General features: G+C 46.7%; 48 protein-coding genes (2 of these 48 cut by a window edge). 29 read left to right on the top strand and 19 right to left on the bottom strand.

Annotated features, from left to right (window positions below):
* The 8 genes from D6M16_RS05090 to cspE (D6M16_RS05050) form a co-directional block, all read right to left on the bottom strand.
* A protein-coding gene (locus D6M16_RS05090) for a CidB/LrgB family autolysis modulator (protein ID WP_162940932.1) crosses the window boundary here: on the bottom strand, positions 1-98 show its beginning. 580 nt of this gene lie to the left of the window's left edge; only the first 98 of its 678 coding nucleotides appear in the window; the start codon lies at positions 96-98; the stop codon falls past the left edge of the window.
* Positions 98-439: a CidA/LrgA family protein gene (locus D6M16_RS05085; RefSeq protein WP_120510856.1), complete on the bottom strand. Its 342-nt coding sequence runs from the start codon at positions 437-439 to the stop codon at positions 98-100. Before D6M16_RS05085 ends, D6M16_RS05090 begins: the two co-directional genes overlap by 1 nt.
* A gap of 97 nt (positions 440-536) precedes the next feature.
* Complete coding sequence (locus D6M16_RS05080) at positions 537-1,079, bottom strand: winged helix-turn-helix domain-containing protein (RefSeq protein WP_120510855.1); 543 nt, start codon at positions 1,077-1,079, stop codon at positions 537-539.
* A 286-nt stretch (positions 1,080-1,365) separates the two neighbouring features.
* Positions 1,366-2,790, bottom strand: coding sequence for an exodeoxyribonuclease I (gene sbcB / locus D6M16_RS05075; protein ID WP_120510854.1), 1,425 nt, complete (start codon positions 2,788-2,790; stop codon positions 1,366-1,368).
* A gap of 175 nt (positions 2,791-2,965) precedes the next feature.
* The gene (locus D6M16_RS05070) at positions 2,966-3,304 is read right to left on the bottom strand and encodes a hypothetical protein (RefSeq protein WP_120510853.1); all 339 of its coding nucleotides are present in this window, start codon (positions 3,302-3,304) and stop codon (positions 2,966-2,968) included.
* A 59-nt stretch (positions 3,305-3,363) separates the two neighbouring features.
* Positions 3,364-4,779: a tyrosinase family protein gene (locus D6M16_RS05065; protein ID WP_162940931.1), complete on the bottom strand. Its 1,416-nt coding sequence runs from the start codon at positions 4,777-4,779 to the stop codon at positions 3,364-3,366.
* 329 nt (positions 4,780-5,108) lie between these two features.
* Positions 5,109-5,318, bottom strand: coding sequence for a transcription antiterminator/RNA stability regulator CspE (cspE, locus tag D6M16_RS05055; RefSeq protein ID WP_027252186.1), 210 nt, complete (start codon positions 5,316-5,318; stop codon positions 5,109-5,111).
* A 381-nt stretch (positions 5,319-5,699) separates the two neighbouring features.
* A complete protein-coding gene (gene cspE, locus D6M16_RS05050; RefSeq protein WP_027252187.1) occupies positions 5,700-5,909 on the bottom strand; it encodes a transcription antiterminator/RNA stability regulator CspE in 210 nt (69 codons plus the stop codon).
* Positions 5,910-6,374: 465 nt separating this feature from the next.
* Here cspE (D6M16_RS05050) and D6M16_RS05045 point away from each other — a divergent pair, with 465 nt between their 5' ends.
* Positions 6,375-6,689: a DUF496 family protein gene (locus D6M16_RS05045; RefSeq protein WP_027252188.1), complete on the top strand. Its 315-nt coding sequence runs from the start codon at positions 6,375-6,377 to the stop codon at positions 6,687-6,689.
* A 92-nt stretch (positions 6,690-6,781) separates the two neighbouring features.
* Here D6M16_RS05045 and D6M16_RS05040 read toward each other — a convergent pair whose 3' ends face one another.
* From D6M16_RS05040 to D6M16_RS05020, 5 genes are all read right to left on the bottom strand, one after another.
* The gene (locus D6M16_RS05040) at positions 6,782-7,375 is read right to left on the bottom strand and encodes an FMN-dependent NADH-azoreductase (RefSeq protein ID WP_120510850.1); all 594 of its coding nucleotides are present in this window, start codon (positions 7,373-7,375) and stop codon (positions 6,782-6,784) included.
* A 362-nt stretch (positions 7,376-7,737) separates the two neighbouring features.
* Entirely contained in the window at positions 7,738-9,174 is a 1,437-nt protein-coding gene (rsmF, locus tag D6M16_RS05035) for a 16S rRNA (cytosine(1407)-C(5))-methyltransferase RsmF (RefSeq protein WP_120510849.1), read from the bottom strand.
* Positions 9,175-9,293: 119 nt separating this feature from the next.
* The gene (locus D6M16_RS05030; protein WP_120510848.1) at positions 9,294-11,957 is read right to left on the bottom strand and encodes an MlaD family protein; all 2,664 of its coding nucleotides are present in this window, start codon (positions 11,955-11,957) and stop codon (positions 9,294-9,296) included.
* On the bottom strand, positions 11,944-13,134 hold the full coding sequence (locus D6M16_RS05025; RefSeq protein ID WP_120510847.1) for a paraquat-inducible protein A: 1,191 nt from the start codon (positions 13,132-13,134) through the stop codon (positions 11,944-11,946). The genes D6M16_RS05030 and D6M16_RS05025 overlap by 14 nt, the downstream gene beginning before the upstream one ends.
* Before the next feature lie 51 nt (positions 13,135-13,185).
* Positions 13,186-15,018: an ABC transporter ATP-binding protein gene (locus D6M16_RS05020; protein ID WP_120510846.1), complete on the bottom strand. Its 1,833-nt coding sequence runs from the start codon at positions 15,016-15,018 to the stop codon at positions 13,186-13,188.
* Positions 15,019-15,102: 84 nt separating this feature from the next.
* On the opposite strand from D6M16_RS05020, the gene D6M16_RS05015 reads away from it, so the two are divergent.
* The 4 genes from D6M16_RS05015 to D6M16_RS05000 all read left to right on the top strand — a co-directional run bounded on the left by D6M16_RS05015 (position 15,103) and on the right by D6M16_RS05000 (position 19,228).
* Positions 15,103-15,561, top strand: a complete 459-nt coding sequence (locus D6M16_RS05015; protein ID WP_120510845.1) for a GAF domain-containing protein — start codon at positions 15,103-15,105, stop codon at positions 15,559-15,561.
* A gap of 110 nt (positions 15,562-15,671) precedes the next feature.
* Complete coding sequence (proQ, locus tag D6M16_RS05010; RefSeq protein WP_120510844.1) at positions 15,672-16,310, top strand: RNA chaperone ProQ; 639 nt, start codon at positions 15,672-15,674, stop codon at positions 16,308-16,310.
* 17 nt (positions 16,311-16,327) lie between these two features.
* Positions 16,328-18,331, top strand: coding sequence for a carboxy terminal-processing peptidase (prc, locus tag D6M16_RS05005; protein WP_120510843.1), 2,004 nt, complete (start codon positions 16,328-16,330; stop codon positions 18,329-18,331).
* 231 nt (positions 18,332-18,562) lie between these two features.
* Positions 18,563-19,228, top strand: coding sequence for a lipocalin family protein (locus D6M16_RS05000; RefSeq protein WP_120510842.1), 666 nt, complete (start codon positions 18,563-18,565; stop codon positions 19,226-19,228).
* Between the two features lie 101 nt (positions 19,229-19,329).
* On the opposite strand, the gene pncB is transcribed toward D6M16_RS05000, so the two are convergent.
* Positions 19,330-20,526 (bottom strand): nicotinate phosphoribosyltransferase, encoded by a 1,197-nt coding sequence (gene pncB / locus D6M16_RS04995; protein ID WP_120510841.1) that lies wholly within the window; start codon positions 20,524-20,526, stop codon positions 19,330-19,332.
* Positions 20,527-20,948: 422 nt separating this feature from the next.
* Between pncB and pepN the strand changes: the two genes are divergently transcribed.
* The 10 genes from pepN to rmf all read left to right on the top strand — a co-directional run bounded on the left by pepN (position 20,949) and on the right by rmf (position 38,810).
* A complete protein-coding gene (gene pepN / locus D6M16_RS04990) occupies positions 20,949-23,573 on the top strand; it encodes an aminopeptidase N (protein ID WP_120510840.1) in 2,625 nt (874 codons plus the stop codon).
* Between the two features lie 82 nt (positions 23,574-23,655).
* Positions 23,656-23,877, top strand: coding sequence for a DUF2835 domain-containing protein (locus tag D6M16_RS04985; protein WP_027252199.1), 222 nt, complete (start codon positions 23,656-23,658; stop codon positions 23,875-23,877).
* Between the two features lie 420 nt (positions 23,878-24,297).
* Positions 24,298-29,127, top strand: coding sequence for an NAD-glutamate dehydrogenase (locus D6M16_RS04980; RefSeq protein WP_120510839.1), 4,830 nt, complete (start codon positions 24,298-24,300; stop codon positions 29,125-29,127).
* Between the two features lie 44 nt (positions 29,128-29,171).
* Entirely contained in the window at positions 29,172-30,191 is a 1,020-nt protein-coding gene (gene pyrD / locus D6M16_RS04975) for a quinone-dependent dihydroorotate dehydrogenase (protein WP_120510838.1), read from the top strand.
* 249 nt (positions 30,192-30,440) lie between these two features.
* Complete coding sequence (locus tag D6M16_RS04970) at positions 30,441-30,980, top strand: cell division protein ZapC (RefSeq protein ID WP_120510837.1); 540 nt, start codon at positions 30,441-30,443, stop codon at positions 30,978-30,980.
* Between the two features lie 1,126 nt (positions 30,981-32,106).
* Positions 32,107-34,251: a bifunctional 23S rRNA (guanine(2069)-N(7))-methyltransferase RlmK/23S rRNA (guanine(2445)-N(2))-methyltransferase RlmL gene (gene rlmKL / locus D6M16_RS04965; RefSeq protein WP_120510836.1), complete on the top strand. Its 2,145-nt coding sequence runs from the start codon at positions 32,107-32,109 to the stop codon at positions 34,249-34,251.
* Positions 34,252-34,283: 32 nt separating this feature from the next.
* Positions 34,284-34,532 (top strand): glutaredoxin family protein, encoded by a 249-nt coding sequence (locus D6M16_RS04960; protein WP_120510835.1) that lies wholly within the window; start codon positions 34,284-34,286, stop codon positions 34,530-34,532.
* Positions 34,519-36,447 (top strand): ABC transporter ATP-binding protein, encoded by a 1,929-nt coding sequence (locus D6M16_RS04955; protein ID WP_120510834.1) that lies wholly within the window; start codon positions 34,519-34,521, stop codon positions 36,445-36,447. Before D6M16_RS04960 ends, D6M16_RS04955 begins: the two co-directional genes overlap by 14 nt.
* On the top strand, positions 36,447-38,471 hold the full coding sequence (locus tag D6M16_RS04950) for a DUF3466 family protein (RefSeq protein ID WP_120510833.1): 2,025 nt from the start codon (positions 36,447-36,449) through the stop codon (positions 38,469-38,471). Before D6M16_RS04955 ends, D6M16_RS04950 begins: the two co-directional genes overlap by 1 nt.
* Before the next feature lie 165 nt (positions 38,472-38,636).
* Positions 38,637-38,810, top strand: a complete 174-nt coding sequence (gene rmf / locus D6M16_RS04945; RefSeq protein ID WP_027252207.1) for a ribosome modulation factor — start codon at positions 38,637-38,639, stop codon at positions 38,808-38,810.
* 128 nt (positions 38,811-38,938) lie between these two features.
* Here the strand turns inward: rmf and fabA are convergent, their stop codons facing one another.
* Together fabA and D6M16_RS04935 are read right to left on the bottom strand one after the other, a co-directional pair.
* Positions 38,939-39,454: a bifunctional 3-hydroxydecanoyl-ACP dehydratase/trans-2-decenoyl-ACP isomerase gene (gene fabA / locus D6M16_RS04940; RefSeq protein ID WP_120510832.1), complete on the bottom strand. Its 516-nt coding sequence runs from the start codon at positions 39,452-39,454 to the stop codon at positions 38,939-38,941.
* A gap of 68 nt (positions 39,455-39,522) precedes the next feature.
* Positions 39,523-41,235 (bottom strand): AAA family ATPase, encoded by a 1,713-nt coding sequence (locus tag D6M16_RS04935; protein ID WP_120510831.1) that lies wholly within the window; start codon positions 41,233-41,235, stop codon positions 39,523-39,525.
* 236 nt (positions 41,236-41,471) lie between these two features.
* Between D6M16_RS04935 and matP the strand changes: the two genes are divergently transcribed.
* Together matP and D6M16_RS04925 are read left to right on the top strand one after the other, a co-directional pair.
* The gene (gene matP / locus D6M16_RS04930; RefSeq protein ID WP_120510830.1) at positions 41,472-41,924 is read left to right on the top strand and encodes a macrodomain Ter protein MatP; all 453 of its coding nucleotides are present in this window, start codon (positions 41,472-41,474) and stop codon (positions 41,922-41,924) included.
* A 46-nt stretch (positions 41,925-41,970) separates the two neighbouring features.
* Entirely contained in the window at positions 41,971-42,279 is a 309-nt protein-coding gene (locus D6M16_RS04925) for a DUF3634 family protein (protein ID WP_120510829.1), read from the top strand.
* A gap of 89 nt (positions 42,280-42,368) precedes the next feature.
* Here D6M16_RS04925 and D6M16_RS04920 read toward each other — a convergent pair whose 3' ends face one another.
* Positions 42,369-42,770, bottom strand: coding sequence for a response regulator (locus tag D6M16_RS04920; RefSeq protein WP_120510828.1), 402 nt, complete (start codon positions 42,768-42,770; stop codon positions 42,369-42,371).
* 433 nt (positions 42,771-43,203) lie between these two features.
* Here D6M16_RS04920 and D6M16_RS22675 point away from each other — a divergent pair, with 433 nt between their 5' ends.
* Positions 43,204-43,344, top strand: a complete 141-nt coding sequence (locus D6M16_RS22675) for a hypothetical protein (RefSeq protein ID WP_162940930.1) — start codon at positions 43,204-43,206, stop codon at positions 43,342-43,344.
* 810 nt (positions 43,345-44,154) lie between these two features.
* Here D6M16_RS22675 and D6M16_RS04910 read toward each other — a convergent pair.
* Complete coding sequence (locus D6M16_RS04910; RefSeq protein ID WP_120511874.1) at positions 44,155-46,239, bottom strand: ATP-binding protein; 2,085 nt, start codon at positions 46,237-46,239, stop codon at positions 44,155-44,157.
* A gap of 5 nt (positions 46,240-46,244) precedes the next feature.
* On the bottom strand, positions 46,245-47,417 hold the full coding sequence (locus tag D6M16_RS04905; protein WP_120510827.1) for an FIST signal transduction protein: 1,173 nt from the start codon (positions 47,415-47,417) through the stop codon (positions 46,245-46,247).
* Positions 47,418-47,569: 152 nt separating this feature from the next.
* Between D6M16_RS04905 and D6M16_RS04900 the strand changes: the two genes are divergently transcribed.
* The 11 genes from D6M16_RS04900 to uspE all read left to right on the top strand — a co-directional run.
* Positions 47,570-48,259 carry an SDR family oxidoreductase gene (locus D6M16_RS04900; protein WP_120510826.1) on the top strand — a complete coding sequence of 230 codons (690 nt, stop codon included), beginning with the start codon at positions 47,570-47,572 and terminating at the stop codon, positions 48,257-48,259.
* A 781-nt stretch (positions 48,260-49,040) separates the two neighbouring features.
* Positions 49,041-50,468 (top strand): cytochrome-c oxidase, cbb3-type subunit I, encoded by a 1,428-nt coding sequence (gene ccoN, locus D6M16_RS04890; protein WP_120510824.1) that lies wholly within the window; start codon positions 49,041-49,043, stop codon positions 50,466-50,468.
* A gap of 12 nt (positions 50,469-50,480) precedes the next feature.
* On the top strand, positions 50,481-51,089 hold the full coding sequence (ccoO, locus tag D6M16_RS04885; RefSeq protein WP_120510823.1) for a cytochrome-c oxidase, cbb3-type subunit II: 609 nt from the start codon (positions 50,481-50,483) through the stop codon (positions 51,087-51,089).
* Between the two features lie 9 nt (positions 51,090-51,098).
* Positions 51,099-51,275, top strand: a complete 177-nt coding sequence (locus D6M16_RS04880; protein WP_027252218.1) for a cbb3-type cytochrome oxidase subunit 3 — start codon at positions 51,099-51,101, stop codon at positions 51,273-51,275.
* Positions 51,276-51,277: 2 nt separating this feature from the next.
* The gene (gene ccoP, locus D6M16_RS04875; RefSeq protein ID WP_120510822.1) at positions 51,278-52,255 is read left to right on the top strand and encodes a cytochrome-c oxidase, cbb3-type subunit III; all 978 of its coding nucleotides are present in this window, start codon (positions 51,278-51,280) and stop codon (positions 52,253-52,255) included.
* Positions 52,256-52,375: 120 nt separating this feature from the next.
* A complete protein-coding gene (locus tag D6M16_RS04870; RefSeq protein WP_120510821.1) occupies positions 52,376-52,867 on the top strand; it encodes a FixH family protein in 492 nt (163 codons plus the stop codon).
* The gene (locus tag D6M16_RS04865; RefSeq protein ID WP_120510820.1) at positions 52,864-55,242 is read left to right on the top strand and encodes a heavy metal translocating P-type ATPase; all 2,379 of its coding nucleotides are present in this window, start codon (positions 52,864-52,866) and stop codon (positions 55,240-55,242) included. The genes D6M16_RS04870 and D6M16_RS04865 overlap by 4 nt, the downstream gene beginning before the upstream one ends.
* Entirely contained in the window at positions 55,235-55,432 is a 198-nt protein-coding gene (ccoS, locus tag D6M16_RS04860) for a cbb3-type cytochrome oxidase assembly protein CcoS (protein WP_120510819.1), read from the top strand. Before D6M16_RS04865 ends, ccoS begins: the two co-directional genes overlap by 8 nt.
* On the top strand, positions 55,429-56,106 hold the full coding sequence (locus D6M16_RS04855) for a sulfite exporter TauE/SafE family protein (RefSeq protein ID WP_120510818.1): 678 nt from the start codon (positions 55,429-55,431) through the stop codon (positions 56,104-56,106). Before ccoS ends, D6M16_RS04855 begins: the two co-directional genes overlap by 4 nt.
* A 75-nt stretch (positions 56,107-56,181) precedes the next feature.
* On the top strand, positions 56,182-56,931 hold the full coding sequence (locus tag D6M16_RS04850; RefSeq protein WP_120510817.1) for an FNR family transcription factor: 750 nt from the start codon (positions 56,182-56,184) through the stop codon (positions 56,929-56,931).
* Between the two features lie 164 nt (positions 56,932-57,095).
* Positions 57,096-57,671, top strand: partial view of a universal stress protein UspE gene (gene uspE / locus D6M16_RS04845; RefSeq protein ID WP_120510816.1) — the 5' portion only. The gene runs 363 nt beyond the window's last position; only the first 576 of its 939 coding nucleotides appear in the window; it begins with the start codon at positions 57,096-57,098; the stop codon falls past the right edge of the window.

The following is a 57,671-nucleotide window of genomic DNA, read 5'->3' as shown; positions in this document are numbered from 1 at the left end:
ACCAGACAGAGAAGTAACGGATTAAGAATGGGGTGCTGGAAGCGCTTGGATAATTGACGGGCAAGAATAAAAACAATCAGTGTAACGGCTAACCACATCAGTCAGACTCCTTGCGCTGTACATACCAGCCAACAAACAACAGAACCACCAAACTGCTGCCTATAGTGCTTACAAGTACAGGTAAAGCATTTGCTCTGAGCAGATCCAGATAATTGACCAGTCCGACTCCCACAGGCACAAACAAAATAGCCATATGGCGAATAAGCAGATGACAGCCGGGTTTAGCCCAGTTGGGCGGCAACAGGCCTGTAGACAGAGCCGTGAAGAGAAATAACATGCCGAGAATGCTGCCGGGTATGGGGATCTGAGTAAGAGACTGAAATCCTTTCCCGACCATCAGAAAAATGGCGATGATTGCAAATGAACGCAGATAGCTCATATACGTCAGGATGATAATGAATGGTGTCGCAATAATACAAAATACATGAGATCTACACCACATTTCTTTGCGGCTGTGTTTATCCTGGTCAGCTTGTTCACAGGTTTGAAACGATGACGATTGCAATGCCAGCGGCAGCAAGCAGCAATACAGACAGTTTATGCATCAGGCTGTGTTTTACTATGTGCTCTGTTGCCGAACTGTGTGGCCGGCTGGTTTTTACCGTTGTGATTGCCGGTTGTGGCGACGGCTTGGATGGCAGCGTCTCGGGTTGTTTGAAGCGATGGATATGGCGGCAGGTCTCTTTTGGCAAGGGGACGCGAAAGCCAAAATGGGGGAGCACCTCGATAGGAATAGCCATCACACCATTAACAGTCAGCTTGCGGCGAAGAGAGTTGAATATTGCAGCCAGGTCGATCTTTTGTATGTGCGACATGGAATCTTGTGGAAGAAATGTTTTATCAGACAATGATTTATGGCTTATTACCTCGCCGGCAAAGTAGCACAGCGCTTCAAGCAGGCGTGATTCGTGCAGCGTCAGGGCTGTCTCTGATTTGTCTGGCCAGACGAGTAACCTCAGATCGGGTTCAAAATCCACCCTTGCAAATCGATAACACCGGGTGAGAGACTCAGTTGCCATAATAATCACTTTTCCAATTTACTGTCGGCATGCTGTCCCTTTGACATCTGACAGTAAAACATCATTGGCTTGAAGGTGGCTTATGTCGCCGGGCGCCTCCATGACGCATGACGCAAAGCGGGTACTTATTAATTGTTATTGGCCTTGCGTTGAAGTTCAAACTACCGGAGCAGGAAAAGTGTCTGAAAAAAGAAACCCTGACCGTTGAGAAGGTCAGGGTTGTGAAATTATTATGCAAGATCAGCGCTTTGTAACGATTTTTATTTCAGGCATCCTGGCTGTGTAATTACACCAGCTTGCCTACGTAATCGTACACGGCTTTCAGGATTTTCATTTTCCTCTCATCGCTTTGGTATTCCATCGCTATAGATTCGAGATTTTGCATGTAAGCCGGGAGCTTGGTTTCGAAGTAATCCTGACAATGGTATTTCCACTGCTGTTGCTCCTGGTGGCTTAGCGTTAACGGGAAACTACGGGCCCGGTAACGAAACAGTAATGGCTTGATGCGTTTGTCGTCTACATTCAGCTCCAGCTTACCCAGTTCTTCAGGCGCAGACTCGCGAATGATATCCATCGCAGATTTGTCCGCAGCAGAAAAAAAGCCGTTATACAGTTGTGTATCAACATCATCGTTTGGCTCAAATTCTCTGTCCTGACCGAACACGGCCAGCAGTTTTTCACGGACCTGCGGTTTATCTTTCAGCGCGTTCAGGTTGGCCAGGCATTGAGTCCGGTCTATCCCTAATCGCTCAGCATCTTCGGCCGTCAGGGTTTTCGCCGGTGCCAGCACAGGGCACTTATTAATATGAACAAGCTTGAGCGGAACAGGCAATTCGCCGGGGTTAAGATCAGCACGCTTAGTGTACAGCCGCTCGCGCAGGCTGTCAGCATCCAGATCGAACAGTGGAGCAGGATCCATCGCCAGATTGACGCAAATGACTGCATTCTTGTTATCCGGATGCCAGGCCATGGGGACGATCCAACTGGTATTGCCGCATTCAGACCCAAACATACCTGAAACATGCACCAAGGGTGTCATTTCCGCGATATCAATCAGCTCTTGCAACTTACGTTTATGACGAAGATTAAACAGGTAGTTAAAGAGTTTGGGCTGGCTGGTTTTAACTTTCCTGGCCAGCTCAATCGTGGCGTACACATCGGCCATGGCGTCGTGTGCATTGCTGTGTTCGATCCCGTTTTCAACAGATAAATGCTCGAGCTTAAAGCTTGGAAATCCGTCTTCGTTTGTTGGCCAGTTCAGACCATCTGGGCGTAACGCATAGCAAGTACGCATGATATCCAGCATATCCCAGCGTGAATTGCCGTTTTGCCAGCTCCAGGCATAGGGGTCGTAAAAATTGCGATACAGCGTATATCGAGTGACCTCATCATCAAAGCGCACATTGTTATAGCCGATTACGCAGGTATTGGGTTTTGAGAGCTCCGCATGAATGCGCGCAATAAATTCATGCTCCGGCAAGCCTTTTTCCATCGCTTCCTGCGGTGTAATGCCTGTGATCAGGCAGGCTTCGGGTGAAGGCAGGTAATCGCTGGGCGGCTGGCAGTAAATCACCAATGGCTCACCAATCACATTGAAATCCATGTCGGTTCTCACACCCGCAAACTGGCAGGGGCGATCAACCGAAGGGTTTGCACCAAATGTCTCATAGTCCAGCCAAAACAAGGTTGGCTGGTTATTGTTATTACTCATTCTTACCTTTACTGGTATAAAACGTGTTTTCTGAGGTCATTCTACCAAAGAATTGCACTTTCTGTGGGGGATTTTGCCATGGATGGCGTGCTGTTCGCTGGAAAAATAATGGTGCTCTGATAACGCATTAAGTTAACCAACGTGAATTTGTGACGCCGTCACAGTCTGGTGTGTTTCATGTTATCTCAATGATATCAAGCTCAATGTCTTCGTAGGTATTCAATGGGGTATTAACAGAGGCGTCAGAAGGTGGCTTGAGTTTTTTAAGAATAAGCACCTCACCAGCCTGAAAGGGTTGGTCAGCGGTATTAACTGGGAATTGCAGCATGACCTTCTCAATGGCCGGTGAGCCCTGGCCGCGACCGTAAATATGAGCCTGGCTGATAGGGTGACTATCAACGGCATTCTGGCCGGTTCGAAAGGCATAAATGATCCCGCTGTCGACAGGAATCCGTTGAAGCCAGATCCGGAGAATGCCGTTTCTTGCGGCGGTAGGGGGAACAGTAATTTTCATGGCAATTTGATTATAGTTAAACCCTGTGGCTGCAAAATGGCTATACCACAGGGCAATCGCTATTTCTTTGCAAAAGTGCGAAGGGAACAACCATCATATTTCAGGGTTTCCGGTGGAACGGCTTTGCCTTTCGCATCGACAACAAGCAGGTAGATTTTTACATCACTGACGGATTTCTTTCGGCCAATAAAACGCCGTAATCCGCGAGTGAGATCAATAGAATAACGAGTGTGCTCGTAGCGCAATGGATGCTTTGCACGGATATCGTAATCGTCCCGCACGGCCATGGACGGATTACAATGCCCTGATGCCCCGTGACAAGTACCATGGCCAAACAGGACGAGGCGTCCAGAGTAGCTTTCATCGTCGTAACCGGTTGAAGCATTGCAGGCTGGATTGTTGATATAGGCGCGAATCTCGTAACTCTCTTTGGGTGGGTGTAAACGAAGGAAATCAAGTTGCGCGCGAACAAACCCGCCCTCAACCAGTCCCATTGAGAGCTCTTTTGCCTTGCTTGCAGCAGCAGAGAGTGATTTGGCCGGCAGGGTGTTGGTGGTACCTGTGGCTGCGATGGCAGATTCCACCGAATTGTCAGAATAGATGTATTTTAGCGAATTTTCTGCGTCAATCAGATCACGCCCGATGCGCCCGTCATAGACAATTTTTTGTTGAACGAATATCGGAACGTTGGCGTCAGGGTGTAATGTCTGCCAGTCAAACCAGACTTTATCGACCATGGCATGGTGAAGCCAGAAGAGAGGATCATAGGCCGCAGAGATGACTGCGCTCATGTCACCGGATCCTTGTGGTAAGGGTGAGTTACCTGCACCACCGACATACACATGCACAGCACCATGCGCACCAAAATCGAAATCTTCCTGGAAGCGCATAAAGTTTGGGTTGTCCATATAGCGTTCGACATCGTCTTTTAGCTGACTGATGATGCTTTTAAAAGCGTTGGGAAAGCGCTGTGTATACTGCTCGTCTCCTTCCAGGCCCTGCGACGTTATGCGATACAGGCTTTTTGCCCGGTGAAGGGGATTATCGAGGTGGACGCCTTCTGCATTTTTATACTGGCTGTCATTGAGTACTTTTGGCAGACCGTTTGCAGCATGAGTCGATTGGCTGAACTGTGTCCAGTCCCAAAAAGGTAATGTGAGTTCAAGTTCTTTATCTTTACGTTTCCACTGTAAGGCCGTATTTAATGCTTTTTCGAACGAGTAGATATATGAACGGTGCCAGGTAAGGAATACCCGGTTATCATCGTGACAAAGATCTTGATCATAACCGTGGCTACGGGCCAGCGAAAAATAGCCGCGGCGATCGCCAACGGCAATGTCTGATATTTCATACATTGCGGCGTAGGCGTCTCGTAAATCGTTAATGTCGTCCGGATTCAGACGTAGCAGGTTAAAACGGATCAGGGGTAAGCCCGCCAGTTTTCTGCGGTAATTGAGTTTAGCAATGGTTGTCATTTCTCGATCCTCATTCCTGACTTCTGTCATTTAAAAAGCTGAAGGCAACAAGGAGACGGCTGAACTCGGAGGCTATTGCCTGCTTTTCTGTACAAAGATGTGTTCAACTATAGTGCATGTGAGTGTTTATGGTGGCTGGAAATGAAAATGTGGCTAAGGCGTATGTATGAGCTAAGGAAACAGGCTGTATATCTGATGTGGTGGTTTGACCTAAATGAGTTCGGGCAGTTTGATCAGACGGCAGTATTTCAGGTGGGAAATGGTGCTCAGAAGAAATAAAAAGAGCGCCCTCAGGCGCTCTTTTTCGTGTTCATGTGCTCGAAGAGGGCTTATGCGCGCTCAACGTTAGCAGCTTGAGGACCTTTTTGGCCTTGCTCGATATCGAACTTCACTTTCTGACCTTCAGCCAGAGATTTGAAGCCTTCACCAGTGATAGCACGGAAGTGTACGAATACGTCTGCACCGCCGTTGTCTTGAGTGATGAAACCGAAGCCTTTCTCGTCGTTAAACCACTTCACAGTACCAGTTGCTTTAGACATAGGATGTCTCCTGAAAATATAGGAATAAATACGCCCTTGGGCGTGCTTCATGCCAACATAATGGATTACTTATGGACAAGGATGTAGCTCTTCAGGACAACGGCGCTTAGGTGAAGCGGGTGTATCGAAGTATACTTTTCACTTTGTTGCATAAATAGCGTTGCATTATAGGCAGAGTTATTAGGCCACAATGCAAGGCAGACGGCAAGCAAATAGTGAGTCATACCCAAAAAATCCTGAAAAATTGTGAAGATAACTGCAAATGTGAGGAATTGTGAAATGGATTCAGGCTTTTATCTGAAAGGGGAATAGAGAAACTGGTCGGATTTCAGCGACAAAAAAAGGGCTTCACAGCCCCTTTTACGCTAATGTGAAGTTAGCTTATAGTCTTTCTACGTTGGCTGCTTGCAAGCCTTTTTGACCTTGCTCAACCTCGTACTGTACTTTTTGACCTTCTTGCAGTGTCTTGAACCCATCACCGGCGATTGCGCGGAAGTGAACAAATACGTCGGCACCACCGTTATCCTGAGTGATAAAACCGAAACCCTTTTCCTCGTTAAACCACTTAACGGTACCTGTTGCTTTAGACATGTTGTCTCCTGAATCTCTTACTCTTTACGTAGCTAACCAATAAGGCTTAACGAAACACCAAAGAATTGCTAACTCTACATCCACAGTCATCCGAAAGAGTCCTGATGAGAAGTGTCGCACGCGATCGCATTTAGCTAAATCAATACTGGTATTAAGAAAGAGTAGGCTCTTGTATTCCAAAAGCAAATAATTCCGCAGTTTATTGTGAGTCACATAACAAGAAACAGTGTGCATATTGGTTTTTCATTGTTTGTCGCATGAATGAAAAGCATTTGTCATCGGAATAATGAAAATCAACAGTATAATGAATCGGTTAAAAATTGTTCTTGATTTTTTCAGGCACTGCGCGAGATCAATGAAATGCAGGGTGTATTGAATTAAGAGTGATCTTACTTGTGAAGAAAGACAAGTTTCTGTTATAACCCAAGTAATGCAGGTTTTTTAGTTTCAAAGTAAGGACAAAACATGAGCAATATCCTGGAATTGGTGCGTCTTGCAAGACGTAAAAATAAACTTAAGCGTGAAATTCTTGATAATGACCGTAAGATCAGAGACAACCGCAAACGTGTAGAATTGCTGGAAAACCTGATTGATTACATTCAGCCGAACATGACACATGAAGAGATTGTCAGCATTATTGAAAATATGAAAGCGGATTATGAAGACCGCGTTGATGACCACATCATCATCACTGCTGAGCTATCAAAAGAGCGTCGTGAAGCCAGCAAGCTATTAAAAGAACATAAGCGCACTGAACTGGCGAATCGCCCGGCGAAATAAGTGGATAAGCAACAATATTCGTTTGCATCTGATTATAAAAAAGCCGCGTGAGCGGCTTTTTAGTAACTAACCTCTGAACAGAGAAGGTGATGTCAGATTGCCAGTTCTTCAATCTGCGCTTTTGCTTCTCCGCGGCCTTTATCAGCCAGCTCATCACCCATATTTAATGCTTCAGCGTAAACAAATTCAACCTCAGTCATGCCGACGAAGCCAAGGATAGTGGTCAGGTAAGGCACAATAGTGTCAGTAGTGTTACCTTTGTGCATACCGCCACGAGAGGAAACAACGATCACTTTTTTACCTGTCAGCAGACCAACAGACCCTTTATCAGTGTAAGAGAAAGTCACACCTGCACGGGCAATCAAATCAAACCAGTTTTTCAGTTGAGTCGGAATGCTGAAGTTATACATAGGTGCGCCAATGATAATAGTGTCACTGGCTTTGATTTCGTTGATCAGTTGATCAGACAGGGCAATCGTTTCTTTCTGACGTTCAGTCAGATTGTCGCCACCACGCAAACCACCTGCCAGTTCGCCGTCTAAGACAGGGAGTGGATGAGCAACCAGGTCACGTTCAATAATGGTGGAAATGTTATCCGCTTTAACGTTGACAAGATGATCAATCAGGGCGTTTGATTGAGAGTAATCGCCAAGAATGCTGGATTTCAGAACAAGAACTTTAGACATAATGCTGCCCCTTCTATAGTGATTCTTTAATGAACTTGGGCTAACTATAAATGCCGGACTGTTACACTAAAAGCTGAAAAACTTGTGTAAGTTGTTCGAGTATTTTGAATAAAGCCAGATTCAGTGAGGAAAAAACGGGCGTTTCGAGCGAGAAGGGATAGAAAAAAGGATAAAAAATAGCCCGAAACGACTCCTGTTTCGGGCTTAGGGGAATGGCTCGTGAGAGCCTTGCGCTAACTGGTTTATAAATGGAGATCAATTACAATATCAAGCTTAGTTCAAGCAGCATTTTTTGCCAGTTTTAGCCCTGAGACAGTCAAGGCTACTGCAATCATCGACATCAATAACCGTCTGCTCCAAATTCAAAGTGTTTTTCCGGATAAACCTGTATCTCTCACCAACTCCCTTGGCAGGCCATTTTTAATGCGATTGCCAACCCATTTCCCTAAACCCAGAGGAAAATCCTGATAGGTAACAATAACTTCGCCTTTTCCTGTGAGGCTTTGCGGGCGTATGTCTCTGCCCATGATCCACTCATTGGCTTCATCTGTATTTAGAGAAACACAGCTTTGCTTTTTGCCTGTGGCCAGTGTCATTACTGCTTCGTGTTGCCAGCGATAACCTTTTTTATGCTTTTCTGCCAGTTTAATGCCAATACGCTGGAAACGGATGTTTTCTAATAGTGGGCGAAGGCGGGCAGGGAACAACCAGACTTCCTGATCCCGAAGCCAGACCTCCCGCTCAGGCGGAAGTTTGAGGCCAAGATCTGTGTACAACTGCTGATGAATTTGCTCACTGTCTTTGTGCGAAGCCAGAGAGAACGGAAAACTGGCTTTTCTTTTTTTAGCCGGTTCGCTTTCAACCGCCGCAAGCTTACGAATACGGGCGACAAAAAAACCTTCACTATCATAGACCTGAGGGAAGACGTGTAAAAAACCTTCCTCGGTACAGGTCTTTTCTGCTCCGTCAAATAAACCAGCAAGGGATTCAAATTGCACGGCTTCGCCAAAGGTGTCTTTGAGAAATAAACACACCTCTTGATTTTCAGTATGATTCAGTGTGCATGTGGAATACACCATCACACCGCCGGGTTTCAGCGCCTGAAAAGCACTGACAATAAGCCCGCGTTGAATGTCTGCAATGTCCTGGACGTGTTTCAGACTCCAGTTTGCCATGGCGTCTTCGTCTTTACGGATTGCACCTTCGCCTGAACAGGGGGCATCCAGAAGAATGCTGTCAAAGGCTTCAGGGGTCCAGCTACCGAATATCTGTCCATCGAAATGTGTAATTGCGGCATTAGACACACCGCAGCGCTGCAGGTTGGCGTGTAATACCTTGATGCGACTGGCCGACAGTTCGTTAGCAACCAGCGCGCCTTTATGTTGCATTAAGGCCGCTATTTGCGTTGTTTTTGAACCGGGTGCGGCCGCCATATCCAGCACGCAGCCGATTTGCTCATTGTTTGTGAGTAATGCGGAAACCGGCAGCATGGAACTGGCTTCCTGTATATAAAACAGCCCAGCCAGGTGTTCTGCGGTATTGCCCAAAGATTCAGTGACAGACTCATCGTAGTCTATCCAGAACCCTTCTTCACACCAGGGAACCGGCGTGAGGATCCAGTCTTTGTCACTGACTTTTGCCAAAAAATCGGCGACGGAAATTTTCAATGTATTGACCCGGATACTGCGACGCAGCGGGGTACGGCAGCTGGCGAGAAAACTGTCCATATCCAGACTGTCTGGCAGAATTTGGCGGATGAGTTGAATGAAATCGTCTGGAATGTAGATGGACTGATGCACTTGCTTTATCTCAGTTGGAATGCAGGCGGCAAGTCTATAACAAACTGGCGTCAGGATAAAATAACAAGGCAAGCTATAACGCTTGCCTTGTTATTGCTGGGAGCTAGTTGATGTCGGGGCTATTCAGCCGGAATAGCGGTCCGCCATTGTTTCCATTCCGGATTGGCCTTTTCGTGAAGCAGAAAGTGCGTTCCGCTTTGAGCTGGCGCGGAAAGAGGCTGACCTTCAGGTGTCGCGAGTGCAATACCACCTCGAATCAGGCTGTCTACAGTACCGGCCTGAATGCTGGCGCCTGTCAGACCGACACTGACATCCAGACCGGATGTGTTCCAAAATACGGTATCTGAACGAACCAGATGCCGGTAATCCGGTTCAATGTGTGCCTCTATCATCACTCTGTCAGCCAGATCACCCAGTGTGACTTTGCTGACCTGGCCCACTTGTATGTCTCTGAATAGCAGGGGGGTACCTGAACGTATTGAAGCGCGTGTGACACTTTCCAGAATAACGGTCAGGCCATTGAAGGTTGCTTTTGCCTGTTCAGATAGCGCGAATGTTTGCCGATAATTTCCTTCACCCGGTTCTACCTCAATGTAGCTGCTGAAAATACTGTCGAGGTTTTTGACGCCAGTGAGATCGACTTTCGGTGTAACCAGCCAGAAGTGCGTTTTATCTTTTGTCAGAGCATCAGCAAACCGGGGAAAAAGGCGCGCATCAATCTGAACCAGACCGGTTTTAAAATCCGGCATCAGCGACAACACTTTACCTACTGTCACCCCTTGATATTTGATATCAGTACCCACAGAAATGCCTTTGGCATGCTCTGCCGTCAGGCTGATTTGTGTGCCAAACTCCTTCGCGTTTTTCAGGCTGCCGAACAACTTGAATTGTTTGCCTACACGGTTGGGGATGCCGTTCATGTTATCGAAAGCAATGCCGCCTTTCAGCAATGACGTGATGGGGTTGGCTTTTATATTGACACCTGACAGGCCTGCTTCGATTTCAACACCGGATTGATCCCAGAAAACGCTGTCTGCTGTCACCAAATGGCGGTACTTATTCTGAATCGATAATTTTATTGCGACACCGTCACGGGTTAACGCATAACCACTGACTTTGCCGACCGGAAGGTTACGGTACAGCACCGGACTGCCTTCGCGCACAGAGGGAAGTGTGTCGGCAAAAAGTTGGACTGTGGTGCTGCCGGATTGCTGGCTGCTGGCCAGTTTAGCAAGTGCCTGACTTGCAAACAGCGGATACTGGCTACGCATTTTCCCTGTGCCTTCAGAGGTAAAAGCAATGCTGTTAGTGATTAACTGATCGGCAGGGGGGACTGAGACATTGATACCGTCTGCACTGATATCGGCCTGAATCCCACCATCAATAAAGAAGCGGCTTTGGCTTCGTACCAGAGAGGTGAACTCGGGTTTGATAATAATATCAAAGCGGACTTTTTCTTTTTCCAGACTGATTTGTTTGACGCTTCCCACGGCCATGCCACGATGTGTCACCTGAGTATTTCTGCTGATCCCCATTTTCTTATCGGCGTACAGATGAATGACGGCAGCCCCGGGACGTTTCTCTTCAAGCTGATCCTGAGTGAATGCCTGGAAGTGCCGGGCAGGTTCACCTTCGCCAGGAATCAACGTCAGATAATTGCCCTTTATCAGGTTACCGATATTACTCACACCTTGTAACGAGAGGTTGGCTTCTTCCAGTAACAAGCTGGTGCCGGATGTCAGTAAATCACTCATGCTAGGTTCAATTGCTGCGTGGGCGATAACACGCTTGCGCTGATGGTCTAAACGTAAATCAGAGATCTGACCAATCTGCAGGCCGCGATACACGATCGGCGCGCCGCCAGCACTGATGTCATTGTCATCAGGTAATTCAACCGTTATTGCGATGCCGCGTCCAGCTGTATTCAGATCAGGGTAAAGGCGGAATAAATGGTTCGGCTGGATAGGAAGACCTTCGTCCGGCGAGTCGAAAGCAATTGCCCCGGCAATCAATGCAGAGAGGCTTTCAAACTGAACATCAACACCATTAAACCCGATATTGGCACTGACACCGCTAACGTTCCAGAAGCGGCTTTTATTGGTCACCAGGTTGGCGTACTGAGGCTGAATCAGGACGTCAATCAACACACGTTTTTTATTGTTGCTAAGGGTGTAGTTATAGACTTCACCAACAGGGATTTTTTTATAGTAAACCTGTGCGCCGATAGAGACAGAACCCAGATCAGGGGCCTGAAGCTGAATGGTGAGTCCTTCCCCTGCGGGGGTTTCGGAGGGTTGACTGTCTAAAGCGTCAAACTCATAGGCAGGCTCACCCTCTCCCGGGAGCAGCGCAATGTAGTTACCTGATACCAGGGCGTCAAGGCCGCTGATGCCGGTAATCGAGGCTTTGGGTTTAACAAGCCAGAACCGCGTGCCTTTGCGTAAAACCTGTACCGCTTCGGGGTAGATATCAGCGGTTACATAGATACTTTGCAGATCATCCGAGAGTTTAACGTCCCGGACCACGCCGACTTCCAGACCCTGATAACGAATCATCGTTCTGCCGGCAACCAGGCCGGCCGCATCGTCAAAATGGATAGTGATCCGCTGACCAGCTTCGCTGACAGCCTGAACCACCAGCCATGCCGCCAGCCCTAAAGCGAGAACAGGTAAAATCCATAATGGCGATATCTGTCTGTCTCTTTTGACGTTCACTGGTTGAGGCTGTTGTGGGCCGACGGGGTTGCCAAAAGGCGGCTGCGGTGGGTATTTACTGTTTGTCATAATTATCCCAAATCAGGCGAGAGTCCAGGCTTTCTGCTGCCAGCATGGTGAGCACGACAACGATCGCAAAGGCAATGGCTCCCGGGCCAGGGGTAAAATCCAGAATCTGGCCGCGATCAATGAGCGTGACCATTAAAGCAATGACGAACAAGTCCATCATTGACCATTTACCGATCCATTGAATGATACGGTAAAGCCTCATTCTGTGTAAGTGATTGATCTTTCTTTTACCGTGGATGCACAGAAGAATAAATGCAAGTCCAAGTATTTTGGCAACGGGCACAACGATACTGGCAAAGAAAATCAGAATGGCGATGCCTTCCATACCTGTATTGATGAGAGACGCGACACCAGTGAGAATAGTGTCTTCAATCCGCTTACCGTTGTTTAAAAATATTGATATCGGGTAGGTGTTAGCCGGGATGATGAAAATAGTCGCTGTGATCAGGTAAGCCCAGGTTTTCTGTATTGAAAACGGTTTACGATAGTGAGTCGGGCTATGGCAGCGCTGACATATATCAGTCTCTTCCTGGCTCAGATGGCAGTTGTCACAGTGTAACTTTAATTCCGAAACTTTATGATCGGTTTCAGGCTGCCAGACTTCCCAGTACCGTTTGACATTGAATCGTGTGAGCATGATGACCATCAGTATTTCCATCATAACCAGGCAAAACAGACCGGGGCCGACATAGATATCGGCATAGTCTTTAACTTTGAAGCAGGCAATGCCCAAGCTGACCAGGAAAACATCAAACATTGCCCAATATTTAAGGTGTTCTATACACCACATTGAGTACTTAAAGAGCCCAAGTTGACGCTTTGCCAGGCCGAGTTGTGCGCCGAGCACCGACAGGAATACCAGCAAAGGCGCGACTGTGCTGCAGAAGAGTATTAACAGCGCAACGATGGGATAATCGGGTGACAACGTCATTGCGCCAGAGGGAATGGTGGCTGGTATCATGACACCGAACAGGCGAATGGTAATTAAAGGATAGAGATGCGCCGGTATGATTAAGATCAAACCGGCAACAGCAAGTGCCAAATCGCCACGTATAGATGGCATGCCGCCACGGTATACACGGGTTTCACAGCGGGGACAAAAAGCGCTTTGTCCCCTGGCGGTTACTTTAGGTGTCAAAAGTAAATCACAACTAGGGCAGAGTCTTACCGTTGACATTGATGTCCATCCTATCTGGAACCATTAACTTGTTGAACTGACATCACTATATTATTTTGAATTGAACCTGGCTACTGTCAGGTTTTGATTGTTAATGTGATGTTCAGAATCACTGGATTGTGCAGTACCGTACAGGGTCTGATACAGACCCGCCGTGTTCACCAGTTCTGTGTGTGTACCCTTCTGGCTTACCTGGCCATCTTCCAACACATAAATGATATCAGCCTGTTTCACCGCAGAGAGCCTGTGAGCCACGATAAGGGTCGTCCGGTCTGCGAGAAAGTGATTTAACGCAGTATGCAGAGCGGCTTCAGTGGCAGTATCCAGTGCAGATGTCGCTTCATCCAGGATGACGAAATCCGGGTTAGTCAGAATCATTCTGGCGATGGCGAGCCGTTGACGCTGCCCCCCTGAAAGGCGGATACCCTGACGGCCAATCTGAGTGTCCAGTCCGTCACTCAGTCGTTGCGTGACATCCGATAGCTGTGCAATTTCAATCGCTTGCCAGAGTTGCTCATCGCTATACTCAGCGCCCAGTGACAGATTATGACGAAGAGTATCATTAAACAGAACAGGTTGTTGCAGCACAACGGCCATTTTTTCCCGAAGCGCCTCGTAACTGACGTCTTCAACAGGATGGCCATTGATCAGTATATCGCCACTGTCTTTTTGATAGATACCAAGGAGTAACTGGATCAATGTGGATTTTCCGCCGCCTGACGCACCCACTAATGCAACGCGTTTTCCTGCGGGTAATGAAAGATTAAGTCCATTCAAAACTTTCTTGTCTTCATCATAGGAAAAGTCTAGATGATTGATATCAATGGCAATTTGCTTATGGCCGGAAAAGGGATCCACTTTGGCCAGGGGACGAACCTCTTCTTCCAGTGCAATAAGCTGGTTCAGGCGCTGCATTGCGGCCGAAGCACCATACCAGGCAAATTGAATGCCCAGCAGTTCCTGAACAGGGCCAAGCATAAACCACAGATAGCCAAATACCGCGAACATCTGGCCTATGGTTAAATCGCTGAACAGTACCATGAGCATGGCCCCGGCGCGAAAGAGTTCGAATCCAATCAAAAACAGAAGGAAGGATATCCGCCCGGCGGCTTCTGACTGCCAGGCGTATTTATCGGCATTGTCGCGGATACCATCAGCATGCTCTTTCAGGTTTTTCAGAAAATCGCGTTCACGGTTTGCGGCTCTGAGCTGATAAATACCATCCAGCGTTTCAACCAGTCGCTGCTGAAATTTCTCGAAGGCTTGGTTTTCTTTACGCTTTAAGTGCTTAACTCGGTTTCCCATTTTTCGTGATGCATAAATCACAACGGGGTTGACCAGAAGAATGAACAGCCCCAGCTCCCAGTTCAGCCACAGCAGCACGACGGCTGTCCCGAGCACAGTCAGCGTACCAATCAGAAAGCGGCTCAGTGTGTCGCCCACAAATTTATCTATGGTTTCAACATCAGTAACCAGATGAGAGGTGATCCCGCCGCTGCCGCGCTCTTCATACTGACGCATGCTTATCCGGCCCAGTTTATCAATCAGGTGCTTGCGCATCTGATAGGTGATGTTTTTGGCGACTAAGGTAAACTGGCGGCTTTGCAGGATATTCAAGGCTTGGCTGGCAGCACGCATGACGACGACCATCAGCAGCACCAGAATGATATAGGCAGCCGGTTGTTGCCAGGCTAACGGCAGGAAATGGTTTAATAAGGCAATTCCCTTTCCCGGCTGATCAAGCAGAATTTCGTCTACCATCAACGGCATCAGCAGTGGAATAGGGACGCTGACCAGTGTGGCAATCAGGGCGATGATATTGGCAGCAATCAGCCTTTTTTTGTGATGTTTTGCTTGCTTTATCAACCATGACCAGTTAATCATTTGATTCGTTGAGCCTTTCACAGTGATAACGATTCCTATTACGATACGAAGGTGCCATTTTAACGGCTATATATGGAGTAAGCCATGGAAAATAAATCTGCATTCTACCGCCGTTTAACCCAACAGGCTGTGGCTATCGTTGACGGTGAACCCGATGTAATTGCTAATATTTCTAATATTAGTGCGTTACTGAACATGGAGTTAGAGGATATTAACTGGGTCGGTTTTTATCTGCTGAAAGATGACCAGTTGGTGTTGGGACCATTTCAGGGTAAACCTGCCTGTGTGCGTATACCCGTTGGCCGTGGTGTTTGTGGTACGGCAATCTCAGAAAACAAAGTTCAGCGAGTAGGTGATGTCCATCAATTTGAGGGACACATAGCCTGCGATGCTGCCAGTAATTCTGAGATCGTGATTCCATTCTCAGTGAAAGGCAAGTTGTACGGCGTGTTGGATATTGATAGCCCAAGTCTGTCAAGATTTGACCAGGAAGATGAAGACGGGCTGGTTTCATTCATTGAGGAACTACAAATTAAGCTCTAATTGCATGCTTTCGGTGGTTTTTCAACATCAGGTAATTATAATAGCCCGCACTTATTGGTTTTATTTAAAAGCACTAACAGCGAGGTACTCTCGCTTTGTCAGGAAAGTCCATGGAAAACTCTGAAAAGTTAACGAACAGTAAAGAAGTGATTGCCTATATTGCAGAGCAATTCCCGAATTGTTTTACTGTTGAAGGTGAAGCTAAGCCATTAAAAATTGGTATCTTCCAAGACCTAGCTGAACGACTGAGCGATGATCCTAAAGTCAGTAAAACTCAGTTGCGAGCCGCACTTCGTCAGTACACTTCTTCTTGGCGTTATCTTCATGGTGTTAAAGCAGGCGCTAGCCGCATTGACCTTGATGGCAATGAGTGTGGTGTGTTAGAACAGGAACACGTCGATCACGCGCAAAAGGCGTTGGAAGAAAGTAAAGCAAAAGTTCGCGCCCGTCGTAAAGAGCAGGCAGCGGCTAAAGCGGCCGCTGAAGGTGATGCTAAGCCAAAGAAAGCTCGGGAAAAATCACCTAGACCTAGAAACGTTAAGCAAAAAACGTCTAAGCTAGATAAGAAGCCGGTAGAAACAACACGTGCTTTATCTTCTGATGAAGTGACAGTGGGTAAAGATGTCAGTGTCAATATGGGCAATGGCAACATGCCGGCAACCATTGTAGAAATTAATAAGGACGATGTGCGTGTCCGTCTGACTAATGGCCTGACCATGGTTGTGAAAGCGGAGCACCTGCGTTCATAAAGGAGAATGCTCGACGTATGAAATGTCGATTCCGTTTCTCACTGATTGCTGCCGGTATCGTGCTGGCAGCATCAGCTCAGGCCTTGGAAGCCACACATACACAAAGTGAATTGCCTGTTTTGACTCCAGAAAAACAGCATGCGACCGCCAGTAAGCGTGTAGCCTCACGGTTTACCCGATCTCACTATCGCCAGTTCTCACTTGATGATCAATTTTCAGCCAACATTTTCGATCGTTACCTGGAAATGCTGGACTTCAACAAAAGCTTCCTCACACAATCTGATATCAGACAGTTTGAACAGTGGAAATATCAGCTTGATGACCAGCTAAAAAGAGGCGAAACAACAGCAGCTTACGATATCTTCAACACGGTATTGAAGCGTCGGTTTGATCGTTACCAATATGCGCTGACCCTGCTGGACAAACCTATGTCTTTCAATGTCAACGAAGACATAGTGGTTGATCGTTCAGAAATGCCGTGGCCGAAGGACAGGGCAGAGCTGAATGAAATTTGGCGTGAACGTGTCAAATCTGACGAGCTGAATCTTAAGCTGGCAGGCAAAGAGTGGAAAGACATCCAGGAAACCTTGAGTAAACGTTACAACAATGCGTTGAAGCGCCTTACTCAAAGTCACAGTGAAGATGTATTTCAGCTTTATATGAATGCATTTGCGCGAGAAGTTGACCCACATACCAGTTACCTTTCTCCTCGCAGCGCTGAACAGTTCCAGTCAGAGATGAACCTGTCTCTGGAAGGGATTGGTGCTGTGCTTCAGGTGGATGATGAATTCACTGTTATTCGTTCTTTAGTGGCTGGTGGCCCGGCATCAAATTCTAAAAAACTGTCTGCAGGAGACCGTATTATCGGTGTCGCTCAGGATGGTAAAGAAATGGTCGATGTGGTCGGTTGGCGGCTGGATGATGTAGTACAGCTGATCAAAGGGCCGAAGGGCAGCAAGGTTCGCCTGGAGATTCTTCCGGAGGGAGTCAATGCCAAAAGCTACAGTGTCACTATCGTCCGGGATAAAATCCGTCTGGAAGACAGGGCTGCCAAGTCGTCTGTAGAAACGTACAAAGGTCGCAAAATTGGTGTCCTTGAAATCCCGAGTTTTTATGTAGGTCTTTCTGAAGATACCAAGAAAGAGCTGGCGAAATTAAACCAGCAACAGGTTGACGGTATTGTTATTGACTTACGCAACAACGGTGGTGGTGCGTTAACGGAAGCGACGGCATTAACCGGTCTGTTTATTAATAGTGGTCCGGTAGTCCAGGTGCGTGATAGTTACGGTCGCGTAAAAGTGAATGGTGATTCTGATGATCGCGTTTACTTTGATAGCCCGTTAACTGTGCTGATCAACCGTTACAGTGCGTCTGCATCTGAGATTTTTGCCGCGGCAATGCAAGATTACGGTCGTGCCGTTATTATCGGCGAACAGTCATTTGGTAAGGGTACGGTTCAGCAACACCGATCTTTGAATCATATCTATGATCTGTTCGATAAACCGTTAGGTCACGTTCAGTACACGATTCAGAAGTTCTACCGCATAAATGGCGGCAGTACGCAGAATCTGGGTGTTGTACCGGATATCAGTTTCCCGACGGCTATTGACCCTGCAGATACTGGCGAAAGTGTAGAAGATAATGCTCTGCCGTGGGACAGTATCAAACCCGCGGGTTATCAGAAGCTGTATGACTTCTCTCCATTATTACCTTCGTTACGCGCTCAACACGAGCAACGTATTAAGAGCGATATGGAGTTTGGCTTTATTTTCGATGACATAGCCAAGTACAACGCAGAGAAAGATAAAAATGCCTTATCTCTGAACGAGAGCAAGCGGCGTTCTGAGCAGAATCAGGATGAGAAAGAGCGTTTGGATCGCCTGAATGCACGTCAGAAAGCGTTAGGTGAGAAGCCTTTCATTGCATTGAAAGATGTGCCTAAAGATTATGAGGCGCCTGATGCTTATCTGGATGAGGCTGTTGCAATCACGGCTGATTTAGTTCGGGAAGAACAAAGCTAAAGTGATTAAGGTTTCATAGCGATACGAAAAAAAACGGCGCGTTCTGCGCCGTTTTTCTTTTTATAACAGCACGTTAGTTACTTTTTGAACAAGGCTGATGTTCATGTCTGGCAATGTCTCATAGTTGAAACAAGCTGTTGAATACTTATGACAAGTATCACATTCGCGCGCGGGACACTCCAATGAGGGCTAATTTGATAGAAGGGGCTGATACTTCTTAGGGGTACTATCATGCTGCGAGCCGTTCTTCTGTCATTTGTTCTCAGTGTTTTTACATGGAGCAATACTGCAGCAGCCGATGAGCTGACTGAATTTGATTATCCGCTGTTGCTTGGAGATTGGTACTGGTTCAGTACTACCGAGGAAGGGGTGGAGAGTGAGGGAATCAATTACCGTGCGATGAATATTAAGTTCAATTCGTCTTATCATTTTAAAGTGCGTCTGCTTCGTACCGACGGACTGATTGACGAGTGGGGCGGTAACTACGATATTGATGAAACGACGCTTACCATGAACTCCATCAATCAGCCTTCCCAGCAGCATGAATATGTGTTGAGTTATAACCAGTTTCTTTTAGACGGTGCCCGTTTTACTAAGTTGGCGCCTGAAAATTTACCGGGTCAATGGCGTTCTTCCGCGATAGGCGGTAAGGACGTAGATAATAGTGTGTCTGAGCTGAAGCTATCGCTGCGTCCGGATTTCTTATTCTCCGCTCAGGTAATAGGAAAAAACGGAAAGCGTAAAGATCATAAGGGCATCTACTACCTGGAAGATGACAGGATTGTGCTGATTTATGAAGATGGCCAGCACGACAGCCATTTTAAGCTGGGCGGAGACAATACGTTAACCCTGACAAATAAACAGTTTGGTATGGAAGCTGTGATGCAGCGTCAATAAACACCTTATCTATCTGTAAAATTGTAAAAAGTTACCCTGTAATGTGAAGAGAGGCTTTCGCCTCTCTTTTTATTTGTCTGCGGTATTACTGTTTATTCAACTCAGTCATTGGCCAGCTTGAAAGCTTCGCGAAGTTGGTCCAGATACGCTTCATCCTGACAGATACTTTTTCCGGGTTCATCTGAAATTTTGGCAACTGGCCGACCTTCACATTCGGTCAGTTTCAGTACGATGTTTAAGGTATCTACATCTGGCAGGTCACATGTCATATTCGTCCCTATACCAAAACTGATTTGGATGCGTTGAGAGAAGTGCTGATAGATCTCCAGTGCACGCTCTAACGTCAGGCTGTCGGAAAACACCAGTGTTTTGCTTTTTGGATCAATACCCAGCGACTGATAATGCGTTATGGCTTTTTCACCCCATGCAATCGGGTCACCACTGTCATGACGGAGACCACTGAAGCGCTTTGAAAGGCGTAAATCAAAATCACGCAAAAATGCATCCATGTTAATACAGTCGGTTAAGGCGATACCTAATGAGTCCGGGTATTCCTGAAGCCAACGGTTCAGTGCTAATTGTTGAGAATCAGCCAGTTCACCGGCCAGTTGTTGGTGAGCCTGGAACCATTCGTGGGCCTGGGTACCAAAAGGGGTCAAGTGGCGTGTACGGGCCAGATGGTAGTTTGAAGTGCCGCTGAACTGGGGGAAATGCTCTTTCAGGTGATCGACAACGGCGTAGTGTACCTCTTTTGAAAAGCGGCGGCGGGTCCCAAAATCAACCAGAGAAAAATCGCTAATGTCTGTATCCGCCGCCAGCGAATGAAAATGGGATAATTTGTGCTTGAGTTGAACAATCGCATCGGCAGGTGAGGCATCAGCATAGCGATGTCGACAGCGGGTCTCGCAGACAATGGCAAGCAAGGGAACTTCCCACAAGATGATATCCAGCCATTTACCTTCTATGCGTATAGTGAGCTGTTCATCGTTTTGACCTATGATGACCTGCGCGGGATCAAGGCGAAACTGGCTTAAATAGGCCAGATAGTCTTGCTGAAAGAATGGCAATGTGGATAAGTAGTCAATTTCTTCTGCACTAAACCGCAGCTCACCCAGGTGAGCAACTTGTCTTTTGATTTCAGCCAGGTAAGGCCTGAGATCTTCACCACTGCGACAGCGAAACTCAGCGGCAGCGTTTACATCTGGGTAGAGGTGAAAAATCGCTTGCTGCATGTGGAGTTTATACGCATCGGTATCAAGCAGTGAATCAATGATCCAAGGTTGCATAGTGTGGTTCATATTGCAGAGTCATTCCTGTTAAAGAGGCTAAAATCAATGTATTGGAGTAAAGGAGGTTGTACGACAGTGTCATTGTTACGCGACGCGACACAGGTAACAATAGATAAAGATAAGATTTTCACCTCAAGTGCTATCTGCTAACATTTTGTATTAACACAGTGTAAAGACTATTGGCGACCAATTATACGTATTCACATAAAGTATAGTTGATGCGATTTCAAGAATTCTTGTCTTACCCAGAACCGCGTGTATATGGCACATGCATCACGCTGACTTTACCTGCTCCATACCCGCTATCATAACCTGAAGCTGGGGTATGCAAATTTTCCAGTTCCGCAAACAATGTTTCATCGATTGAAAAGATCGAATCTTGTTCGTTGTTTGGTGGCAACTGCCAATATGGATGATGAAGGAAGGACTTTATGGCCGATCAACCGAATGTTGCTCAACCGACTGCTAAGTACCGTGCTGATTATACTGCACCCGATTTTACGATTACCGATATTGATCTGGTGTTTGATCTGCAAGACACCGCGACCCGCGTTGTTGCTGTCAGTAAAGTGAAGCAACTCACTAAAGGTGTGACGTCACTTGAACTAGATGGCGATGATTTGGTTCTGCGTCGGCTGGAAATCAATGGTGAAACCTGGCAGCACTATGAAGAGACGGCAGATGGCCTGCTGATTCGTCAATTGCCTGAAGCGTTTGAACTCACCATTGAAACAGAAATTAACCCGGAAGCAAACACCGCGCTTGAAGGTCTGTATAAATCTGGTGGTGGCTTCTGCACTCAGTGTGAGGCGGAAGGTTTTCGGCGCATTACGTTTTATCAGGACCGCCCGGATGTACTGGCTCGTTTCACCACCAAAGTGATCGCAGATAAAGCCAGCTTCCCGTATTTGCTGAGTAATGGTAATAAAGTGGCAAGCGGTGAGCTGGAAAATGGCCGTCATTGGGTTCAATGGCAGGATCCGTATCCAAAGCCTTGCTACCTGTTTGCCTTGGTGGCCGGTGACTTTGATGTGTTGCGGGACAATTATAAAACCGTAAGCGGTCGTGACGTTGAGCTGGAGATCTTTGTCGATAAGGGCAACCTGGATCGTGCCGAGCACGCCATGCAATCGCTCATAAATTCCATGAAGTGGGATGAAGAGCGGTTTGGCCTCGAATATGACCTGGATATCTATATGGTCGTTGCTGTTGATTTCTTCAACATGGGGGCAATGGAAAACAAAGGGCTGAATATCTTCAACTCCAAATATGTACTGGCGAATCCGGCCACGGCTACTGACACGGACTATCTGGGAATTGAGGCGGTTATTGGTCATGAGTATTTCCACAATTGGACCGGTAACCGTATTACATGTCGGGACTGGTTCCAGCTCAGTCTGAAAGAAGGGTTGACTGTATTTCGGGATCAGGAGTTTTCATCGGATCTGGGCTCTCGTCCGGTTAACCGAATCAACAACGTCCGTATTATGCGCGGACCACAATTTGCTGAAGACCGCGGTCCGATGTCGCATCCTATCCGACCTGAAAAAGTCATTGAGATGAATAACTTCTACACCCTGACAGTGTATGAAAAGGGCAGTGAAGTGATCCGAATGATGCACACGCTGCTGGGCGAAGCAGGTTTCCAGGCTGGCATGAAACTGTATGTTGAACGTCATGACGGAACAGCAGCGACATGTGACGATTTTGTGCTGGCGATGGAAGAGGCTTCTGGTGTTGACTTGAGTCAGTTCCGTTTATGGTATAGCCAGTCTGGTACACCGATTGTAAAAGTCAGTACCGAATATGATGCCGGCAAGAAACGTTACCTTGTCACGATAAAACAGCATACGGCGCCTACAGCCGGGCAAAAAGAGAAGCTGCCTCTGCATATTCCGTTTGATATTGAACTTTATGACAGCAAAGGTCAGGTCATTGAGTTACGGTGTAACGGCAAGAGTGTTCATCATGTGCTGAATGTCACTGAATCTGAGCAGACGTTTGAATTTGATCAGGTGAATGAGCAGCCTGTAATTTCCATGTTACGTGAATTCTCGGCGCCTGTTGTGCTGGAGTACGATTACAGTGACCAGGAACTGGTATTTCTGATGACGTATGCACGCAATGAGTTTGCGCGCTGGGATGCCGGTCAGATGCTGCTGGCAAAATATATTCGCAGTAATGTGGCCGCGGTACAAACGGGGAAAGAAGTGGTTTTCCCTGAAAACGTGGTAGATGCATTCCGCGGAGCTTTACTGGACGAAAAACTCGATCCTGCCTTTATTGCCGAAATGCTGACTCTGCCCAGCGAAAATGAAGTGGCTGGCTGGTATGACGTTGTTGATGTCGATGCAATACATACTGTACTCGGACAACTTGAAAAGCTCCTGGCGACAGAGTTGGAAGATGAACTGACTGCTATTTATCATTCACTGAAGCAAGCCAGCTATAGTATTGAGCATGACGCAATGGCCAAGCGCGCGTTGCGCAATCGCTGCCTCGCTTATCTGGCATTGACAGAGCAGGGTGAAAAACTGGTGTCGGCTCAGTATGAAACGGCCGACAATATGACTGATACTATGGCTGCTATGTCAGCGGCTAATGAAGCACAACTGGCCTGCCGCGAAGTGCAGATGGCTGATTTCAGCAACAAGTGGAGCCATGACGGGCTGGTCATGGACAAGTGGTTTATTCTTCAGGGTAAGAACCCGGCGGTAAACTCTCTGGCCAATGTTCGTAAAACTATGCAGCATCCTGCATTTAGTCTGAAGAACCCGAACCGTACACGCAGCCTGGTGGCAAGCTTTTGCGCCAATAACCCGGTTAGATTCCATGCGAAAGACGGCAGTGGCTATCGTTTCCTGACTGAGATACTGACAGCCTTGAATACGTCGAACCCGCAACTGGCTTCACGCCTGATTGAGCCTTTCCTCAAGTACCGTCTGTACGATGAGGAACGCCAGGCATTGATGCGTGCCGAGCTGGAGAAATTGGCCGGCTTGGACAATCTGGCGAGAGATTTGTTTGAGAAAGTGGAAAAAGCACTTGAACAATAAAGCAAGTCTGTTTTAATCAGAAGGCTCCCTCTGGGAGCCTTTCTTTTTTTACCAACTTTATTTGACCTACAGGCTTGTTTGCATGAAGAGATACACCTTTTCAGTCAACATACCCTATCACACTTACCTGCAGCATTACTCTGGTGCTGCCAGCTCAGTGCTGGTTCACACCGATGAGGGCCTCCGGTTGCAACTCCCGGCCGTCAGACTTCGTCCTTTCCTCAGTCAGTTAGGAATTAAAGGGCGTTTTCGGGTGGTAGTCAGCGCAGAAAACCGATTTGAAAAGTTGGAGAAAATCGCTTAAAACCTGTCTTTAGTCGGAAATTAACAAATATCCTACATAATTATGCGAATCTGGTTTTTTTATCTATTGCGAATAAAGTATTTTATATCAGGTTGTCAGCAATACTGATTAGTTTCACGGCTAGAAAAAAAGTCATATTTTTAGATGGTTAGACCAAAAAGTGCGTGTAACAGCAAGTTATCGCATTGGAATTTTTGTCTGTCGTCGGGCCGCCAGTCAAAACATCTACCTTAGTCACATATTCGATTTTTTCTTCAAAAACCAGAGTAATTAACGTAACCATTTGGCAACAAAACCCCCTACAATAGCTTTCGAGTCAACAATACCTCGCCAGAGAGAAGTTTTTTAGCGCTGAACTCGGGGCGTCGTTATAAAACCCTATACTAGATTGATAAAAGTAATAACGATGGAGCATCTGCTATGACCGCACCTGACACAATAGTGCCGGTACTGCTTGAAAAAGTGTATGGCTTAATCCAGGACAAGATAGAATCCCCTCAGCAGTCATTAGTCGAAGTGTTTGCTCAGCGATTGTTAGGACAACTGGCAGATGATGATCTGCTTCAACGGAATGAATCTGATTTGTATGGTGCAGTACTTAGCCTCTGGCACCATCTAGTGCAAAACAAACCTGACCAAATTTCTGTTCGAGTTTATAACCCGACATTGAGTCGATATGGCTGGCAGTCAACCCACACGGTAGTGGAGATTGTGATGCCGGATCATCCATTTCTGGTCGACTCAGTCCGAATGACATTAAACCGTCTGGGTATTGCCAGTCATTTGATGTTCAATGGCCCGTATTTCTTCAAGCGAGATGATCAAGGGGTGATCATTGAAGCATGTGGAGAATCCGGAGATCTGCAAACCTTGTTCCATATCGAGGTTGACCGTCTCGCTGAGAAAGCAGAGATGGATGCACTGAAAAACGAACTTGAGCAAGTCCTGCAAGATATTGAGCTGGTGGTCAATGACTGGCAAGCCATGCAGAGCAAAATGCTAGAGATTGCAGAAGAACTCAAATCTGCCACATTGCCGGTAGAAAAGAGCCATCGCGAGGAAGCGATTGAGTTTCTGGAGTGGGTAACCCGCCATAATTTCACGTTCATGGGCTACCACCAATACGATTTGGTGCCAGTGAAAGGTGACTTCGAATTACGTCCGTGTGACGAAAAAGGTCTGGGACTGCTGAGTAAATCAGGAAAAGCCCGTTCACTTATGCTTTCTGACCTGCCTGAATCTGCACGTGTTGAAGCGAGAAAACCAAACTTACTGATTCTGACCAAGAGCAACGGTAAGTCGAAGATTCACCGTCCTGCTTATATTGATTACATCGGTATTAAACGTCTGGATAAAGACGGCAATGTTATCGGTGAGCATCGCTTCACGGGGCTGTATGCAGCAACGGCTTATCATCAGACTGCGATGAACATTCCGCTGATCCGCAATAAAGTGGTTCGTATACTGAAGAGCAGTGGCTATTCAGAGGGCTCACATTCCTGGAAAGCGATGAATAATATCCTGGAAACTTATCCGCGTGATGAGTTGTTCCAGGCCAGCGAAAAAGAAATGCAGGATGTGGCCAGCGGTGTGGTAAGAATGCAGGATCGTGATCTTCTGCGTTTGTTTGTTCGACGAGATCCTTTCGGTCGCTTCTTCTCTTGCATGGTTTATGTCACCCGCGAGCGTTATAACACCGAACTGCGTATTAAGACTCAGAAAATTTTCCAAGAGTATTTTGGCTCTAAACAAAACGTGGATTTCACCACTTTCTTCTCAGAGAGCCCACTAGCGAGAACTCATTATATTGTGCGTGTAGATAACAACAACTTTGATGTAGATGTAAAAGCGATCGAACGTAATCTGGTCGAAGCGGCAGCTTCCTGGGAAGATCGTTTAATTGATTCACTGATCTCAAACTTCGGTGAGAATCAGGGAACCCCTCTGGCGAAAAACTACGCCCGTGCCTTCCCGCGTTCTTACAAAGAACAAATGCTACCAGGTTCTGCGGTAGCAGATATTGAGCTGCTGGAAAGCCTGAGCGAAGACAATAAGCTGGGCATGCTGTTCTACCGTCCGCAGGAAGTGGCAACAGATTCTCGTTTTGTGAAGCTGAAACTTTACCATCGTGATGAGCCAATCCATCTGTCAGATGTGATGCCGATGCTGGAAAACCTTGGCTTGCGTGTGATCGGTGAATCGCCATACGAGATCGTTACAGCGAACGGAACCGTATTCTGGATCCTCGACTTTGCAATGCTGGTGAATGGTTGCAACGACATTGATCTGAGCGATGCACGAGATCGATTCCAGGAAGCGTTTGCTGCTATCTGGCACAGTGAACTGGAAAGCGATGGTTTTAACCGTCTTCTGTTTTGTGCAGAACTGACCGGCCGTGAAATCACTATTGTTCGAAGCTACGCACGCTATATGCGTCAGGTTGGCTTCCCATTCAGTCAGCAATATATTGAAGATACGCTGGCGAACCATGCAGATTTGGCGCGTGATCTGGTCGATCTGTTTGCCTTGCGTTTTGATCCGGCAACGAAGTTCAGTGCAAAAGCTGAAGAAGCACTGATCACTAAGATGAATGAAAAGCTGGAAGAAGTCGAAAGCCTGGATGACGATCGTATTATCCGTCGTTACATGGAAATGATTCTGGCTACCCAGCGTACCAACTATTACCAGACTGATGAAGAAGGCCAGCCAAAGCCATGGTTGTCACTGAAACTGCGCCCGTCTGAAATTTCGGAAATTCCGGCACCTGTACCTTTCTTTGAGATCTTCGTTTACGCGCCAGACATTGAAGGTGTGCATCTGCGTGGTGGTAAAGTTGCCCGTGGTGGCTTGCGCTGGTCAGACCGCCAGGAAGATTTCCGTACCGAAATCCTGGGCCTGGTTAAAGCACAGCAGGTGAAGAACACCGTTATCGTACCCGTGGGTGCAAAAGGCGGATTCGTTTGTAAGCGTCAGCCGCAAATGACAACCCGTGAGGAAATTCTGGCTGAAGGTCAACGCTGCTACAAGCGCTTCATTCGTGCACTGCTGGATGTGACGGATAATATCATCGAAGGTGAAATTGTTTATCCAAGCAATGTTGTTCGCCATGATGAGGACGACCCGTATCTGGTTGTTGCTGCCGATAAAGGTACTGCGACATTCTCGGATCTGGCTAACTCGGTATCGGCAGATTATAACTTCTGGCTGGGTGATGCTTTTGCTTCTGGTGGCTCTAACGGTTACGACCACAAGAAAATGGGTATCACAGCAAAAGGTGGCTGGGAATCAGTTAAGCGTCACTTCCGTGAACTGGGTATTGACTGCCAGACAACAGATTTCACCTGTGCTGGTGTCGGTGATATGGCCGGCGACGTATTCGGTAATGGTATGTTGCTGTCTAAACATACTCGCTTGGTTGCAGCCTTTAACCACATGCACATCTTCCTGGATCCAAACCCAGATTCAGCCTCCAGCTGGGAAGAGCGTAACCGTCTGTTCAATCTCCCTCGTTCAAGCTGGGAAGATTATGATGCCAGCCTGATCTCTGAAGGTGGCGGTGTATTCTCGCGTCGCAGCAAGTCTATTAAGCTGTCGCCACAAATTCAGAAACTCTTAGGCACGCGTAAGCAAAGCCTGACACCAAACGAAGTGATCAAGTTGATCCTGACAATGGAAGTGGATCTGTTGTGGAACGGCGGAATTGGTACTTATGTGAAGGCTGCCAGTGAAACTCATGCTGATGTTGGCGACCGTGCTAATGATGGCCTGCGTGTCAATGGCGGTGAGTTACGCGCCAAGATCGTTGGTGAAGGCGGTAACCTGGGTATGACTCAGCTGGGTCGTGTCGAGTTTGCGATCAATGGCGGACGAGTTAATACAGACTTCATCGATAACGTGGGTGGCGTAGACTGCTCTGATAACGAAGTGAATATTAAGATCCTGCTTAATGGTCTGGTTGCTGCGGGTGATCTGACCTATAAGCAACGTAACCTTCTGCTAGAACAGATGGAAGACGAAGTCGGCGAAATCGTACTGGATGATGCGTACACGCAAAGTGAGTCTATTTCTGTGACTCAGCATCAGAGCGTACAGTTACTGAAAGAACAGATCCGTTTCATTCATCACCTGGAGAAAGAAGGTAAGCTGGATCGTGGCCTGGAGTATCTTCCTGATGACGATACACTGGCTGAGCGCGAGAAAGACGGCATTGGTCTGACGCGTCCTGAGCTGGCCGTACTGGTAGCATACGGAAAGATGGTACTGAAAGAAGAGCTGGTCACTGAAGAGATCACTGAAGATCCTTATCACAACCGTCTGCTGCCGGCATATTTCCCGAAAGCACTGCAGGAAAAGTATCGCACTCAGATGGAACATCATCCTCTGAAAGGAGAGTTGATTGCAACATCACTGGCTAACCAGATGTCAAACGAGATGGGTTGTAACTTTGTCACCCGTTTGCAGGAAGAGACTGGTTCGACAGTGGCGGAAATTTCGTCTGCATACTCTGTTGGCCGCGATGTGTTTGGTTTTGAGCAGTTCTTCGAGCAAATCCGCGAACTGGACAATAAGGTTCCTGCGCATATCCAGTACGAGATGATGTATCGTTGCCGTCGTATGCTGCGTCGTATTACTCGCTGGTTCTTACGTAACCGCGATCGTAAGATGGGTATTGAAGAGCAAATTGCGTTCTATCAGCCAACGCTGAATAACCTGCGTGATAACCTGGAGCAGTACCTGGTAGCTGAAGAAGTGCAGGAGCATGATGATCAGGCGAACAGCATGATCAACGAAGGTGTCCCAGCACAGCTTGCACACAATATTGCTCGCCTCAGCAGCCTGTATTCAGCCATGGATATTGCGCAGAGTGCGAAAGAGCTGAACAAAGATGTTGGTTTCATTGCTCGTGTTTACTTTGTGCTTGGCGCACAGTTGTCTCTGCACTGGTTCCTGCAACAGGTTCATAATCAGCCGGTAGAAAACCATTGGCAGGCACTGGCTCGTGCTTCTTTCCGTGAAGATTTGGATTGGCAGCAACGTCAGCTCACATCTGCCGTCATCGGAGCAGGCAAGGGGAATGAAAAACCTGAAACGCTGATTGAGATGTGGATTGAGCATCATCACTCCGCCATTCAACGTTGGGAAAGTGTACTTGCTGAATTCAAGGTGGGTACAGCCCATGAATTTGCAAAATTCTCCGTTGCAATGCGTGAATTGGTGCTATTAAATTTGAATTGCAAACCAAATCAGTGAATAATCTAGCCCCGTTTATACGGGGCTTTTTTTAAGGAGGTATAATGATTTACCGCCTCGCGCGTTCGGCCATGTTTCAGCTTGATCCTGAAAAAGCGCATGATTTGGCTATTAAGAACTTTTCTCGCTTCACCGGTACACCTCTCGATATTTTTTACCGTCAAAACCTCCCTGATCGTCCTGTTGAAGTAATGGGGCTCAACTTTAAAAACCCTGTTGGTCTGGCCGCCGGGCTGGATAAAAATGGTGAATGTATTGATGCATTTGGTGCGATGGGCTTCGGATTTGTTGAAGTCGGCACTGTGACGCCTAAGCCTCAGCCAGGAAATGACAAACCCAGACTTTTTCGGGTAAAGCCTGCTGAAGGTATTATCAACCGGTTCGGATTCAACAATAAAGGCGTTGACCAACTGGTAGAAAATGTAAAGAAAGCCTCGTTTGACGGAATTATCGGTATCAACATCGGTAAAAACAAAGATACACCGTTGGAGAAAGGGGTAGACGACTATCTGATTTGTATGGATAAAGTCTACGAGCATGCTGGTTATATCGTTGTGAATATTTCATCACCGAATACTCCAGGGCTACGTAATCTTCAGTACGGTGAGGCATTGGATGATTTGCTGACGCAGTTGAAGAGCAGGCAACAATCGTTGGCAGAGAAGTTTGGCCGATATGTGCCGCTTACCCTGAAGATCGCGCCCGATCTCGAAGATCACGAGCTGATCCAAATTGCCGACTCATTGATCCGAAATGAGATTGACGGTGTGATAGGGACGAATACGACCCTGGATCGTACTTTGGTACAGGGAATGCCGCATTGTGATGAGGCAGGCGGCTTGAGTGGACGTCCGCTACAGCACAGAAGCACGGAAGTCATCCGTATGCTTAATCTTGAGCTCAAGGGACAAATCCCAATCATTGGGGTAGGTGGCATTGATTCAGCCATTGCTGCAAGAGAAAAGCTGCTAGCCGGTGCCAGTTTGGTCCAGGTGTATTCAGGCTTTATCTATCATGGTCCTAAACTGGTAAAAGATATCGTGCTCAATTGTGATTTACGATAATCAGTGACGCTGTCACTAAATAAGTGCGTTTGTAAATCAATATCATACGCAAACAACGCCCACTTTAAGTGGGCTTTTTTTTGCTTCAACATCGGTAAAACGCAATATTTTGTCAAAATTACAAAGGCTAACGCTATGATCTTGCGCGTTTTTTCCCCTTTTATTTTATCACTTACTTAGTACAATTCCTTTTACGTACTTAATTTGCTTGCTTTGATCACAGTTAAGACACTGACATTGGAGCCTATCGTGTTAAAACCAAATAATTCATGGACGTGGTATTACGACCAGAAGAATGACTCTTTAATGCTCGATCTGGGCGAAGAGATGGTTTTCCGCGTTTCTATTCCGAGTAAACATCTTATTGCTTGTGCCTTTAACCGATGCGAATTTACGGTTGACGATGCAAGTACCTATCAAACATACCTCGAAAGCATTTCAGTGCTGGATTTATCCGCTCCGCGTAAGGTCGAACTGGCCTTAAATGCTGTCGCTGCCAGTCGTTTTCATAAACCAATGATGCCTAAAAGCTGGTTTTTCTCACAGCAAGAGGGTGGTTATACGCCTCATAACGGTGAAATCATCGGGCTGGATACCGATTTCGGCTCTGCTCGTTACCTGGTGATTGAAAACAGTGGTTGTGCGAGCCTTTGCATGCTGGCAGATGTGGCACCTCATGTGCTGACTTCAGGGAAAGAAATGGAATTCTGCGGCATTATCAAAGTAATGAACGACAGAATGCAGGCAGTGCACTTAGACACAGAGCTAGGCTTAGCGCTGGTAGGCTAACCGATGGCTTGAAAAGTCATTATTAACAACGGCTTAGCCTAAAGCCTGCAAAGGATCATTTCTATAAATTCCTCCCCCAAAAAACGGCCCACTACCTGCGTATAATACCTGGTTAACCAGCTGCTGTGCGTGATCAGGTTTAGCCGCTCTGTATCGCTGTTCGTTTTTCTGCGCAAGTTCCCACTCTCTCTTCCTATCTAAATACTCGCGTGTTATCTCATATTGGTACTCACACCTTTAGACAGGCCTTTGGCTTAATCAGGGGACTTCTCCGTCCCATTCCTTATTTGTTAGCGGCTATCGCTGTAGGTTTCCGGTATATCTGCTGCTGATGTCTTTTTGCTGTTTCAGATACATCCGCGCCTGTGGGGATGATAGTCATCAGCGCGTCATTTGATGAATATCTATACGGGCATTGAGCGACTTAACGTCAGCTTGATGCACAAAATAAGTAGAAAAAGGAACTTTTTTATTGCTCTTTGTCTTTTTTTTGGACAAAAAAACACCATTATTTTCCGCTAAATTATCGTTTCTTCGAGTGGATATTTCCCTGTTTTCCTCGTTTTTGAAACCTGATTACAAACGCAAACAAACACACTACATTTAATTTCCTAACAGGAAAGAGTTGCGCGTAGCTCGCTTAATCCTGGGTGATGGTATTGTATATACATACGGGTGGAGATAGCGAATGCTTACAAACATCGTCGGTAATTTAGCGACGACACGTTAAGAGTTACGGTGCTCAACTGACAATTACACCCATGTAAACTATTGATTTTAAATTGATTTATTTATTGTCCCCATATGGAAACAATGCGATTGCGCAGAGGTGAGTGCTTGCTTAATCCTTTCTTATGATTGTATTCAAGGAGTTAAGTTGGGTTCGTTTCCTGTGGGAAACTATCTGCCTGGTGAGGTGTTCTGAAAAGCATGCGTTTTATCTGTCGTGCTCGCTTGGTTGGTGGCGGATTGACAAGTTAAACCGTGGTGAAGTGGCGAACTGGGATGGTTAGGTTGATTTATACTCGAACAGTGCAGAAAAAATGACTGGCCGTTATAGGTGATACAGGCGCATATCTGCGAATTCAGGTATAATCGCGGGCAACATTTGTTTGAAAAGAAACCCATGAATCAATATCTCGCTATTACTTCCCGTGGTCTGGAAAATCTTCTGGCCGATGAACTGACTCAACTCGGTGCTGCACAAGTCAAAGTTGTGCATGCCGGCGTTCGCTTTTCCGCTGATCAGAATACGGCTTATCGTTGCTGTTTATGGACTCGTGTTGCATCACGCATCGTCCAGGTATTAAGTGAATTTAACGTCAGGAACGATCTGGATCTGTATCTCGGTGCGACAGCGATCAGCTGGGAGCAGTATTTCAGTTCCCGTACCCGTATTGTGGTCGACTTCAACGGTACTAATCGTGAAATCCGTAACAGCCAGTATGGCGCGATGAAAGTTAAGGATGCCATTGTTGACCGCTTTACCAAGGGAAATCAGCCTCGTCCGACAATTGACCGTGAACGACCTGATTTACGTATCCACGTCCGTTTGTCGAACGATAAAGCCATTGTGGGTTTGGATATGGCGGGGAGTGGCCTTCATCAGCGTGGGTATCGTACTGAAGCGGGTAAAGCACCATTGCGCGAGACTCACGCTGCGGCTTTGGTGATTAAAAGTGGCTGGACACCAGAGAAGCCATTGCTAGACCCAATGTGTGGCTCAGGTACATTGTTGATTGAAGCGGCCATGATTGCAGCGGAGATTGCGCCGGGGTTAAAACGTAAGCGTTGGGGATTTGAAGCCTTAAATGATTTTGACCAGGACGCCTGGCAAGAGATTCATGCAGAAGCTTCTGTGAAAGCCCGTCGTGGTGTCGCTAACGTCACAACACGATTTTTTGGCCGTGAAATGGACAGGCGTGTCTTGACTGTGGCCAGAGATAACGCAGGCCGTGCCGGTGTGAGTGAGTTGATTGACTTCGAATACGGTGATGCTACCCAATTGGTTCGCCCTAACGGGTTTGAAACCGGTGTGATTATATGTAACCCCCCTTATGGTGAGCGTCTGGGCACCACACCTGAGCTGATTGCGCTTTATACCGAGCTAGGAAATCGTCTCAAGCTGGCCTTTGCCGGTTCAGTGGCGTCTATCTTCTCATCGTCGAATGAATTGCTGAGCTGTATGCGTATGCGGGCCGATAAGCAGTTTAAGCTGCGAAACGGGGCATTAGATTGTGTGCTCAAGACGTATCAGATCACTGCCGGTGGCGTTAAGCAGGTAGAAGGGGCTAACGAAGGGCAATTGGAAGAAACGGTGGTTGCTCCGGATTTTGCCAATCGTCTGAAGAAAAACCTGTCGAAACTGGACAAATGGGCGAAGAAAGAAGAGTTGGATTGCTATCGGGTCTACGATGCCGATTTGCCTGACTACAATACCGCAATCGACAAGTATGCAGACTACGTGGTGATTCAGGAGTATGCAGCGCCTAAGTCAGTGCCTGAGGAAACGGCACGTCGTCGATTGATGGATATTATGCGTGCCACTATTCAGGTGACAGGTGTTGACAGCGACAAAGTGGTTTTGAAAGTGCGTGAGCGCCAGAAAGGCAAAAGCCAGTATCAGAAACTGTCTAATGCGTCGCGCTATATGACTGTCAATGAGTATGGCGTAAAGTTGCAGGTTAACCTGTTTGACTATCTTGATACCGGACTGTTTCTGGATCATAAAATTACCCGTCGTCGTCTTGGCCAAATGTCAAAAGGCAAAGATTTCCTCAACCTGTTTGCTTACACTGGCTCGGCTACGGTACATGCTGCTTGCGGTGGCGCGAAATCCACAACAACGGTTGATATGTCAAATACCTATCTGCGTTGGGCTCAGGAAAATATGGCCTTGAATGGTCAGGTCGGCCGCCAGCATGAATATGTTCAGGCGGATTGCCTGCAATGGCTGCAGGAAGTGGATGACACTTTTGATTTGATCTTCATTGATCCGCCAACTTTCTCCAACTCTAAGCGCATGAAACAGAGTTTTGATGTGCAGCGTGACCACATCATGCTGATGGAGAACCTGAAGCGAATGCTGCGCAAGGGTGGAGAAATTGTGTTTTCAAACAATAAACGCCACTTCAAGATGGATGAAGCGGCATTAGCGGATTTGGGGCTGGTGGCGAAGAACATTTCTTCTGAAACACTGCCTATGGATTTTGCCCGTAATAAGCAGATCCATAACTGCTGGATTATTACCCATAAGGAAGGCGACGCTTGAGTCGCTGAAGTCGATAAACTAAGGATTGTTACTTGTCTATCATCCTCTACAGTACGGAGGGATGCCACCTCTGTGAGCAGGCGTATGCGCTGCTTACGGAGGCCGGCGTTTCAGAGCAGGTAGATGTCGTTGATATTGCTTTTGACGACAACCTGTTTTCCCGTTACGGCGTCACAATACCGGTCGTATCAATTTACGACAATGAATCTGTTTCTGAGCTTGGCTGGCCTTTTGATGCCGCTGAGCTGGCACTTTGGTTAAAGAGTCATGGCATTAATTAAAATCAGTAACGCGCAGCTTGCATATGGTGATCATCCATTATTGGATCATGCCGAATTTCTGCTGCAACCTAATGAACGTGTGTGTCTGGTCGGCCGTAATGGCGCAGGTAAATCCACGTTGATGAAAGTCATTGCCGGAGAGGTACTGCTGGATGATGGCAGTATCCAGCGCATGAGTGAATTAAAAGTTTCGCGGCTGGAACAAGATCCGCCCCGCAATGCCGAAGGCACAGTCTTTGATTTTGTTGCAGAAGGTTTATCAGAAGTCGGTGGTTTGCTTCGCGAATATCATCACTTACTCGATAAAATCACCACGGATGCCAGTGAAATACACTTTGCGCAATTAGCTAAGGTACAGGAAAAACTGGATCATGCTAATGCCTGGCAGTTTGATAACAAAATCAGCTCCGTATTAGAGCACCTCGAGTTAGATGCCGGTACTTTGCTGGCTGATTTGTCTGGCGGCTGGCAGCGCAAAGCTGCACTGGCACGTGCTCTGGTGAGTGAGCCGGATATTCTCTTGCTTGATGAACCCACTAACCACCTGGATGTCGCTACGATTGAATGGTTGGAAGGTTTCTTAAAAGATTTCCGTGGCTCCATTATCTTCATTTCTCACGACCGGGCCTTCATTCGTTCAATGTCGACCCGAATTGTGGATTTGGATCGAGGCAAGCTCAATTCATTCCCTGGCGATTACGATAAGTATCTGGACGCGAAGGAAGAGTTACTGCGTATCGAAGGCGAGCAAAATGCTGAATTTGATAAAAAACTTGCGCAGGAAGAAGCGTGGATACGCCAGGGCATTAAAGCAAGACGTACCCGTAATGAAGGACGAGTAAGAGCGCTGAAGCAGCTTCGTGCCGAGCGCAGTGAGCGGCGTGAAGTGATGGGTAAAGCCGATATGCAGCTTCAGGATGCCCGTCGTTCAGGTAAAGTTGTCTTTGAAGCCGAGAATATCAGCTACCGTTACGACGATAAACCTATCATTAATGATTTCAGCTTTAACGTCATGCGCGGTGATCGTATTGCCCTGATTGGGCCAAACGGCTGCGGTAAGAGTACTTTGCTCAAGCTCATGCTGGGCCAACTGCAGGCGACAGAAGGGCACTTTCACTGTGGTACCAAGCTGGAAGTGGCGTATTTTGATCAATACCGCGAAATACTTGATCCCGAGAAAACTGTGCTGGATAACCTGGCAGAGGGTAAACAGGAAGTCACGGTCAACGGTCGCAGCCGCCACGCGTTAGGTTATCTGCAGGACTTCTTGTTCCACCCTAAAAGGGCACGCACACCGGTTAAAGCGCTGTCTGGCGGTGAGAAAAATCGCTTGTTGCTGGCCAAGTTATTTCTGAAACCCAATAATTTATTGGTTCTTGATGAACCAACTAACGATTTGGATATCGAAACTCTTGAACTTTTGGAAGATATTCTTGCCAATTATCAGGGCACTTTGCTCTTAGTGAGCCACGATCGTCAGTTTGTTGATAATACTGTGACCACAAGCTGGATTTTTGAAGGTCAGGGTGTCGTCAATGAATACGTGGGTGGCTACCATGATGCTCAGGAACAGCGAGCCAACTCTGCTGCACAACGTGCTAAAGCACAGGCAGAAGCGCAAGCAGCCGAGAATAAAAAAGATGAAAGCCAGCAGCGGCAACAAGTCAACCGGGATAAACCGGGTAAGAAGTTGTCTTATAAACTTCTGAAAGAACTTGAAGAATTGCCGTCTCGTTTGGAAGATTTGGAAAATGAGATTGCCCAGTTGCAGGAAAAAATCAATGATCCTGCCTTTTTCCAAAGCTCGAGTGACGATACTCAAGTGACGCTGTCACGCCTGGCAGAGGCAGAGCAAGCACTGGAGGTCGCATTTGAGCGTTGGGAAGAACTAGAAGCAATGCAGAAGGAATCCTAATGCGACATAAGATGTTCAAGTTTTCAACGCTGGCAATAGTTGTTGCCAGCGTCACACAGGCACAAGCGGCGGTGTATGACGTTGTTGAAGTGAGCGGTGATGCCAGTGGTGTAGATGCACTGCAATATTACGATAAAAATAACAGTGATTTGGCCAGCCAGGTGCAGTTTTATGGCCAGGGGATCAGTCCATCGACTGGCACTGAAAACTGTTTTGAAACCAGCTGTTCATCAACCAGTTATAAAGTCTTTGGCGAAAGCCGCTTTGGCAGTGACGGCATTGATATCCGTGACGAAATTCCCTATCAGCTGGATAACTTCCAGCAGATCAATGATGAGTGGTCGCTGGAAAGACACTGCAGCTCTGCGTATGGATTCAACACTTGTGACACTTGGGCAGCAATCCGTTTTTTTGGTGTCGGTTATAACTCTGACAACCCGGAAGATGGCTCAGGTTATGGTGGCTTGCGCAGAGAGCAATTTGCCTGGCAGGACAACTATTATGCGAACACACTGCCACTGCTAGATAACGGCACTGACGCTTTTGAGCGTGTCACGACCTTCGCTAATGCTGCGGCAGGGTATGATTCAGGCGTGACGCCGTCACTCGGTACGCTGGTGGATGGCGGCGATCATGTCTCTGCGAATGGCGCGGTGAGTGCAGTCGGCACCTCAAGCCTGGGTGAGTATGCGCTGGGTGTGACCAGCTCGGCTTATTTTGCCAATAATAACCACTACGCACGCCAGTTCAACAAGCGCGGCTTTGTAAACCTTGATGCCACTAAAGTTTCATTATTGCCGGTTGCCGGGAATGAGCTGGTTAAAAACATGGGTCAGACACTAGCCTGGGATGCCGTTGAGTATCCTGAAAATAGTGGCAATCTGCTGGTGGTTGGCAGTGCGGCGTTTGCGCCATCCAATCTTAATGACAATATCAAGCTGCCTGATGACGTGCCGATCAACCGTGGCGACCTTAATAACTGTGTCACCAATGGCGCGACGCCAGGCACCATATTCAACTCATGGGCTTGTCAGTTTACTGTCTTCGCCAATGAGGCGGCATTCTGGAATGTTGATGGCTCATCAGCCACTTCAGAAGCTCAGTTAGTTGCAGCCCGTGCATCGGATCGACCGGCGTTGGATCCTGATGATGATAATCGATCTTTCCAGGCATCAGTCCGAGCGGTTTCTCTGGTCGGCGGTAAGCCAGTGATGGTGGGATACACTACCGACTCAGTGGATAACGATTATTACGCAGTCCGCGCGGCCATCTTTAAGCTGAAAGACGGTGTGAGTGGCATTCCAACCGCTGAGAGCTGGACGGCTTCTTACATACCAAACCTGAATATTGAACAGGGTAATGACCGCATTTACCGCTATACCATTGCAACGGATATCAATGACCAGAATAAAGTGATTGGTGTGGCTAAGCGGGCCAAGTCTACCGAGCGTTCGTACGCAGAAATGATGTACTTGTACGATGCGACGTCGAATTCGTTCAAATGGCTGGATTCATCAGTCAGCAGCATTTTCTTTGCCGGTGCGAACGGCTATCCAAGTGCGATCAACTCAAATGATCAGATTGTCGGTTGGGTAGATGCAGAAACGGTAAACCAGGTTAACGGCCGGCAACGTCGTCAGCGCGCTTTCACTTATCTGGCGGGTAGTGACGCTGTCACAGATGCATTGCCGGCTAAGTCTGCTTGGATGCTGGATGACCTGACCAATGATGATAATCTCAATGGAGCAGCGAACCGGTTCCGTATTGCTCAGGCATCAGGCATTAATGATGCGGGTGTGATCTCCGCAACCGCACTGAAGTGTGAAGCCGGATATAAGTCGCTCAGTAAGAATGCCGAGTGTGAAGGGGAAGAACGTATAGTTGCTGTTAAGCTGATTCCTCGCGTCGATGCACAAGTGCAACCCAGAGGTGATGACGAAACGAGTGTAAGCCGTAAAGGTGGCTCCATAGGGATTGTGACGCTGTCACTTATGGCGTTGCTGGGGTTACGCCGCAGAAAGTGATTTGTCAAAATTGTTCGATTTTTAATCAGGCTCACAAGTTGTGAGCCTGTTTTTTTATGAAGGTTGATCTCTTCAGCTAAATATCCAATCCTTAAGGTGGAGTCACAAAAACTCCATCATTATGTAATGGTAATGATTAATATGAATAAGGATGAGGATCGAACTATGAAGAGACAAAAGCGGGATCGTATGGAACGCGCACAATCTCGAGGCTATCAAGCTGGCATTAATGGTCGTTCCAGTGACGCATGTCCATATCAAACTGTGGACGCCCGTATGAACTGGCTAGGTGGCTGGCGAGACGCGAGAGAAGAATTGCAATCTGGCCGCGCAAAATAAAACCCTTCACCCTCATATCCCCAACCATACAGAGCCCCTTTGGAGAGGGGCTTTACTTTATCTGTAGAAGACACGCAAAAAAGGCCGCGTGTGCGACCTTTCTGTTATCGATATAGCGCTAAACTGAATTAGAAATTAGACGTGTCTTGAAACAGGCCAACTTTCAGATCTTTAGCAACATAGATTTCTTTACCGTCAACCAGTACTCGGCCGTCAGCAACACCCATAATCAACTTACGGTTGATAACGCGCTTCATTTGGATCTCGTAAGTGACTTTTTTGGCCGTAGGCAGGATTTGGCCAGTGAATTTCACTTCACCCACGCCCAAAGCACGACCTTTACCTTCACCGCCAACCCAGCCAAGGAAGAAGCCAACAAGCTGCCACATTGCATCCAGGCCCAGGCAACCAGGCATAACGGGATCGCCAGGGAAGTGGCAGTCGAAAAACCAAAGATCAGGTTTGATATCCAGCTCAGCAATGATGAAGCCTTTGTTAAACTCACCACCTTCATCAGTGATTTCAGCAATACGATCCATCATCAGCATATTAGGAGCTGGTAATTGAGGACGCCCAGGACCAAACAATTGGCCTTGGCTGGAAGCGAGGAGATCGTCACGGTTGTAAGAATTGCATTTCTTCATTGGATGCTATTTTCTCTTTGAAATTATTGGGGCAATTTAGCTTACACCTGTACGCCTAACAACTCGGATCAGTGGTGGACCAACCAGTTTTTCAATTTAGTCAACCAACCTGAACCATCGTCATTATGACCGCTATGGAAGTGCGCTATACGTATAGCGATGACATCTAAGAGTGTATCTTCATCGCTTTCTTGATTACTTTCGTCTCGACGGAAAGCTTTACCTGTCAGTAAAGGTAGCGCATCATCCACACTATTTACTGCCCAGATATGAAATTTACCGTCTTTAATTGCATTCAGGACTTCATCACAAAGACACAGGTTACTCAGGTTTGTTTTCGGCAAGATGACACCTTGCTGGCCAGTTAAACCCCGGTAGGCACAAACTTTGTAGAATCCCTCGATTTTTTCGTTAATGCCACCAACAGCTTGTACACGGCCAAATTGATCGACAGCACCTGTAACGGCGATTTGCTGGTTGATTGGTTGCTGCGAAAGGGCGGACACCAAAGAGCACAGCTCGGCTAACGAGGCACTGTCTCCATCGACTTCACTGTAAGACTGTTCAAAAACGATAGATGCTGAGTATGGCAGAGGTTGGTCAAGATCAAGAGCAGTACTGACAAATGCCTGCATGATCATCATACCTTTCGCATGAATATTGCCTGCCAGTTCAGCCTTGCGTTCGACATCTGAAATATCGCCGTCACCAAAGTGAACCACGCAGGAAATTCGGGCTGGTTCTCCGTATGCAACAGGGTGTCCAGGCATTTCAACAACCGTTAATCCATTTACCTGACCGACTTCATTGCCTTGGCAGTTAATAATAACCTGGCCGTGATGAATATCTTCGATGGCTCTCTCTGGCAAGTATGAACTGCGGTATTCTCTGGCCTTCAGTGACTGTTGTAAGTGCTTGGCAGTAATCGGCTTACCCTGGGACTCAATGGCTGCTTCACAGAGCAGACTTAAATGCCAGAGAGGGCAAAGAGGCAAACGATTTTGATCTTCTTCATGGCGTGCACCGGTGCGCATCAATACTTTTAATGCATCGTTGTCCGCCATGTCTGGTATTCCAGCCTTTACAATCAGAGACTTCAAATAGGCTAAATATTTTGGCAGGCTGTCTTGAGAAAGACGCATATCCGGCTCAAACTCACCATACATGCTAAAACCAGAAGCGATGTCCGGCTCAGCATTTTCAAGCTCTGCCATTAAGAATCTGTCGCCAACCACGACTAACTTTACATTGAGTGCTTCTGCCGGTGGTAATGGGTAAAGTTTCTTCTGAGTAACTGGCTGCCATTCCAGTTCGCCATTCATTAGTACTGCTTTGAGCCTTGGCCATAAGCTTGGGTTGGCAAGAATGCTGGCAACAGATAACACTAAATAACCATTATTGGCTTGGTGAACCAGTCCATGTTTAACCTGAGGTTTCGTTAATTTGCCATCTTCTAAAGGTGGATACACGGCGCCAAATAGGTTGATATCTGTGACGTTGTCACCAGCTATCACAATAGGGGATTCATCAGACAGGCTTTTACCAGCTGAATCCCAATGTGTCAGCAGATCAATGATATAGTCGCGGTAAACTTTGTTATCAGGTGCAGTAATTCTTAATAATCTGGGCTGAATATCAACTGCTGTGAATCGGCGTACGGCATCGCTCAGGCGATCTTGTAAAATGCCTGTCGGTGCAGGGGGGAGTTGTGCATACTGGTCCAGAATTGGCTCATACTGAGTATAATCTGGGAGCATGGTACGCCAGGATTCTTCTTGCATAGGCTTGATATAATTTCCGTTACTGTGAAAAAGACAGCAGTATAAAGGAATCGTTGTCCGCATAATAGAACAGGTATGGATTATCCTGCGATTCGGGTGAGAATCAGCCAAAAGGCGTTCCTTCGAAGATGGATACATGCTTCTAAATCAATATGCTATTGTGCTTCACTATCGATCTAGTTACACTGTCACTCTCTATTTATTGTAGACTTTACAAACCCAAATAAGCGTCGATTATGAAATATCAGCAATTAGAAAATCTTGAGGCGGGCTGGAAGTGGGGCTACCTGGTAAAGAAGTACAAGGAAGGGCAAGCCGTCACGCGCTATATAGATACCAGTGAGGCAGAGGCTGCTGTGGCAGCATTACTCGAGATAGAACACGAACCAACCAAAGTGCTGGATTGGATTGGCCATCACATGTCTCCTGAGCTTGAAAATAAGATGAAGCAGGCGATACGTGCGAAGCGAAAACGCCACTTCAATGCTGAACAGGTCCACACACGTAAAAAATCTATAGATCTGGATTATCGTGTCTGGGAGAAACTGGCCGATAAATCAAAAGAGTTAGACTGTACGCTATCCGATACAATTGAGTACCTGTTGAGTGAAAGCACTAAGTCCCTGGAAGCCAATAAAAAGGTGCAGGACATAAAACAAGACTTAAGTAAATTGCTTCAACTCGACTGATTCGCTATACCTAATATCATGCGCTGTTTGTTTGAGGGATAAGACAATGGAATATGTTCTTTTGCTGGCAGTTGCTGTGTTGATCCTGGTTTTTAAGGACCGGCCAGTGATGATGTTAAAATTTGAGCACGGCGAGTTGAAGCAGACAAAGGGAAATGTCCCCAGTGGATTCTTACATGGGTGTAAAGATATAGCTCACCGAGAACCATTTAGCGGGCATATCAAAGTTTATAAGAATAGGTTTACGACTAAGCTGGTTTTCTCGAAAGATGTTCCAGCAAAAGTGAAGCAAAAGATTCACAACGTGTTTCCGTTCTCTTCCAACAACAAGAAATCAGGGCGAAGACAAGCTTAGCTTAGGTAGGCCTGCTAAAAGCAGGCTATTGTTGCCACCCTAATGCACCATAACTTATTGCAGGATAAGTTAATCAAACTCGCTCATGCTCACTTTTCAATATGTAGCTGAAAATTTGCAACCTTAGCTAAACATTGATTGATCTTTTGCATCGAAAGGGGTTTTACAATATAGCCATCAGGCTTATGTGAGATAACTTTTTTTACCGTTTCCATTTCATTTTCTGCAGTCACAACGATAACTGGCAGCTCTGGTTGTTCCTGTTTTATTTGTCTTAGTAACGACAAGCCATCCAAAGGCAAGCTGAGGTTTAAGTCTAAAAAGACGCAATCTAGCGCATGGCCTACAAGTTGGGATTTTACGAATATGGCCTCAGCCTGGCTAATAGAACTGGCATGAAGCAAGGTTTTTGGTTGGATACTGTTTCTCAACAGCTGGGCTAGAATTTGTGCCATCACTTTATTGTCTTCAATGATAAGAATACTTTTCATGTTCAGGCATCCATCTAATTATTATGCGATTTTTCCCCTCATTGATATTAGATAAGAATTTACTGACATACCAGCAAAGAGTCAAAAAGTATAACCTTTAATGCACTATAACTATGATTACAGGTAGCAGTAGCAAATAAAGCTATGAGATAAATGCAATCTTCATAGCAAATTAACAAAGCTTATCAGATTGAACGTCGACACTTGATTGTATTACGTTGTCACTTTTTATTTTTCGTGTTCTTAATAACTGGCTACCTGCGAGACAAAGGTACTTTAGCTCATCACTAGTGTTTTTTTGGATACAGCATGTCGGCTCGGTAAAGTCGGGGGAGTAAGGGCTATTGGTACCATACAAACCCACCTTTTTGAGTCGGTGATCCTGTAACGTTTTATTCGCACGATTAATACCATCATTAACGTAGGAAACTGCATGCCGGTCGCTATAGAACGCGGTCAGCTTACCGTGTTGCTCAAGATATTCACGGTTTGCCGCCATATAATCGAAAGCCGCTTCAGTGTTACTGAAGCGCAGGTTCATCAGGCGGCCAGTGTCATCGATACAAACCAGTAAACAACATTTAGGGCTGCGGCCTTCGAATCAGTCATGATGTAAGCCGTCAATTTTAACCAATTCACCCAGGCAATCACGACGATGACGAGACTGGTAGACACGTGGCTTGCGTTTGGCATGGGGAACCCAAAGACCATAAGCGATCATCCATTGTCGTAAGGTTTCAACGGAAACATGGACGCTATGATCCTCGGGGAGTTTTTCATGAGCCAATATCGGAGCGAAGTCGCTGTATAGCTGATGGAGCAAGGCCAATGTATGAAATTTTAATTAATCATCATGGCGATGATTGCCTGGTTGGCCACATTTTAATGAAACAAACCAGCAGCACCTAATTCAATGAAGCGTTTGACCAAACGATAAACTTAGCGCGGACTCAGTTTAGGTAAACGGGCAGCCTCAACACCGGTGAACTGTTTGTCACAGATGTCTTGGAGCAGCTTGATTCTCAGTCATAGTATTAGCATCCACAGGCTCCAAACACGGTAAAGAAAGCTAAAACAACATGACATTTCAATCTGGCACAAACCTGATACATCTAACTACTAGACCTTACACTGTCAGTTCGCATTATGTACATTATGTTAAATAAAGGATAGCGAGGATTATATGTAGAGCTCTTCTGCTCTCTTCTCTATGGTTACCTGGTTAGTAAAGCGCGCCATTTAACCATAACGCTGATTTACCATAAAATAGGTAATTCACACTTATATTTAAGTCCTGCTGCAAATGTCAGTTTGCCTGGTTCTTCAATGTCAGGTGTAATTACCTAAGGCCGACGAACACCGATGTGTTCGTCGGCAAGAAAAACTATGCCAGCGAGACTAACTCGGCGTACTCACTCAGCAATTTGTCCAATTCAGTTACACGTATCGGCTTCGCTAAAAAGCCGTTCATGCCCGCTTTTTGATATTCAAGCTGATCTGAATGCATGGCATTTGCCGTCAGCGCAACGATGGGTAAATCAACATGCTTTTCCCGGATTTTTCTGGTTGCTTCCATACCGTCCATAACCGGCATAGAGATATCCATTAATATCAAATCAAATTGCTCAGGTGACGCTGCAATCATATCCAGTGCCATTTGCCCGTTGTCCGCCACTTGAACCAGGTGTCCTCGTTTTTCCAACATAAGTTTTGCGACCATCTGGTTTGTCTTACTGTCTTCAGCCAACAAAATGGATAATGCTCGGCGCGGAGTTTTTCTTTGAGGTAGTTTTTCTTCTTCTATTTCCGCTGCAGCTGTGACAATCGGTAAAAAAACAGAAAAACAGCTACCTTGGCCTAAATGACTGACCAATGATATACGGCCTTGCATTTTTCCTACAAGATGGCGGCTGATGGCCAGCCCCAAGCCGGTACCGCCATATTTCCTGGTAATACTACCGTCAGCCTGAACAAACGGATTAAAGAGATTTTTCTGAGCTTCATCAGAGATACCTATCCCGGTATCAATAACTTTAATTACAATCTCATTATCTGCTGTTGTGACAACAACATTGACAGAGCCACTGTTTGTAAATTTGATGGCATTACCAATCAGGTTAAACATGACCTGAGTAACGCGGTTTTTGTCCCCCTGCGTTTTTGCAGGAACTGTTTCATCAACCCGGATATTCAAATCGATGTTTTTTTTCTGTGCCTGATCTCGCAATTGTTCAACGACCAACGTAGCGCAATCTGCGACAGACATAGGTTCCATGTATAAATCAAACTTGCCCGACTCTATACGAGAGAGATCCAGAATATCGTTAATGATCGTCAGAAGCAGTTGCGCAGACTGCTCCATTTGATTGACCCATTTGAGCTGCTCAATATTCAGCCCTGAATCAGCTAAAGTATCCATCAAACCAAGAACTGCATTCAAAGGCGTGCGAATTTCATGGCTCATCATGGCCAGAAACTGAGATTTAGCGGCATTTGCAGATTCTGCTTGTTGCCGTGCCTGCTGCAATTCAACTAAACGCTGTTTCTTGCTGGTGATATCTTTCGCTGTTCCCCGGTATCCACGAAGTTCTCCGTGTTTGCTAAAGTACGGGCTACCGCTGAAACTTATCCATGCCCCACCCTCACTGCCGGGCAACTGCCACTCCAGATCTTCAAAATCCTCATTGCTGAGTAATTTATTACGTAACTTGGTTTGAAAAGCGTTATCATCCTCAAAGAGATCTAACAAACTTTTCTTATCAATCACATGATTAGATAAGTCTGGCGCAGAAATATACGTAAACCTGTATTCAGTATCTATCTCCCAAAACCAGTCACCGACAGTATTTGCAAAGTCTTTAAATCGCTGCTGGTTATGCAGTAACTCTTGAGTTCGCACTGTCACCAGAGTTTGTAACCTTTCCCTGTAATCAATGTCGATAATTGCGCGCTCAAGTAACGGTCGGAATCGAGCCAGCACTCGTTTACAAGAAGCGCCAAACTGACCGGGTTGAGAATGTAAAAATAGTAGTAATGCGTCACCTGAACTGACTTTCACTCCCGTCATCAACACTGAGCGACAGAGTTCAAGCTGGTCCTTGGGTAAAAAACGAAATTCAGCAACTTGCAGCGGGTCGAAAAGTGCAATACTTTCACCGTTGATCGCACGTATAAAAGTTTGATTAACTTCCCAGGAGCAAGATTCAAAATTTGTACAGGTGGTGACAAGCTCTTCTAAATGTGATGTTTCATCTTCACGAGTCAGCACCAGTGCGTGTTCGAAGCCAATGTATTTGCGCAGAACAGCCAGCAGGCTGTTGAATACTTGCCGTTTGCTGTTAGCGCCAGCCATTGCTGACATGCCCGCTAAAATAGCAGAGTACTCATCTCTAAGCTGTTTTTCTCTTTCCTGGCTTCTGAGTAAGGCAAGCAAGGTTTCCTGTAAGGTTTCTGTTTCTCTGCCTGGCATGCTCATTATTCCCGGTAAAACAAAACGTTAGAAATCATTAAATTACCATGCTCATTCTCACCACCAAGAAACTGGCCTTGTTCTCCAAATGTGAACGGACAAATAAACGGGGCATTGAGCATAGCTTGCTGCATTTTCTCAGCAACCATGTCCATACGGGGTTTCACCTGGAGCATACAGCCGGCACAATAAATACTTATTCCGCCAATGGCCTCGATCTGCTGATGGCTATCATGAAGCAAACCGTCCACTGTGCGGCCAGTCCGGTTAACCAGGTTTTCTTCCGTCCCCGTCATCAGGTAGAGTTCCTCTCCTTCCTTTACTGAAGCAAACAATGTGATTCCACCACGTGCAGTAACAGAATTGGGATGAGCGAGCTTAAAATAAGGCAAGTCGTGTAAGGTGCCGGCAATACGACCAATAGGATGCAAAGCTGAGAGAGACATTATGCTTTGGCCATACTCTAAGGGTTGCTTAATCCACTCTTCATACACCTCTTTTGCTGGTCGGTAGTCGAGTTCTATAAGCTCTCGTCCTTCTACCTTAGTCGCCACTGCGCGATGATCAGTTTTTGCGTAACCTGAATGAAAAGAGAAGCTTAAGTCGCATGACGGATAAAAGACACTCACAGCAACACCATCAGAAGCAGAATGATCTTGAGTGAAAAGTTGCCATTCTCCCAAAACCCCTGCATCCGCGGCGCTCCCACCAATTATAGGCACTGGTGTGCCAAACTCCTGAGATATGGCCTGTATCACCTCTTCTTCAGCGCCAGGACTTGCGTGCAGCAAAACGAGTGAAGGTAATTCCCCCAAGCGTCCGGTGTTTTGAATGGCCTTCAGCAATGCCTGTTTCGCCATTTGATGAGGAAGCTGATGGGTAGACACTAAAGCAGAGCCATACGCACCATTGAAGTCAAAGACAGCCCATAAACCGACAACCCGATCGGGAAAATATCCTGCTTCTGTCAGGATTCCCTGACATGATGAACAGCCTAAAATTTGAGTATCGGGGAATTCGGCAACAAGTTGCTCTCGGATAACTTGCGCATTGTCATGCCCTGAAAAGTACACCAACAATAAGCTGGGCCGTACTAATCTGGCTTTCAGTTGACTAACAGCCTCATCTACTGCTGCTGTTGTCGTTTCTATCGTTGAGTAACTGGTAACAATTTCCATGTAGTGTTCACGGCTGAGTGTGTATCTTCCCCATAATAGACAGTTTCAATTTGAGGATCAGCAGAGTATTGAATTTTTATAAAAAAAACTCTTAAGTCTGTGTGCGATTTACCGTTATTAGTATTTAACTATTCGACAAAGCAGATTTGGGTATGACAAAGCAACCAGTAATGATTGTCACAGAAGGAACAACAGAGTTAGGCAAACGTATCTGTAAAGAGCTTGCTGCTACTCAGTCTATTGTCATGTCACTGAGCAATGACGAAAATGCGGGTTACGATTTGGTTGCAGAGGATCCACGAGTCAGATTTCGCAATACAGACTGCAGTAAAGAATCAGACATTGCCGCAGCCGTCCGGGAGATTGAGTCTCAATTTGGTCGGCTTGATGCACTTGTCATTAACCCATCGGTATCACTTCCCGATGTGGGCATCCCCTTCACTGAAATGGATTTGTTTGATTGGAACCAGGCACTTCACCACCAGTTAACAGCAACCTTGTTTACCGCCAGACAATCTCTGCCTCTTCTGAAAGCAACGAAAGGGACGATTGTCCATGTTGTCCCTACGCCACAAGAATCAGCTATTAACAGTGAATTACTCGCAGTCTGTAGCCAAGGCCTAATTGGACTGACTGAAGCTTTGGCCAATAGCTTATCGCCGGATGTTTCTGTCCATGCTGCCCGATACATTCTTAACCGGGCTGATGCAAAAAAAAATGATGTAAATCAATTCAAAGACGTGGCAGCTATGGTACGTTTTTTAGTAAGTAACGAAGCCTCGTACATCAACGGACAGGTTTTCAACATTTCGAACCGAGTTTTGGATAAAAAATCGCCGTAATGGCTCAGGAAAAGATCCAACATAGTGAATAGATGAAAGTTTCTTTTTATATAATTGTTTTTAATGGGTTTTAATTAATTTTAAATGAAAAATAATGATATATTTTTCAATCTTGTGCCCGTATGTTTGCCTTATCAGAGCAAGATTGCATAAAACCAACAAAAAACCCTATCTTTCAACAACTTAATTGCCACTTCATACTTTTTGATACCGATTAAACAAATCATCACCCAGCACAGCCTCACCTGGCTGCTTTAAATACAAAGAGAACGGCTACTGGTACCCGTTTCTTGCTTCTTCCCGCACTGACGATCAGCAGTGATTTCAGCTCCTACTTCGCCTCACTCCCAGTACATTCTTCTGATACTTTCTCGCAAGAACTTGGTACTTCTTCTGCCTTATTGTCAGATGTATATGTAATTGTTCTCCATACGAATGCCGCAATCAGAACAGTAAGTAGGAGCAAAATTTGGATCAACCGAGCTTTCGTTAGTTTCTGTGCAGCCATGATTGTATACATTTCCCATGTTACATAGTTCAAACTTTTTGCATAAAAATAGTGAGCCACGACATGAGCTCACCCTTCACACTGTCAATCATTTCTTATCTCAAGTATTATGCGTGCTGAAAATGCCACTTTTACAACAAAATAGCAATTTCCGTGTCGAATTGTTTATAAAAACAACACAGGATTTGTCTAAGCTTTGGGTGGCATTGCGAAATGAAGTTGTTCGCAAAGAAACAAGAGTGTAGTTGAAATTTTTTAGTGGAAGCATGCAACATGAGCCAAGAAAAGCAGCTTGATCAAAACTACAACTATACGGTCGTTCGGCAATTTACCCTGGCTACCATACTGTGGGGTATTGTTGGAATGAGCGTTGGTGTATTTATTGCCGCTCAGCTGGTTTGGCCGGCACTTAACTTTGACACCCCTTGGTTGACATACAGCCGTCTGCGTCCGCTGCATACTAATGCAGTGATCTTCGCCTTCGGTACCAGTGCACTGTTCGCGACATCCTATTATGTCGTTCAGCGCACATGTCAAACCACGTTGTTTGGTGGCAAGTTAGCGTCGTTCACCTTCTGGGGCTGGCAAGCCGTGATCCTATCAGCAGTCATTTCGCTGCCTATGGGATATACAACCAGCAAAGAATACGCTGAACTGGAATGGCCAATCGATATACTGATTGCCGTTGTCTGGGTCTCTTATGCTGTCGTGTTCTTCGGAACTATGATTAAACGAAAAACCTCACACATTTATGTGGCAAACTGGTTCTTCGGTGCATTTATCCTGACGGTAGCCGTTCTTCACATTGTTAACAGCATGGCGATTCCGGTCTCAATGACGAAGTCGTATTCTGTCTACTCTGGTGCAGTCGATGCCATGGTTCAATGGTGGTATGGACACAACGCCGTAGGTTTCCTCCTTACTGCTGGCTTCCTGGGTATGATGTACTACTTTGTCCCGAAACAAGCCGGTCGTCCTGTTTATTCCTACCGTTTGTCTATCGTGCACTTCTGGGCACTGATTTCTCTGTATATCTGGGCTGGTCCGCACCACTTGCACTACACAGCACTGCCTGACTGGACTCAGTCACTGGGTATGGTGATGTCTCTGGTATTGTTTGCGCCATCCTGGGGTGGCATGATCAACGGTATCATGACGCTGTCCGGTGCCTGGCATAAACTGCGTTATGACCCTATTCTGCGCTTCCTGGTAGTGTCACTGTCGTTCTACGGCATGTCTACTTTTGAAGGGCCGATGATGGCGATTAAGACAGTTAATGCCCTGTCACACTATACCGACTGGACAATCGGCCACGTTCATTCAGGTGCATTAGGCTGGGTTGCCATGGTTTCTATCGGTTCGGTATATCACCTGATTCCAAAACTGTTCGGCCAAGAACGTATGTACTCCATCAAGCTGGTGAACGTGCATTTCTGGCTGGCCACTATTGGTACAGTTCTTTACATCGTAGCTATGTGGATTTCTGGTGTGATGCAAGGTCTGATGTGGCGTGCGGTCAATACCGACGGTACCCTGACCTACAGCTTTGTTGAAGCTCTGCAAGCGTCTTATCCGTTCTACTTCGTGCGTTTCTGTGGCGGTCTTATCTTCGTAACCGGCATGTTCCTGATGGCTTACAACGCTTACAGAACTATTGCCGCACCGAAAGACAGCTTAAAAGCCATAGAGCAACCAGCATAAGGAGTAAAACTGATGAGCTTTCGTCACGAACTTGTTGAAAAAAATGTTGGTTTGCTGGCCATCCTGATTGTAATTGCAATCAGTTTGGGTGCGCTGGTAGAAATCACGCCGTTGATTTATCAGGATCAAACGACTGAGCCAGTAGAAAACCTGCGCCCTTACACTGCCCTGGAAATGGAAGGCCGTGACATTTATATCCGCGAAGGATGTAACGTTTGTCACAGCCAGATGATTCGCCCATTCCGTTCTGAAACTGAGCGTTACGGTCATTATTCTGTGGCAGGTGAAAGTGTTTGGGAGCATCCATTCCTGTGGGGCTCTAAGCGTACAGGTCCGGATCTGGCCCGTGTAGGCGGTCGTTATTCCGATGAATGGCACCGTGTTCACTTGCGCAACCCTCGCGATGTAGTACCGGAATCGAACATGCCCGGTTTCCCGTGGCTGGAAGAAAATGTACTGGATGGCGAAATAACCTCTAAAAAACTTGCCCTATTCCGCGATAAGTTCGGTGTACCTTACACTGACGAACAAATTGCGAAAGCAGGTGATGATGTGAAAGGCAAGACTGAAATGGACGCACTTATTGCTTACCTTCAGTCTCTAGGTCACGCGATGAAATAAGGAGGCACCATGGATATCGGAACCATTCATAGTATCTGGACTGTGATTCTGTTCGGTAGCTTTATTGGTATTGTCCTTTGGGCCTACAGTAAACGCCGTAAATCCCAATTCGACGAAGCTGCGAATTTAATTTTTGCAGACGAGGAGAAGGATGTGGCCACGCGTGAAAAAGACAGGAGCAAATAAGAATGTCGACGTTTTGGAGTGTATGGATCATCGTCATCACGCTTGGCACCCTGGCTGCAGTTGCTGCCATTCTTGCTTGGTGTAGCAAGGACAAAATGGGTGTTGAAGAAGGTGAGGACATGGGCCACGAATACGATGGTATTCGCGAGATCAATAACCCACTGCCTAAGTGGTGGTCTTACATGTTCTGGGGAACCATCGTTTTTTCTTTGGTATATCTGGCGCTGTATCCTGGCCTGGGCAATTTCAAGGGCCTTTTGGGTTGGCAGAGTTCCGATCAGACTGTTCGCACAGTGGCTGAGTCAAAAGCATCTATTGCTAACTCCCAGCAAGCGAAAGAGCTTGATCAGTATGCCAAAGAGTTAGGTGATGCAGAACAAGCTTATGGCGAGTTGTTTAAATCCCTTGCCTATAACGAGTCTGGTAATAACCTTCGTCCAATCGAAGAAATTGCAGCCGATCAAGATGCTCGCCGTGTCGGTCAGCGCTTGTTCCTGCAAAACTGTGCTCAGTGCCACGGCTCTGATGCACGTGGTCAGCAGGGCTTCCCTAACCTGACCGATAACGATTGGTTGTACGGCGGTGAACCTGAAACCATCAAAACAACCCTGATGCATGGCCGTAAAGGCGCTATGCCTGCATGGATTGACACCCTGGGCGAAGACGGTGTACAAGAAGTAACAAGTTACGTTCTGAGCCTGTCTGGCCGTAAAGTGAATGCCAAAGAGGCTGCAGCGGGTAAACAACGTTTTGTGGTATGTGCCGCCTGTCACGGTACCGATGGTAAAGGTAACCCTGCATTTGGTGCGCCTGACCTGACGGATAATATCTGGTTATATGGTGGCTCACGTCGTGCGGTAGTTGATACCATTACTCACGGCCGTCAGGGTGTAATGCCGGCTTGGGATAACATTCTGGGCGAAGAAAAAGTTCAGCTTATCTCTGCTTATGTATGGGGCCTGAGCAACAACCAGCAGTAATCCTGATTTCTGTTACGAATCAGTTAATTGTTGACGTTTGCTGACAATTTCACTGAAGCTAAGTCATAGGGCCCCTGCTAAAATCAGGGGCTCTTTTTATAGATACTAAAAGGATTCACAATGCAAAAGCCATGGTATAAGCAGTTTTGGCCCTGGTTCATAATTGCGATTCCAGCCTTATCCATTACATACAGCATGACTGCGCTGTATATATTCTCACAGAACAAAGTGGATCTGGTTGCTGAAGACTATTACAAGAAAGGAAAAGGCATTAACCAGGACTTTTCGCGACTGCGTGTCGCCGACGCCCTGAAAATAAAAGCTGATATCAAAGTGATCGAGCAGGATATCACTCTATCGCTGGACAAAGGTGAACTGCCTGATTTTCCTACCCTGCGAGTGCTTTTTACTCACCGCACGTTAGCGGAAAAAGACTTTACCCAAATGATCAGCCCGGACCAGAAAGGCCGCTACCGATTTACAGCCCCAGAGTCGATTGATGGGCCTTGGTTTGTTGAAGTAGAGCCGTTTCAGGGAGAATGGATGCTGAATGGTCGTCTCAACCTGCCCTCATCCGATCCGATCAAGCTGTATGGACAAAACAAAGGATGACAACCTCTTGCTACCACTGTGGTGATCCTGTACCACACGAAACCCATTTAACGGTCGACATCCTCGGAGCAGCGCGCAGTATGTGCTGCCCGGGCTGCCACGCTGTGGCAAGCACCATAGTCGACAGTGGTTTGACATCCTATTATGAGTACCGGACGGCAACAGCAGATAAAGCCGATCTGGTCCCTCAGCAATTGCAGTCTCTTGCCCTGTATGACAACGAAGAGATTCAACAAGACTTTGTCAGGACAAGCGACAATACTCATGAAGTGACATTGTCACTCGAGGGCGTATCGTGTGCCGCCTGCGCATGGTTAATTGAAAGACAACTCAAACGCGAAAAAGGCCTGGTTAACATTCGCGTTAATACCGCCACACACCGTGCTCTGCTCAGCTGGAACCCCGGACAGACTAAACTCAGCACTCTTTTATCCGCCATACATCGCTTAGGTTACAAAGCAGCCCCTTTTGAGGCGGATAATCAAGAACAGCATTACCACAATACGATGAAGAGCTACCTGTACCGTTTAGGTATTGCTGGCTTAGCCAGCATGCAAGTGATGATGCTGGCGGTTGCGCTGTACTTTGAGGTATTTGGTGATCTGGATGAAAGCTTCCGAAACTATTTTCGCTGGGTCAGCCTTCTTTTTGCCACTCCGGTGCTTCTCTACTCGGCATTGCCCTTCTACCTGAATGCCTGGCGTAACCTCAAAGCACGCACATTAGGTATGGATGTTCCCGTTTCTATTGCGTTGATCTTCGCTTACGTGGCCAGTTTCTATGCCACAGTCACCGCAAAGGGCGAAGTGTTCTTCGAATCCATTTCGATGTTTACCTTCTTCTTATTAATCGGCCGCTATCTTGAGATGCGGGCGCGGCGCAAAGCTGCCGCAGCCAGTGCCAACCTGCTTAAGCTGATCCCGGCTATGGCCAATCTGGCCGATGGTCGCCAGATTGCAGCCAAAAGCCTCAAAGCAGGTGACGTCGTCACTGTCTTACCCGGAGAAAGCTTGCCTGCCGATGGGGTTATTGTGTCTGGAAACAGTGTGATCGACGAATCAATGCTGACCGGAGAACCACTGCCCGTACGAAGAGGCAAGGATGATACTGTGTATGCCGGCACAATTAACGGTGACGGTAACCTGACAGTAAAAGTTACTCAGGATCGCCAGCACTCTCTTATTTCGAACATCATTCGTCTTCAGGATGAAGCTCAGGCAACGAAGCCCAAAATTGCAGAAATTGCTGACGTGGTCGCGCGCTATTTTGTCGCGGTGATTCTTATTATTGCGGCAGGTACCTGGCTTTACTGGCATCAGGTAAAACCTGAAGATGCGTTATGGATCACCCTCGCTGTACTCGTTGCCACCTGCCCTTGCGCCCTGTCGCTGGCTACACCAACCGCACTGACTTGTGCTACCTCACGTCTTGGCCGTCTGGGTATTCTGCTCCGGCGCGGGCACGTTCTGGAAACACTCTGCAATGTAAACCAACTGGTTATTGATAAAACCGGTACCTTAACCGAAGGCAATGTCAGAGTTATCCAAACAGCATGCTTCGACAATTACGATGAAACAGACGCCCTGAGTATCGCTGCCGAGCTGGAACGTTTTGCAAACCATCCTATCGCCCGCGCTTTTTCAGGTTATCGTAATAAAACGTTCTCTTTCGATGAGGTTGAGAACGAGATCGGCTTTGGCCTCAAAGGCATGAGAGAAGGAAATGAATGGCGAATCGGAAAGCAGAGTTTTGCGTTAAACGGCGAAAACGCACCTTCACCAGACCAGGACTTCCAGGTTTGGCTGACCTGTAACGGCAAAGCCATCGCCGCTTTCCAGCTGGACGATCCTATCCGCCATGACAGTCAATCGCTGGTCAACGCTTTTCAGGCTGAAGGGATTCAGGTCACCATGCTCACAGGTGATAACTCCGACAACGCCGCTCGCGTGGCGAAAACACTTTCTGTCGACAAACTGATCAGCGGCGCGACCCCACAAGGCAAACTCGACTACCTCAACAGTCTTGCTAAAGATCAGATAGCCCTGATGATTGGTGATGGTGTGAATGATGCCCCCGTACTGGCTGGCGCTCATCTGTCACTTGCGATGGGCGGAGGTACGGATGTTGCTAAATCGTCTGCAGATATGGTTTTACTGGGCGATCACTTAGACAGAGTACTGGAAGCCAGACGTCTGGCGATGAAAACCAAGAAGATCATTCGGGAAAATCTGTCATGGGCATTAGGATATAACCTTGTTATTCTGCCTTTGGCTGTTGCCGGGTTGGTTGCCCCTTATATTGCAGTATTAGGCATGTCTGCCAGCTCCATCATTGTTGTCTCTAATTCACTGAGGTTATTGAAAGAAGATGGCTAGCCTGTATTTACTCATCCCGATTGCAATTATCTTCGTCTGTATTGCCGTTGCCATTTTTATCTGGGCCGTCAAGTCAGAACAGTTTGAAGACCTCGAAAGACAGGGGTACGACATACTGTTCGATGAAAATGAAGAGAAAAAAAGCACAGACAAACCGGATGATACACAGACAGGCAAGGATAAACAGTGAACACAGATTTCTTCGCTGCCTTTGCGATTGGCCTGCTTGGTGCAGGCCATTGTTTGGGAATGTGTGGCGGTATCGCTGCCGCTATCACTTTAGGCATGCCAGGCCAACAGCAAAACCGCCGTTTTCCTTATCTGCTCTGTTATAACGCAGGGCGGCTCATCTCTTACACAGCGGCAGGAGCCATTATTGGTGGCGCAGTGGCGGGCATGGCCGCGTTGAGCGGATTAAGCACTGCGCTCCTTTTTCTTCGGATGTTCGCAGCATTAATGATGATTCTCCTTGCTCTTTATATCGGCCAATGGTGGCAAGGTGTCACCAAAATTGAAGCGCTCGGACAATCGCTTTGGCGTTTTATCTCACCTTTCGCTAAGTCTATGTTACCGCTGAAATCTCCCCTGGCGGCCTTTCCGTTTGGGCTGGTATGGGGCTGGTTACCCTGCGGATTAGTCTACTCGACGCTAAGTTGGGCGGCTGTGGCTGGAAACGCAGTTTCTGGTGCAGGTGTCATGCTTGCCTTTGGATTGGGAACACTACCGGCAATGCTCTTAGTTGGTAGCTTTGCAGAAACGCTGAAACAATGGCTTTCCAATCAGATATTTAAAAAAACCAGTGCGTTACTGCTACTAGCATACGGCATCCATACTGGTTATGTCGCAATCACACAATTTTCCTAATGTTTTATACTCGTCATAATGAATAAGAGTGTGATAGAGTGACCCGAGTATCCGAACTTGGTCAGGCCACAGTTTATGAATTCAGATAAAATCTCCACAAAACGTATTCAATCCGGTGGATGTGCTATCCATTGTCAGGATTGCAGTATCAGCCAGCTATGTATTCCTTTTACTCTCAATGACACAGAGTTAGATCAGCTGGACAGTATTATTGAGCGTAAAAAGCCCATCCATAAGGGCCAGGAGTTATTTAAAGCCGGAGATGAGCTAAAAGCACTATACGCGATTCGTTCAGGCACGGTGAAAACCTACACCATCACTGAACAAGGCGATGAGCAGATTACCGCTTTTCATTTAGCTGGGGACTTAGTGGGTTTTGACGCTATTAACGATCATAAGCACCAGAGTTTTGCCCAGTCTCTCGAAACCTCAATGGTATGCGAGATTCCATTTGAAACATTGGATGATCTTGCTGGAAAAATGCCGAAACTCAGACAGCAAATTATGCGTCTGATGAGCAGTGAAATTAAAAGCGATCAGAATATGATCCTGCTGCTGTCAAAGAAAAATGCCGAAGAACGTTTGGCGGCATTTCTCTATGATTTATCATGTCGGTTCTCGGAACGCGGATTTTCTGCCCGTGAGTTCCGGCTGACCATGACACGTGGTGATATTGGTAACTACCTGGGACTGACCGTTGAGACAATCAGCCGCCTGTTAGGTCGTTTCCAAAAATCAGAAATCATCGGTGTGAAAGGCAAGTACATTACTGTCTTAAACCGTGAACAGTTGGCAGAATTAGCCGGCGCAAATAATTGTAAATAATCTTTTTAAAGTTGATGGGCTTGATGCCCATCAACTTTTACTCTAATTCCTCACCAAAGTCCTCCATTTCCTCGCAGCAATCCATTACAGTGAATATACTAATCTGAATACAAACAGTTTTTCAGACCAGGTCAATTGCAATTCCGTTGAGACAGGGGGCAGTTATGAACTCATACAAAAATATCCTCGTAGTAGCCGATCCACTGCAAGACAACCAACCGGCTTTGTCACGTGCAATACACCTCGCTGAAAAAAGTGAGAATGTTCACATCACTGTATTCCTTGCCATTTACGATTTTTCTTATGAAATGACGTCCATGCTCTCGTCGGATGAACGCCAGGCAATGCGACGGGGCGTAATCCAACAACGTGAAGAGTGGTTAAAAGACATCATCCGCCCACATGTCAGCGCTGGTGTTGATATTGACATTCTTGTGGTGTGGCACAATCGTCCTTATGAAGCTGTCATAGCAGAGGTGTACAGCCATCATCATGATCTACTCATTAAAGCCACCCATAAGCATGACAAAATCGGTTCTGTGATTTTTACTCCTACCGACTGGCATTTATTGCGCAAATGTCCATGCCCGGTGCTTTTGGTAAAAGAACATAGCTGGCCGGAGAATGGTAAAGTACTGGCTTGTGTCAACTTAGCGGCAGAGAGCGATACTCACGAAGCACTGAACGATAAAATCATCAGCGAAGCTAAGAACATGGCGGAAGTACTGGTTGCCGAAGTC

The sequence above is a fragment of the Photobacterium salinisoli genome (assembly GCF_003614885.1).
In the GTDB taxonomy this organism is placed as follows: domain Bacteria; phylum Pseudomonadota; class Gammaproteobacteria; order Enterobacterales; family Vibrionaceae; genus Photobacterium; species Photobacterium salinisoli.
Note: the sequence above shows the minus strand (reverse complement) of the source record. Positions and strands in the feature narration are given on the sequence as shown.

Excerpts from the sequence above, each read along its gene's own strand:
- D6M16_RS04920 (WP_120510828.1), bottom strand. The coding sequence starts at position 42,770 with ATGAAAAGTATTCTTATCATTGAAGACAATAAAGTGATGGCACAAATT.
- D6M16_RS04935 (WP_120510831.1), bottom strand. The coding sequence starts at position 41,235 with ATGCAAGAAGAATCCTGGCGTACCATGCTCCCAGATTATACTCAGTAT.
- pyrD (WP_120510838.1), top strand. The coding sequence starts at position 29,172 with ATGATTTACCGCCTCGCGCGTTCGGCCATGTTTCAGCTTGATCCTGAA.
- proQ (WP_120510844.1), top strand. The coding sequence starts at position 15,672 with ATGGAAAACTCTGAAAAGTTAACGAACAGTAAAGAAGTGATTGCCTAT.
- D6M16_RS04870 (WP_120510821.1), top strand. The coding sequence starts at position 52,376 with ATGCAAAAGCCATGGTATAAGCAGTTTTGGCCCTGGTTCATAATTGCG.
- D6M16_RS05025 (WP_120510847.1), bottom strand. The coding sequence starts at position 13,134 with ATGTCAACGGTAAGACTCTGCCCTAGTTGTGATTTACTTTTGACACCT.
- D6M16_RS05085 (WP_120510856.1), bottom strand. The coding sequence starts at position 439 with ATGAGCTATCTGCGTTCATTTGCAATCATCGCCATTTTTCTGATGGTC.
- D6M16_RS04955 (WP_120510834.1), top strand. The coding sequence starts at position 34,519 with ATGGCATTAATTAAAATCAGTAACGCGCAGCTTGCATATGGTGATCAT.
- D6M16_RS04865 (WP_120510820.1), top strand. The coding sequence starts at position 52,864 with ATGACAACCTCTTGCTACCACTGTGGTGATCCTGTACCACACGAAACC.
- ccoS (WP_120510819.1), top strand. The coding sequence starts at position 55,235 with ATGGCTAGCCTGTATTTACTCATCCCGATTGCAATTATCTTCGTCTGT.
- ccoP (WP_120510822.1), top strand. The coding sequence starts at position 51,278 with ATGTCGACGTTTTGGAGTGTATGGATCATCGTCATCACGCTTGGCACC.
- D6M16_RS05070 (WP_120510853.1), bottom strand. The coding sequence starts at position 3,304 with ATGAAAATTACTGTTCCCCCTACCGCCGCAAGAAACGGCATTCTCCGG.
- D6M16_RS04925 (WP_120510829.1), top strand. The coding sequence starts at position 41,971 with ATGGAATATGTTCTTTTGCTGGCAGTTGCTGTGTTGATCCTGGTTTTT.
- matP (WP_120510830.1), top strand. The coding sequence starts at position 41,472 with ATGAAATATCAGCAATTAGAAAATCTTGAGGCGGGCTGGAAGTGGGGC.
- fabA (WP_120510832.1), bottom strand. The coding sequence starts at position 39,454 with ATGAAGAAATGCAATTCTTACAACCGTGACGATCTCCTCGCTTCCAGC.
- D6M16_RS05000 (WP_120510842.1), top strand. The coding sequence starts at position 18,563 with ATGCTGCGAGCCGTTCTTCTGTCATTTGTTCTCAGTGTTTTTACATGG.
- D6M16_RS04910 (WP_120511874.1), bottom strand. The coding sequence starts at position 46,239 with ATGCCAGGCAGAGAAACAGAAACCTTACAGGAAACCTTGCTTGCCTTA.
- D6M16_RS05045 (WP_027252188.1), top strand. The coding sequence starts at position 6,375 with ATGAGCAATATCCTGGAATTGGTGCGTCTTGCAAGACGTAAAAATAAA.
- D6M16_RS05065 (WP_162940931.1), bottom strand. The coding sequence starts at position 4,779 with ATGACAACCATTGCTAAACTCAATTACCGCAGAAAACTGGCGGGCTTA.
- ccoO (WP_120510823.1), top strand. The coding sequence starts at position 50,481 with ATGAGCTTTCGTCACGAACTTGTTGAAAAAAATGTTGGTTTGCTGGCC.
- D6M16_RS22675 (WP_162940930.1), top strand. The coding sequence starts at position 43,204 with ATGCCGGTCGCTATAGAACGCGGTCAGCTTACCGTGTTGCTCAAGATA.
- D6M16_RS04880 (WP_027252218.1), top strand. The coding sequence starts at position 51,099 with ATGGATATCGGAACCATTCATAGTATCTGGACTGTGATTCTGTTCGGT.
- D6M16_RS05015 (WP_120510845.1), top strand. The coding sequence starts at position 15,103 with ATGGAAAATAAATCTGCATTCTACCGCCGTTTAACCCAACAGGCTGTG.
- ccoN (WP_120510824.1), top strand. The coding sequence starts at position 49,041 with ATGAGCCAAGAAAAGCAGCTTGATCAAAACTACAACTATACGGTCGTT.
- D6M16_RS04980 (WP_120510839.1), top strand. The coding sequence starts at position 24,298 with ATGACCGCACCTGACACAATAGTGCCGGTACTGCTTGAAAAAGTGTAT.
- pepN (WP_120510840.1), top strand. The coding sequence starts at position 20,949 with ATGGCCGATCAACCGAATGTTGCTCAACCGACTGCTAAGTACCGTGCT.
- D6M16_RS04905 (WP_120510827.1), bottom strand. The coding sequence starts at position 47,417 with ATGGAAATTGTTACCAGTTACTCAACGATAGAAACGACAACAGCAGCA.
- cspE (WP_027252187.1), bottom strand. The coding sequence starts at position 5,909 with ATGTCTAAAGCAACAGGTACCGTTAAGTGGTTTAACGAGGAAAAGGGT.
- D6M16_RS05080 (WP_120510855.1), bottom strand. The coding sequence starts at position 1,079 with ATGGCAACTGAGTCTCTCACCCGGTGTTATCGATTTGCAAGGGTGGAT.
- D6M16_RS04985 (WP_027252199.1), top strand. The coding sequence starts at position 23,656 with ATGAAGAGATACACCTTTTCAGTCAACATACCCTATCACACTTACCTG.
- D6M16_RS05020 (WP_120510846.1), bottom strand. The coding sequence starts at position 15,018 with ATGATTAACTGGTCATGGTTGATAAAGCAAGCAAAACATCACAAAAAA.
- pncB (WP_120510841.1), bottom strand. The coding sequence starts at position 20,526 with ATGAACCACACTATGCAACCTTGGATCATTGATTCACTGCTTGATACC.
- D6M16_RS05030 (WP_120510848.1), bottom strand. The coding sequence starts at position 11,957 with ATGACAAACAGTAAATACCCACCGCAGCCGCCTTTTGGCAACCCCGTC.
- sbcB (WP_120510854.1), bottom strand. The coding sequence starts at position 2,790 with ATGAGTAATAACAATAACCAGCCAACCTTGTTTTGGCTGGACTATGAG.
- rmf (WP_027252207.1), top strand. The coding sequence starts at position 38,637 with ATGAAGAGACAAAAGCGGGATCGTATGGAACGCGCACAATCTCGAGGC.
- D6M16_RS05040 (WP_120510850.1), bottom strand. The coding sequence starts at position 7,375 with ATGTCTAAAGTTCTTGTTCTGAAATCCAGCATTCTTGGCGATTACTCT.
- D6M16_RS04900 (WP_120510826.1), top strand. The coding sequence starts at position 47,570 with ATGACAAAGCAACCAGTAATGATTGTCACAGAAGGAACAACAGAGTTA.
- D6M16_RS04850 (WP_120510817.1), top strand. The coding sequence starts at position 56,182 with ATGAATTCAGATAAAATCTCCACAAAACGTATTCAATCCGGTGGATGT.
- D6M16_RS04950 (WP_120510833.1), top strand. The coding sequence starts at position 36,447 with ATGCGACATAAGATGTTCAAGTTTTCAACGCTGGCAATAGTTGTTGCC.
- prc (WP_120510843.1), top strand. The coding sequence starts at position 16,328 with ATGAAATGTCGATTCCGTTTCTCACTGATTGCTGCCGGTATCGTGCTG.
- rlmKL (WP_120510836.1), top strand. The coding sequence starts at position 32,107 with ATGAATCAATATCTCGCTATTACTTCCCGTGGTCTGGAAAATCTTCTG.
- cspE (WP_027252186.1), bottom strand. The coding sequence starts at position 5,318 with ATGTCTAAAGCAACTGGTACTGTGAAGTGGTTTAACGACGAGAAAGGC.